Here is a 57,671-nt window from a genome sequence, read left to right as displayed (position 1 = left end):
ATGGTGCTGCTCCTGGTCCTCGCGCCGCTCCTGATCCCCGAGTTCAAGGACCCGGAGCCGGGCCGCTTCGACCTGCTGAGCGTGCCGCTGTCGATGGCCGCGGTGCTGCCCGTCGTCTACGGCCTCAAGGAGATCGCCGCCGAGGGCTTCGAGGTCGCGTACGGGGTGTCCCTCGCCGTCGGACTCGTCTTCGCCGTCCTGTTCGTCCGGCGCCAGCGCACCGCAGCGTCCCCGATGATCTCCCCCGCCCTGTTCCGCGGCGGCCGCGGCTTCGGCCCCGCCGTCTCCCTCAACCTCATCTCCGCGCTGGGGATGATGGGTTCGGCCTACTTCACCACGCAGTACCTGCAGTCGGTGCTCGGCAAGAGCGCGATGGAGGCCGCGCTGTGGGCGCTGCTCCCCTCGGTCCTCATCGGCTTCGCGGCGCCGGTCGCCACCACCCTGGTGCAGCGCGGCATGAACCGCGCCCATGTCGTCGCCCTCGGCTTCGTGACCTCGGCGTGCGGCTACGGACTGCTCACCCTGGCCGGTTCGGACTCGATGTGGACCGTGCTCGCCGGCGCGGGCGTCCTCGCCTGCGGCGCCGTCGTCATCGGCTCACAGCTCACGGACCTGGCGCTCGGCGCCGCCCCCGCGGAGAAGGCGGGCACCGCGTCCTCGCTCCTGGAGACCGGGCAGGAGTTCGGCGGCGCGCTTGGCATGGCGCTGCTCGGCTCCATCGGCAACGCGGTGTACCGGAGCGAGATCCCGTCGTCCGCGCCCGCCGAGGCCCAGGAAACGCTGGGCGGAGCGGTGGCGGTGGCCCAGCACCTGCCGGGCGACGCGCGGGACGCGCTCCTCGGGGCGGCGCGGGAGGCGTTCACCGACGGGATGCAGGTCGCCGCGCTGGCCGGGGCGGTTCTCTTGGTGGCCGCGGCGGGCCTGGCGGCCGTGAGCCTGCGCAAGGTCAGGGTGCCCGAAAAGGCGGGCGCCGGGGCCGAGTCGGAGCGGGAGGCGGCGCTGGTCTGAGCGGAAAGCCGAACGCCGGACGGGCTGGAGAATTCCAGCCCGTCCGGCGTTCGAGGACGAACTCGGCGAAGCCGGTGACAACCGGCAACTACGTGCTGGGGCGCCCTAGTCCACGAGGTTGACCGAGCGGACGGACGCCGCGCCGACCTCCGCCGCGAGGTCCCCGAGGACCGCAGTCGGCACTGTGTCGTCGACCGTCAGGACCGCCAGGGCCTCGCCGCCCTGGTCCGCGCGGGAGACCTGCATGCCCGCGATGTTGATGCCGGCCTCCCCGACGATCCGGCCGACCGTGCCGACGACGCCGGGACGGTCCTGGTAGCGCAGCACCACCATGTGGTCGGCGAGCGCCAGGTCCACGTCGTAGCCGCCGACGGCGACGATCTTCTGGTGGTTCTTGGGACCGGCGAGCGTGCCGGAGACCGAGACCTCCTCGCCGCCGGTGAGCGTGCCGCGCACCGTGACCACGTTGCGGTGGTCCGGGGACTCGCTCGACGTGGTCAGGCGGACCTCGACGCCGCGCTCCTGCGCGAACAGCGGCGCGTTCACGTACGACACCGTCTCGTCGACGACGTCCTCGAACACGCCCTTCAGCGCGGAGAGTTCGAGCACCTTCACGTCGTGCTGCGTGATCTCGCCGCACACCTCGACGTCCAGGCGGACCGCGACCTCGCCGGCCAGCGCGGTGAAGATGCGGCCGAGCTTCTCGGCGAGCGGCAGACCCGGGCGCACGTCCTCGGCGATGACGCCGCCCTGGACGTTCACCGCGTCCGGGACGAGCTCACCGGCGAGCGCGAGCCGCACCGACCTGGCGACCGCGATGCCCGCCTTCTCCTGCGCCTCGTCCGTGGACGCGCCCAGGTGCGGGGTGCAGACGACCTGGTCGAGCTCGAAGAGCGGGGAGTCCGTGCAGGGCTCCTTCGCGTACACGTCCAGGCCCGCGCCCGCGACGCGGCCCTCCTTGAGCGCCGAGTACAGCGCCGTCTCGTCGACGATGCCGCCGCGCGCGGCGTTCACCACGCGCACGGAGGGCTTCACCTTGTGCAGCGCCTCGTCGCCGATGAGACCGAGGGTCTCGGGCGTCTTCGGAAGGTGGACCGTGATGAAGTCCGAGACCTCGAGCAGCTCGTCGAGGGAGAGGACCTTCACGCCCATCTGCGCGGCGCGCGCGGGCTGTACGTAGGGGTCGTACGCGACGACCTTCATGCCGAAGGCGGACATGCGCTGCGCGACGAGCGCGCCGATGCGGCCGAGGCCGACGACGCCGAGCGTCTTCTCGGCCAGCTCGACGCCGGTGTACTTGGAGCGCTTCCACTCGCCGTTCTTCAGGGCGGTGTTGGCCTGCGGGATGTTGCGGGCAGTGGCCAGGATGAGGCCGCAGGCGAGCTCGGCGGCGGTGACGATGTTCGACGTCGGTGCGTTCACCACCATCACGCCGGCCTTGGTGGCGGCGGAGACGTCGACGTTGTCGAGGCCCACGCCCGCGCGGGCGACGACCTTCAGCTTCTTGGCGGCGGCGATGGCCTCGGCGTCGACCTTGGTCGCGGAGCGCACCAGGATGGCGTCCACGTCGGCGATGGCGGGCAGCAGCTCGGCCCGGTCCGCGCCGTTGCACTGGCGGATCTCGAAGTCCGGTCCCAGGGCGTCGACGGTGGCGGGCGACAGCTCTTCAGCGATGAGTACGACCGGTTTGCCGGTGGCAGAAGTGCTCACGTGAGTCCTCACAGATCCATTGCGGGCGACCGTCCCGTGGCCGCTGGCGGTGGAGGGTGCTTGCCGCGTGGAAGACGCACGACGCTGTGGGCCTGACGCGTTGTTGATGGCAGAAGTGTAGTGGCGCGCGACAGGGCGTCTTACGCCTCCCTGTCAGGATCACCCTTCCGTGGCTGGACGCCGCGGACAAGGGCGGTGGCAGATAGCTGCACAGAGCCGAAGGGGCCGGGGCGCATGCCCCGGCCCCGTGGCCCGACCCGACTACTTGTCGTCGTCGTTGACCCAGCTCATGAGCTTGCGCAGCTCCTTGCCCGTGGTCTCCAGGAGGTGGTTCTCGTCCTGGGTCTTGTACTCGTTGTACTTCTTCAGACCACCGTGGTACTCGTCCATCCACTGCTTGGCGAACGTACCGTCCTGGATCTCGGCGAGGACCTTCTTCATCTCCGCCTTGGTCGCGTCCGTGATGATCCGCGGACCGGTCACGTAGTCGCCCCACTCAGCGGTCTCCGACACCGACCAGCGCATCTTCTCCAGACCGCCCTCGTACATGAGGTCCACGATCAGCTTCAGCTCGTGCAGGCACTCGAAGTAGGCGATCTCCGGCTGGTAGCCCGCCTCGACCAGCGTCTCGAAGCCCGCCTTCACCAGCGCCGCGGTACCACCACAGAGCACGGCCTGCTCACCGAACAGGTCGGTCTCGGTCTCCTCGGTGAACGTCGTCTTGATGACGCCCGCCCGTGTGCCGCCGATGCCCTTCGCGTACGACAGCGCCAGCGCGAAGCCGTTGCCGGTCGCGTCCTGCTCGACCGCCGCGATACACGGAACACCACGGCCCTCCTCGTACTGGCGGCGCACCAGGTGACCCGGACCCTTCGGGGCGACCATGCACACGTCGACACCCTCGGGCGCCTTGATGAACCCGAAACGGACGTTCAGGCCGTGCCCGAAGAACAGCGCGTCGCCGTCCTTGAGGTTGTCCTTGATGGACTCCTCGTAGACCTGCGCCTGGATCGGGTCCGGCACCAGGATCATGATGACGTCGGCCTCGGCCGCCGCCTCCGCGGGCGTGACCACACGCAGGCCCTGCTCCTCGGCCTTCGCCTTGGACTTGGAGCCCTCGTGCAGACCGACGCGCACGTCGACGCCCGAGTCACGCAGCGAGAGGGCGTGAGCGTGGCCCTGGCTGCCGTAACCGATGACCGCGACCTTGCGGCCCTGGATGATGGACAGGTCGGCGTCGTCGTCGTAGAACAGCTCGGCCACTGGGAGTCTCCTATGTGTGCGGGTGTTGCGCCCCACCGTACGGCGGGCTGGGATAAGGAAGTTGTCGGATCTCGCGATACGAGAGGTCGCGCGAGGTCCTGGGGGCTCGGGTCGCGGGCGCTCAGGCCGTGCGGTCGAGCGCCCGCAGGCTGCGGTCCGTGATGGAGCGGGAACCGCGCCCGATGGCGATGGTGCCGGACTGGACCAGCTCCTTGATGCCGAAGGGCTCCAGCATCTTGAGCATGGCCTCCAGCTTGTCGCTGGAGCCGGTGGCCTCGATGGTGATGGCCTCCGGGGAGACGTCCACGGTCTTGGCGCGGAACAGCTGGACGATCTCGACGATCTGCGAGCGCGTCTCGTTGTCGGCGCGGACCTTCGCCAGGACGAGCTCACGGGCCACGGCGGAACCGGGCTCCAGCTCGACGATCTTCAGGACGTTGACGAGCTTGTTGAGCTGCTTGGTGACCTGCTCCAGCGGGAGCCCCTCGACGTTCACCACGATGGTGATGCGGGAGATGTCGGGGTGCTCGGTGACGCCGACGGCGAGCGAGTCGATGTTGAAGCCGCGGCGGGAGAACAGGGCGGCGATCCGGGCCAGGATGCCGGGTGTGTTCTCGACCAGGACGGAGAGCGTGTGCTTGGTCATCTTCGTACTCCTCTTTCGCTCTCGGCCTCAGTCGTCGCTGTCGCCGAAGTCGGGGCGGACCCCGCGGGCGGCCATGACCTCGTCGTTCGAGGTGCCCGCCGCGACCATGGGCCAGACCTGGGCGTCCTCGTGGACGATGAAGTCGACCACGACGGGCCGGTCGTTGATCGAGTTGGCCTCTTCGATGACCTTGTCCAGGTCCTCGGGCCGCTCACAGCGCAGGGCGACACAGCCCATGGCCTCCGACAGCTTCACGAAGTCGGGGACGCGGGTGCCGGCGCTGGGCTGCTTGCCCGCGGCGGAGCCGCTATCGGACACAGTCGCCTCCGGGCCGCTGTGCAGCACGGTGTTGGAGTAGCGCTGGTTGTAGAAGAGCGTCTGCCACTGGCGGACCATGCCCAGGGCGCCGTTGTTGATGATGGCGACCTTGATCGGGATGTTGTTCAGGGCGCAGGTGACCAGCTCCTGGTTGGTCATCTGGAAGCAGCCGTCGCCGTCGATCGCCCAGACCGTGCGGTCGGGCTGTCCGGCCTTCGCGCCCATCGCGGCCGGGACCGCGTAGCCCATCGTCCCGGCGCCGCCGGAGTTGAGCCAGGTCGCGGGCTGCTCGTAGTTGATGAAGTGGGCGGCCCACATCTGGTGCTGGCCGACGCCCGCCGCGAAGATCGTGTCCTCGGGGGCGAGTTGACCAACGCGCTCAATGACCTGCTGCGGGGACAAGGAGCCGTCATTGGGCTGGTCGTAGCCCAGCGGGTAGGTGTCGCGCCAGCGGTTGAGGTCCTTCCACCAGGCGCTGTAGTCGCCCGCGTGGCCCTCGGTGTGCTCGGCCTGGACGGCCTGGACCAGGTCGGCGATGACCTCGCGGGCGTCGCCGACGATCGGCACGTCGGCCGCGCGGTTCTTGCCGATCTCGGCCGGGTCGATGTCCGCGTGGACGATCTTGGCGTACGGGGCGAAGCTGTCCAGCTTGCCGGTGACGCGGTCGTCGAAGCGGGCGCCGAGGGCGACGATCAGGTCGGCCTTCTGCAGCGCGGTGACGGCGGTGACCGCACCGTGCATGCCCGGCATCCCCACGTGCAGCGGGTGGCTGTCGGGGAAGGCGCCGAGCGCCATCAGCGTGGTGGTGACCGGCGCTCCGGTGAGCTCGGCCAGGACCTTCAGCTCGGCCGTGGCGTGCGCCTTCAGGACGCCGCCGCCGACGTACAGGACGGGCCGCTTGGCGGCCGTGATCAGCTTCGCGGCCTCGCGGATCTGCTTGGCGTGCGGCTTGGTCACCGGGCGGTAGCCGGGCAGGTCCTGGGTGGGCGGCCAGGAGAAGGTGGTCTGCGCCTGCAGGGCGTCCTTGGCGATGTCGACCAGGACCGGGCCGGGGCGGCCGGTGGAGGCGATGTGGAACGCCTCCGCGATCGTCCGCGGGATGTCCTCGGCCTTGGTCACCAGGAAGTTGTGCTTCGTGATCGGCATCGTGATGCCGACGATGTCCGCTTCCTGGAACGCGTCGGTGCCGATCGCCTTGGAGGCGACCTGGCCGGTGATCGCGACCATCGGCACGGAGTCCATGTGGGCGTCCGCGATCGGCGTGACCAGGTTCGTGGCACCCGGGCCGCTGGTCGCCATGCACACCCCGACCTTTCCGGTCGCCTGGGCATAACCGGTCGCGGCGTGCCCCGCGCCCTGTTCGTGGCGGACCAGAACGTGCCGGACCCGAGTGGAATCCATCATCGGGTCGTACGCCGGAAGAATCGCGCCGCCGGGAATGCCGAATACCGTGTCGGCCCCGACCTCTTCGAGAGAACGAATGAGGGACTTCGCGCCCGTGACGTGCTCGACGGGAACGGACTGCTGTCCTGAGGATCGGGGCCGCGGCTGCGGATGGTGGGCCCCGGTGGCCTGCTCGGTCATCGGCATTCTCTTCTCGAAGCTGAGGGTTTTTTCGGGGTGTTATGCGGGATTATGGCGGGCGCCTGTGCAACAAAAAACCCCTCGTGCCGGGAGGCAAGCGAGGGGAGCGCGTCGGGGGTGGTCAGTGGGTGTTTCCGGTGTTCAACCGGTCGATTCCCAACTTCAGCCGACGCGCTTTCCAAGTACGAGAATTCGGGTGCGCATGGCACTGACCCTCCCCCCGGCACGCAGTACGTGTCAAGTAGGTGGGACAGGGGTCTCATTATGTGAGCGGGGAAAGGCCGTACGTCCCGAACCTCCGCCCCCCACGTACGAGGCCGGAGGTCCCCCCGCGAAGACGGGCTCCACCGGTCCGTGCGGTACCGGGTACTGCCCGACCGTCAGGGCGCGGCGCAGCCGGTACTCGTCGAGCGGACCGGAGAAGGCCATGCCCTGGCCGTCGGTGCAGCCCATGGCGCGCAGCGCGATGACCTGTTCCGGCAGGTCCACGCCGTCCGCCACCGAGCGCAGGCCGAGGTCGGTCGCGATCCGAAGGAGGCCCGAGGTGATCTTGTGCAGGCGCGCGGACTCCACGACGCCCTCGATCAGGCTGCGGTCCAGCTTCAGCACGTCCACGGGCAGCCGCCGCAGGGCGGTGATCGCCGCGTAGCCGCTGCCGAAGCCGTCGAGAGCGATGCGGACGCCGAGCCGGCGCAGGGCCGTGAGGCGGCGCTCCAGCTCGTCGAGCGGGACCCGGGGGTCGCTGTCGGCGAGCTCGATGACGAGGGCGCCCGAGGGCAGCCCGTGCCGGGTCAGGAGCGCCTCGATGGAGCCGAGGGGCAGCGAGCGGTCGAGGAGGCGGCGGGCGCTGATGCGGACGGCGACCGGCACCACGTGCCCGGTGTGGGCGCGCGCGGCCGCCTGCTCGACGGCCTCCTCCAGGATCCAGCGGCCCAGCTCGGCGGTGCGGGCGCTGTCCGGGCCCGCGTCACGGCCGTCGCCCGCGTCGGACACGCGCAGGAACTCGGCGGGCGTGAACAGGATGCCCTGGGCCGAGCGCCAGCGGGCCTGGGCGGCGACGGAGGTGATGTCGCCGGTGTCGAGCGAGACCACGGGCTGGTGCAGCAGCGCGAACTCGCCGTCGTGCAGCGCCGAGCGCAGCCGGGTGGCGAGCTCCGCCTTGCGGACGACGTCGGCCTGCATCTGGGGGGCGTAGAGCTCCACCCGCCCCTTGCCCGCGGCCTTCGCGCGGTACATCGCGAGGTCCGCGTTGCGCAGCAACTCCCCCGCGCCGATGCCCTGTTCGGCGAAGGCGACACCGATGGACGCCGCCACGCGGACGTCGTTGCCGTCGATGGCGTAGGGCTGGGACAGGGTGATTCTCAGCCGGTCGGCGAGTTCATAGATGTGCCGTTCTCTCGCGGCCTGGTCCCTCGTCCCGTCGCCGACGATGAGTGCCGCGAACTCATCGCCGCCGAGCCGGGATGCGGTATCGCCCGCACGCACCGCCTCCTGAAGTCTGCGCGCCGCCTGGATGAGCAGTTCGTCGCCCGCCTGGTGGCCGATGGTGTCGTTGACGGCCTTGAAGCCGTCCAGGTCGATGAAGAGCACGGCCGTGCCCCGGTCGGTGGTGCGGCGGCCGGTCAGGGCCTGGCCGACGCGGCGCGTGAACAGGGCGCGGTTGGGCAGGTCGGTGAGCGGGTCGTGCTCCGCGTTGTGCTGCAACTGGGCCTGCAGGCGCACTCGTTCGGTGACGTCGCGGCTGTTGAAGATGAGGCCGCCCTGGTGGCGGTTGACCGTGGACTCGACGTTGAGCCAGTCGCCGTCGCCGGACTTGAAGCGGCACTCGATGCGGGTGGTGGGCTCCTCCACGGGGCTCGCGGCGAGGAATCTGCGGACCTCGTGGACGACCCGGCCGAGGTCCTCCGGGTGCATCAGCGAGGCCAGTTCGGAGCCGACGAGTTCCTCGGCCTCGCGGCCGTAGACCCCGGCGGCGGCCGGGCTGACGTAGCGCAGGATGCCGTTCGGCGCGGCGATCATGATGACGTCGCTCGATCCCTGCACCAGGGAGCGGAAGTGGTTCTCCTTCTGCGCCAGTTCCTGGGTGAGCGTGATGTTGTCGAGCAGCATGATGCCCTGGCGCACGACGAGCGCGAGGACCACCGTGCCAGCCGTGAAGAGCACGACCTGGTCGACGCTGCGGCCGCTGAGGACGTTGTAGAGAATCCCCAACGTGCAGACGGCGGCGGCCAGATAGGGCGTGAGGGCGGCGAGGGACCCGGCGATGGGGCGCGTGGTCGCGTAGCGTTCACGGCCCTCGCCGCGGGCGCCGGCCGCCTTCTCGTCCGGCACGCTCACGAAGCTCTCGCCCTCGCGCACATGCCCCCAGGGAGCGGCCCAGGGCGCGTACGCCAGGAGCAGCGAACCGGCGAACCAGCCCGCGTCCAGGAGCTGGCCCGAGCGGTAACTGGCGTGCAGCAGCGGCGAGGTGAACAGGGCGTCGCACATCACGGTCAGCGCGAGGGCGCCGATCGCGGTGTTCACCGCCGTGCGGTTGGCGGAGGACCGTCTGAAGTGCAGCGCCAGGACCATGCTGACCAGCGCGATGTCCAGGAGCGGATACGCGAGGGAGAGCGCGGCGTGCGCGACGCTGGGGCCCTCGAACTGCGCGGTGTGCGCGAGCGCGAGGCTCCAGGAGAGGGTGAGCAGCGAGCCGCCGATCAGCCACGCGTCCAGGGCGAGGCAGACCCAACCCGCCCTGGTCACGGGCCGCTTGGCGAGCACGAGAAGGCCGATGATCGCGGGCGGCGCGAAGCACAGGAAGAACAGGTCGGCGAGGCCGGGGCTGGGTACGGGGCGGCGCAGCACCACCTCGTACCACCCCCACACCCCGTTGCCGCAGGCCGCCATCGCGGAGGAGAGCGCGAAGAGCAGCCATGCGGGTCGAAAACGGCTGCGGCGGGTGCGGGAGTAGCGATAGCAGGAGACGGCGGCGGTGGCGGCGGCGACGCTCAGGCCGAAGTCGCCCATGATCAGGGCGACTCGGCCGGATCCCCAGCCGAGCGCGGAGCCCGTGGCGTACCCGCCGCAGATCAGCAGGAGCACGAACTGCGAGACCAGCCCCGAGCCGGAGCGCGGGGGACGGCGGGTCAGCGGGGTCCTGGGCGGCAGGGGCGCGTGCACGCCGCCGCCGTCGAGGGCGACGGTCCCCGGGGACACGGAGGCGGGCCGGGCACTCACGTGGCCGCCCTGGTCCGCGCCGCGCCGCGGTCCGCCGGGCCGGTCTGACCCGGCCGGGCAGCACGCCGGTGGGCCGCTCGCTTGCGGCCGCTGTGCCGCGCCCGGTCCCGCGCCGAGAGCCGCTGTGTCTTCGGCGTACTCGGCGCATTCGGCCGTCGGCCACTGGATCGGTAACCGCCGCTCGTCCGGCAGCCCGCCGGGGCCCGCGACAGTAGCCTGCGGCGGTCCCGCCGCGTCGGATGGTTCGCCCATAGGCCGTGCATCGCCCGTCGCCCCCCTCGCAGTCTGAATTCACATCCCCGGCGCCGAACGGTGCACGGCGCAGCCCCTGTCGGGACGATACACCAGTCTCGTCACTCAGGGACATAGTTCCTCTACGCTCCGTGACTGCCAGCGGTGATGCGCACACGGGGCGCACGCGTGCGAGTGCGGAGCGTGCATGAACTGCCTTGGGAGCGGCGGCTATTCGGTTGTCAGTACGACGCCCACGAGCGGCTCCCCGGCGGCGTAGCGGGTGAGTTGGGCGGCGAGCATGCGCTTGGCGCGTGGCCAGAAAGCAGTGGTCGGTCCGCCCACGTGCGGGCTGATGAGTACCCCTGGAGCGTGCCACAGGGGGTGCTCCTGGGGCAGGGGTTCGGGATCGGTGACGTCGAGGGCCGCGGAGAGGCGTCCCGTGTCCAGTTCGGCGAGGAGCGCCTTGGTGTCGACGACGGGACCGCGGGCGACGTTGACGAGCAGGGCGCCGGTTTTCATCCGGGCCAGGAAGTCGGCGTTCACCAGGCCGCGGGTCGCTTCGGTGAGCGGCGTCGTGAGGATGACGACGTCGGCTTCGGGCAGCAGCGCGGGGAGTTCGGCCAGGGGGTGCACGGGCCCGCGCTCCGTGGCACGGCCGGAGCGCGCGACGCGCGCCACCCGCGCGCACTCGAACGGGATGAGCCGGTCCTCGATCGCACTGCCGATCGCCCCGTACCCCACGATCAGCACCGAGCTGTCGGCGAGCGCCTTGCGGAACCCGCCCCGCCACTCCCCGTTGCGCTGCCCCTCCACGAAGTCGGGGATCCCGCGCAGCGAGGCGAGGATCAGGGTGAGGGCGAGCTCGGCGGTGCTGGCGTCGTGGACACCGCGGGCGTTGCACAGCTGCACGCCCGGGACGAGCGACGGGATGCCCGGCGTCATGTGGTCGATGCCCGCGGAGAGCGTCTGCACGACCCGCAGGGACGTCATCGCGGCCAGGGGCGGTACGACGACCTTGGTGGGCTTGAGGTACGGGACGACGTAGAAGGCGCAGTCGGCGGGGTCCGCCGGGTAGTCGGGACCACCGTTCCAGTACCGGTAGTTGAAGCCCGCGGCGGCCGCGTCCGGGAGGCCCTCGATCTCGTCTTCCTCGAACGGAATCCATACGTCAGTGGTCATGACCTGGAGGCTAATCGGCACAGGGCGCGCGTGGCCTTCTCAGGGGCAGAGGTTAGTTTGGGTGACTCCGCGGCGAGAGTGGGAGGGCACGGCAGGTGGAGCGCAGGACGATCGGCGCGGGCGCGCTTCAGGTGGGCGCGGTCGGGCTCGGCTGCATGCCGATGAGCTGGGCGTACACCGGCTCGCAGCAGCGCGGCGACGCCTCGCTGCGGACGCTGCACGCGGCGCTCGACGCCTCGGACCGGGCCCCGGCCCTGCTCGACACGGCGGACATGTACGGGCCGTTCACCAATGAGCTGCTCGTGGGGCGGGTGGTGAAGGAGCGCCGTTCCGAGGCGTTCGTGTCGACCAAATGCGGCCTCCTTGTGGGCGAGCAGCACATCGTCGCCAACGGCCGTCCCGGCTATGTGAAGCGGGCCTGCGACGCCTCGCTGCGCCGGCTGCAGACCGACACCATCGACCTCTACCAGCTGCACCGGGCCGACCCCGAGGTGCCGGTGGAGGAGACCTGGGGCGCGATGGCGGAGCTGGTCGCGGCGGGGAAGGTGCGGGCGCTCGGCCTGTGCGCGGTGGGGGCGCGGGCGGCCCGGCGGCCGGGGACGGGGAGCGGCGGCCGCGGCCTGCACGACGCGACGATCCGGCAGCTGGAGCGGGTCCAACAGGTCTTTCCCGTCAGCGCGGTGGAGGCCGAGCTGTCCGTGTGGTCGCCGGAGGCGCTGGACGCGCTGCTGCCGTGGTGTGCGGCGCGGGGTGTGGGCTTCCTCGCGGCGATGCCGCTGGGCAACGGCTTCCTCACCGGCACGCTGACGCCCGGCGAGGGCTTCGAGCCCGACGACGTGCGGGCGCGCCACCCTCGCTTCACGGCCGAGATGATGGCGGCGAACCAGCCCCTGGTGGTGGGGCTGCGGCGGGTGGCCGAGCGGCACGGGGCCACTCCCGCGCAGATCGCTCTCGCGTGGGTACTGGCGCAAGGGCGTCAGGTGGTGCCCATTCCGGGTGCCAAGCGGGAGCGGTGGGCCGTGGAGAACGCGGGGGCGGCCGAAGTGGCGCTCTCCGAGGGGGACTTGGCGGAGCTGGCGGGGCTGCCCGGGGCGCTGGGGTCATGGGACTGACCCGTACGCGCGCGCCGGGAACGAGAGCGGGAACGGGAACCTTCCGGGCCGGTCCCGGTGTATGAACAGGTGAGCGCCGCGCGCAGCGCCCGGTGCCCTGCCCAGCGAAGGGAACCTGATCGTGTCGCGTTCTCAACTGTCCGCCGCGACCGCCGTGTTGGCCGCCGCCACCCTGCTGCTCACGGCGGGCTGCTCGTCCGGCGACGGGGACGGCGACAGCCCGCGCAAGGGCACCGCGTCCGGGCCCTCCGCCTCGCGCACGCCGTCGGGGAAGCCCAGCGGGAAGGCGCCCGCCGAGAAGGGCTCCGTCGAGGTCACCAAGACACTCGCCAAGGGGCTGAAGTCGCCGTGGGGGCTCGCGCCGCTGCCCGGGGGTGACCTGCTGGTGTCGTCGCGGGACGAGGGCACGATCACCCGGATCGACGGGGAGAGCGGCGCGACGTCCCAGGTGGGTTCCGTGCCCGGGGTGGCGCCGGGTGGCGAAGGGGGCCTCCTCGGGATCGCACTGTCCCCCTCGTACGCCTCCGACCACATGGTGTACGCCTACTTCACCACCGAGTCGGACAACCGCATCGCCCGCATGATCTATGACGAGAAGAAGCCCGCGGGGCAGCAGCTCGGTGCGCCGGACACCGTCTTCAAGGGCATCCCCAAGGGCATGATCCACAACGGCGGCCGGATCGCGTTCGGGCCCGACAAGATGCTGTACGCGGGGGCCGGGGAGACCGGCGACCGGGGCCTCGCCCAGGACAAGAAGTCGCTCGGCGGCAAGATCCTGCGGCTCACCCCGGACGGCGAGCCCGCCCCCGGCAACCCCTTCGGCGACGACTCCCCCGTCTACTCCTACGGGCACCGCAACGTTCAGGGGCTCGCCTGGGACGAGCAGAAGCGGCTGTGGGCCTCGGAGTTCGGGCAGGACACCTGGGACGAGCTCAACCAGATCAAGGCGGGCGACAACTACGGCTGGCCCGAGGTCGAGGGCAAGGGTGAGGGCGACGGCGGAGAGGGGGCCGAGGGGTTCCACGCGCCGGTCGCGCAGTGGAAGACGTCGGACGCGTCGCCGAGCGGGGTCGCCTACGCCGAGGGGTCCGTGTGGATGGCGGGGCTGCGGGGCGAGCGGCTCTGGCGGATCCCCGTGCGGGGGGTCGAGCCGGGCAAGGCCGAGCCGCAGGACTTCCTGAAGGGGAAGTACGGGCGGCTGCGGACCGTGGTCGCGGCGGGCGGGGACAAGCTGTGGCTGGTGACGAGCGAGACGGACTCCCGGGGCACGCCCGAGAAGGGCGATGACCGGGTCCTGGAGCTGAAGGTGAAGTGAGGGGCCGTCCTCAGGTCACGCCCCTGGACGCCTCGTCCTCAATCGGCGGACGGGCTGGAGGGTTCCTCTCCCTTCGCCGGCGGCCTGACTATGACCTTGCCCGAGGACAGGTCGATCGGGCCCCGGCCCGGGTCGTTGTCGCCCGGGTCCTCGCGGGTCAGCTCCAGGCGGTTCTGCTCGTCCTCGGTGTGCTTGCGGCCGGGTGCGAAGAGCTCCTCGAACGCGTTGAACACGGCGCCTCCTCGGGCCGAGTGGGTCTCTCCAGCGTAAGTGAGACCGGACAAAGGCCCGAGGGGAGGGCGAAGTGGTCAGCGAAGCTGCAGGTCAGGACGGGTTCGGGGAGGGGGAGGGCGAAGGGAACAGATGGAGGCGGTGGGCCAGGGCCGCTGCCTCGCCGCGGCCCGTGACGCCGAGCTTGGCGAGGATGTTCGACACGTGCACGCTCGCCGTCTTCGGGGAGATGAAGAGCTCCTCGGCTATCTGGCGGTTGCTGCGGCCCGCCGCGACCAGGCGCAGCACGTCCCGCTCACGGCTGGTCAGGCCGAGGGCCTCGGCCGGGTCGGCGGGCTGTGCCGGGGGCTCGGCGGCGCGGGTCAGGCTGAGCCGGGCGCGCTGGGCGAGCGCGGTGACGGACTCGGTGAGGGGGCGGGCGGCCAGCTCCTCGGCGACCGCCCCGGCCAGCCGGAGCAGCTCGGTGGCCCGGTCGCGGTCGTCGGCGGAGGGCGAGCCGGGGGCGGCGAGCAGGGCGTGGGCCTGGCGGTAGCGCACCTGGGCCAGGTCGTAGGGGCGCTCCAGGGTCTCGAACGCGGTGACCACGTCGGCCCAGAGCTCCGGTTCGTCGAGCCCGTCCGCGCGCAGCAGCTCGGCGCGGACCCACTCGGCGTACGCGATCCAGAGCGGGTTCGGCGTGGTCAGGGACTTGGCGGCCGTGCGGATGCGCGCGACGGCGGCGGCGCGGCCCTCCTCGGCGGCGGGCAGCCCGCGCGCGTCGGCCTCGGTCGTCGCCGCGGTGAGCAGCAGCGGCCAGGCGTAGCGCTGCTGGGTCGCGGGGAGGTCGCCGGTCAGGGTCTCCTCGAGGAGGGTGCGGGCCTCCAGGGGGCGGCCCCGGCCCGCGGCGATGCCCAGGGCGATCGTGGCCAGGGGCAGGTAGTACTGCGGCATGGGGTCGTGGATGCCGTACTGGGCGCGGGCGGCGGCCAGTTGGGCCTCCGCCTCGTCCGTGTCGCCGCGGCCGAGCGCGACGCGGGCGAGCTTCACGGCGGCCGAGCCCCGCGGCTTGGCGCTGAGCGCCGTGCGGCGCACGGTGTTCGCCGCCTCGACGGTCTCGGTCCAGCGGCCGAGGGAGAACAGCGACTCCGCCTTGTTGGCCAGGACCCAGCCCGAGGTGTCCAGGAGGCCGTGCTCCCGGCAGCGCTTCAGGCCCTCGTCGCACGCCCGCACCGACTCCGCGTGGCGGCCCGCGCTCTCCAGGGCGGACGGGAGATTGACGTGGATGTGGCTGACCTGTGCGCCCAGGCCGAGTTCGAGGGAGCGCTCGCGCGCGCCGTACAGCTCGGCGATGCCCTCGTCGACGGAGCCCGCGTCGACGAGGAGGCCGCCGAGGGTGATGCGGGCGTTCTGTTCCACGTTCTCCGCCTTGACCATGCGGGCGTAGTCGACGGCCCGCTCGGCGGCGGCGAGGGCCTCGGGGCCGGGGTTGTGCAGCATGCCCCAGGAGGCGACGTGGGTGAGGACGTCGGCGTGCACCTCGGACGGGGGCAGGCCGCGCACCAGCTCCTGGGCGGTGGCGGTCTCCTCCCAGCCGTCGCCCCGGGCCAGCGCGGAGACGAGGCGGGCGCGCTGGATCCAGAACCAGGCGGCGCGCAGGGGGTCGCGGCCGTCCTCCAGGAACCGCAGGGCCCGCTTGGTGATCTTCAGTGAGCGGTTCTTCTGCCCGCTGTGCCGCCCGGCGACCGCGGCCTCGGCCATCAGGTCCAGGTATTCGAGGGGCGTGGCGGGGTCGCAGCCGCAGGAGGGGTACGCCTCGGCGTAGTCGACGGGGCGCAGCGCGGCGCGGATCTCCTCGGGGGCGTCGTCCCACAGCTCCATCGCCCGCTCCAGGAGCCGCAGTTGCTCCGCGTACGCATGGCGGCGGCGGGCCTCGACGGAGGCGCCGAGCACTGCGGGCAGGGCCTTGGCCGCGTCGTGCGCGTGGTACCAGTACGTGGCCAGGCGGGCGGCGCGCTGGTCGGCGGCGACCAGGGACGGGTCGGCCTCCAGGACGCCGGCGAAGCGGCGGTTGATGCGGGAGCGCTCGCCGGGCAGCAGGTCGTCGCTGACGGCCTCGCGCACCAGGGAGTGGCGGAAGCGGTAGCCGTCGCCGTCCTCCGACGCGAGCAGGATGTTGGCGCCGACGGCGGCCCGCAGCGCCTCGATGAGGTCGTCCTCCGAGAGCCCCGCGACGGCGGCGAGCAGCGCGTGCTCCACGGTCGAGCCGCCCTCGGCGACGATCCGCGCGACCCGCTGGGTGTCCTCGGGCAGCGCCTCGACGCGGACCAGGAGGAGGTCGCGCAGCGAGTCGGTGAGCGAGGCGCAGTTGCCCTCGCAGCCCGTGGCGACGGCGAGCTCCTCGACGAAGAAGGCGTTGCCGTCCGAGCGGTGGAAGACGTCGTCCACCAGCTTGGGGGCGGGCTCCGCGTCGAGGATCCCGGCCATCTGGCGGGCCACCTCGTCGCGGGTGAAGCGGGCGAGCTCGATGCGGCGGACGGTGCGCAGCCGGTCCAGCTCGGCGAGCAGGGGGCGCAGCGGGTGGCGGCGGTGGACGTCGTCGGCGCGGTAGGTGGCGAGCAGGACGAGGCGGCCGCCGCGCAGGGTGCGGAAGAGGTAGGCGAGCAGGTGGCGCGTGGAGGTGTCGGCCCAGTGCAGGTCCTCCAGGACGACGACGAGGGTGCGGTCGGTGGCGAGGCGCTCCAGGAGGCGGGCGGTGAGCTCGAAGAGACGGGCCGTGGCGTCCTCGCCGCCGCGGCCCGCCTGCACGTGCGGGGCGTCGCCGAGCTCGGGCAGGAGCCGGGCCAGCTCGTCCTCCTGGCCCTCGGCGGCCGCGGCGAGCTCGTCCGGGAGGCGGCGGTGCAGGGCGCGCAGGGCGGTGACGAAGGGGGCGAAGGGCAGCCCGTCGGCGCCCAGCTCGACGCAGCCGCCGACGGCGACGACGGCACCGCGCGCGCGGGCGGCGGCGGTGAACTCCTCGACGAGGCGGGTCTTTCCGACCCCGGCCTCGCCGCCGAGCAGCAGCGCCTGGGGTTCACCCGGGGCCGCGGGGGAACCCTCGGCGCGGGCGAACGCATCGTTCAGTACGCCCAGTTCGTCGGCTCGGCCGACGAACACCGGGCTGACGGACCTGGTCTCCACACCCGGGAGCATCGCACAGGCCGCTGACATCGCGGTACGGCCCGTCCCAGAAGACGAGACCGGGACGGCGGTGGGCCGTCCCGGTCTCGGTGCTGGTGACGCTGGTGACACCGGTGTCGCTCGGGTCAAGGGGCTGTCCGGCGTCCCCGTCTCCATCAGGCGGCCCGTGTGAACCGGGCCCGGCGGAGCAGTGGTGTGCTCACCCGCCCCTCCGCCTCGTGGCGGGCCGAGCGGCGGGCGGCCCTGCGCCCGGCGCGGGCCTCGCGGACCAGCCGCTGGTGGTCGGCCTTGAGGGCCTGCTCGGCGGTGCGCAGCTGGTGCAGTTCGTACTCGAACATCTTGTTCCCCTTGGGTCTGTTGCGGCTTCGCGGTTTCCCGCTTTCGCGGTTTCCCGCTTTCGCGGTTCCGTTCTCCGCGATGCCTCAACTTTCGCGTCCCAGGGGGGTGCGCCACATCGGGCGAGTGCCTCATGTTGCGGGGGTGGGGTGCCTTAGATCCGCCGTACGAAGGCGGGCCCCGCCTCAGGGGGTCCTAGGGACCCCCTTAGCCGGTCGACTCAGCTGGTCGACGGGAGCCCGAGCAGCAGGTCCGTGTACTTGGCGATGGCGAGCAGCAGCCCGAGCACGCCCAGGGCCACGCCCGCCCAGGCAACGGACTTGATCCAGGGGGCCTGCGGGCGGCCGGGGGCGCCGAAGGCGGGCCGGGCCAGGACGACGACGCCGACGACGAGGGCGGCGAGCGCGAAGGCCCCGGCGTACAGGGCGGTGGCGTGCCAGGCGTCGCCGTACAGCGCCTCCACCTGCTTGCCGACGCTGGCGGACTGGGCGGTCTTCAGCTGGCCCATCAGGTTCTCGCGCGCGGAGGCGACGGTGCCGATCCAGCCTCCGGAGAGGCCGATGACGCCGAGCGCGGCGGCGACGACGGCCGCGGCGCCCTGGCCGACGCCGGGCGTCTTGGCGGGAGGCTCGGAGGCGACGAGCTCGTCCTCGGCGTCGCCCTCGTTCTCTTCCCGGTCGGCCGCGGTGCCGGCGGCGTCGCCCTCGGACACCTCGACCGCGGCGTCCGCAGGCTCGGCCGCCGCGTCCTCGGCCGCCGCGTCCTCGGCCGCCGCATCCTTGGCCTCGGCCTCCGTGGCCTCGGCGTCCTTGGCGGTCTTGGCGGTCTTGGCGGCCTCGTCAACTGTCTTGGTTCCCATGCTCCGCACCGTACGGACGGAGTCTGAGAAGTCCCTTACCGTTTCTGAGAGTTCCCTTAACGGGACTCCTTCAGCGCCTTCCACTCCGGCGCGAGGACCGACCAGACCTCCATGTCGTGGCGGATCCCCTGCCACGGGAAGCTCTCGCGCAGGACGCCGTCCTTGGTCATGCCGAGGTTCTTGGCGACGCGGATGCTGGGCGTGTTGCGGGAGGAGACGAGCCACTCCACGCGGTGCATCCCGCGCTCGTGCACGGCCCAGTCGATGACGGCGCGCGACGCCCGCTGGGCCAGTCCGCGCCCGGCCGCCGAGGGCTCCAGCCAGATGCCGACCTCGCAGGTCTCGTTCGGCACGTCGAAGATCCGGAAGAGCACGCCGCCGACGAGCGCGCCGTCCTGCCAGATGCCGCACAGGCGCCCGGTGTCGGCGGCCTGCTTGTCGGCGTAGGTCTGGAGGATCCTGCGCGCCGACTCCAGGTCCTCGGCGAGCACGGTCAGCGGGACCCAGGCGCCCGCGTACTCCCGCGAGCGGTCGCACAGGGCGAGGAGGTCCGCCGCCTGCCAGGGCTCGAAGGGCCGCAGCTCCGCGCCGTCACCGAGAGATATCGCGAACATGCTCCAAGTCCTCCACGCGGTCGATTCCGTCGATCGTCTGCGCAGGGATCTTCGCATGGGCCTGGTGGGCCCGGTGGGCCTGGCGGCATTCCGGCGGCTCGATGCTCAGCCGCGGCAGCCAGCGGTCCAGACGGCGGGGCAGCCACCAGTTGGCGCCGCCGAGGAGGTGCATGAGGGCGGGGACGAGCAGGGTACGGAGCACGAAGGCGTCGAGGGCGACCGCCGCCGCGAGGCCGATGCCGAACATCGCGATCACGCGGTCGCCGCTGAGCACGAAGGCCAGGAAGACCGAAATCATGATCACGGCCGCGGAGTTGATCACTCGGCTGGTCTCGGCGAGGCCGACCCGGACGGCGACGCGGTTGTCGCCGGTCTCCAGCCACTCCTCGTACATCCTGCTGACCAGGAACACCTGGTAGTCCATGGAGAGCCCGAAGAGGACCGAGACCATGATCACGGGCAGGAAGGGTTCGATGGGGCCCGCCCTGCCGAGGCCGAGCAGCTCGCTCCCCCAGCCCCACTGGAAGACGGCGACGACGATCCCGAAGGCGGCGGCGACCGCGGCCACGTTCATCGCGGCGGCCTTGAGCGGTATGCCGATGGAGCGGAAGGCCAGCAGGAGCAGCAGGCAGCCGAGGCCGATGACGACGCCCACGAACAGCGGCAGCTTGCCGACGATGATCTCCGCGAAGTCGTCGTAACTGGCGGTCACGCCGCCGACGTGCAGGTCGAGCGAGGTGCCGGACTCGGCGCGCGGCAGCACGTCGTCGCGCAGGTGGTCGACGAGCTCGCTGGTCTGCTGGGACTGCGGGGCGGAGGTGGGGACGACGGTGAGGAAGGCGGCGTCGCCGTCGGCGTCGTAGGTGACCGGGCTGACGGAGGCGATGCCCTCGGTCTGCCTCAGGGTCTGGCCGAGGGTGTCGAGGGCGAGCCGGTCGGACGGATCGTGCACCTCGGTGACGAGGGTGAGCGGTCCGTTCACGCCCGGCCCGAAGCCGTCGGCGAGCAGGTCGTACGCCTGCCGCGTGGTCGTCGGCTTCGGGTTGTTGCCCTGGTCGGAGGTGCCGAGGTGGAGCGAGAGCGTGGGCAGCGCGAGCAGGGCCATCACGACGACGGCGACGGCGCCGAGCAGCTTGGGGTGGCGCTCCACGAAGGCGGACCAGCGGGCGGCGAGGCCGGTGGGGAGCTCCGGCTGCGGCCCCTGTTCGGCGAGGCGGCGCCGCTCCCTGCGGCTGAGGGCGCGCGGCCCGATGTACGCGAGCAGGGCGGGCAGCAGCGTCACGGAGGCGGCGACGGTGAGCACGACGGTCAGGGAGGCGGCGATCGCGACGCCGTTGAGGAAGCTGAGGCGCAGGATCAGCATGCCGAGGAGGGCGATGCAGACGGTGGCGCCCGCGAAGACGACGGCCCGCCCGGTGGTGGCCACGGCCCGCTCGGCGGCTTCGGCCACCGGGAGCCCGCGTTTGAGGCCCTTTCTGTGCCGGGTCACGATGAACAGCGCGTAGTCGATGCCGACGCCGAGCCCGATGAGGGTGCCGAGCATCGGTGCGAAGTCCGCGACGGTCATGACGTGCCCGAGCAGCACGATCCCCGCGTACGCCGTGCCGACCGACACCAGCGCGGTGGCGATGGGCAGAGCCGAGGCGGCGAGCGAGCCGAAGGCGAGGAAGAGGACGACGGCGGCGACGGCCACACCGACGATCTCGGCGGTCTGGGCGTGCTTGGACTCGGTGAGCCCGACGGCGCTGCCGCCCGCCTGCACGTCCAGGCCGTTGCCGGCGGCCTCCTTCGCGAGGTCGACGACGGCCTGCGCGTCGGCCTTGTCGATGTCGGTGGCCTGCTCGTGGAAGGTGACCGCGGCGTAGGCGGTGCGCCCGTCCTGGCTGATCTGTCCGGCACCCTCGTCCCCGTAGGGGCTGGTCACGGAGGCCACGGCGGGCAGGTCCGCGATCTTGTCGAGGGTGCGGGTCATGGTCTGCTCGACGTCGGCGGCGCGCACGGTGCCGCGGTCGGTGTGCCAGACGATGCTGCCGCTGTCGCCGCCGAGGCCGTCGAAGCCCTCGTTCAGGAGCTGTGCGGCGCGGCCCGACTCGGTGCCGGGGACCTCGTAGTCGTTCGAGTACGCGGCCCCGGCGAGCGAGGCGCCGGTGGCGGCGGTGCCCAGGGCGAGGAGCCAGAGGAGGACGACTACGAGGCGGTGCCTGACGCACCACCGTGCGAGTGCGGCCACGATCTGCTCCCGGGTGGTTCATGGAGATGGTGGATCTTTATCGGGAACAGCCGAGAACGAACCGAACGACCCGCAAAGACACTTGAGGACACTTGGGCGATGCGCAGACACTCTTGCACCCGCTAGAGATCCTTTGTCCCTTTCGTGGGCTTACTCACAAGTACGTGCGGGGACTCACATGTCTGTGGGTGCGAGCCCCCGCCCGCGCATGCCTTTGGCCTTGCGATGACGGGCCTTTCGGCCTCAGCCGGAGACGCTCGCGCGCCCGTTCTCGATGTGTCCCATCAGGCGCCGCCGGAAGCCGGGGTCGCCGTGCGCGGTGACCTCGACGTCGTACCAGCCGTGCTCGGCGGCGGTCGGCCAGGCCAGGGTGCGGCTGCTGCCGGCCCGGACCCGCACGACGCGCGTCCGCGCCCTTATGTCCCCTTCATCCATATATCCAAGGGGCTTGACGGTGAAGACGAGCTCCTTGCCGCCCCGGTTGGCCACTGTGACGTGGATCTCGCGGCGGCTGATCGCCGACGTCACCTCGGCGGCGGTCCGCCGCGAGCCCGCGAACTCGCGCCGGAAGCCGTTCGGCCCGGTGACCGTGAAGGCGTACGTGTCCCCCGGCACCGGCACGGCCCAGGCGCCCTTGCGGGCGACGTCCTGGTGCTGCGGGCGGGCGAACTCACCCGCGTACGGGAAGAGCGCGAAGTGCGCGCTGGAGCGGCCGCCGTTGCGCAGCCGCACCACGAGCCCGCCGTCGGCGCCCGCCCGCACATCGGCGTCCGGCTGATAGGGCAGCGGGCGGGCGGGGCGGGTGCCCGGCTCCTGCCGCGGCATGGACTGCTGCGCGGGCGGCTGCGGGGCCCAGCGGCCGCTGAACTCCGGGATGGCGCCGGGCTGTTCGACGGCGGGCTGTCTGCGGGCCCGGCCGAAGTCGAAGGCGCCGGTGAGGTCGCCGGTGACCGTGCGCCGCCAGGCGCTGATGTTGGGCTCCTTCACCCCCGTCCACTTCTCCAGGAAGCGCACCACGGAGGTGTGGTCGAAGACCTCCGAGCAGACGTAGCCGCCCACGCTCCAGGGGGAGACGACGAGCATCGGCACGCGCGCGCCGAGCCCGGTGGGCAGCCCCTCCCAGCGCTCCTCCTGGTCCGCGGCGGAGTCGGTGCCCGGCACCGGCGGCGGCACGTGGTCGAAGAAGCCGTCGTTCTCGTCGTAGTTGATGAGGACGACGGTGCGGCGCCAGACCTCGGGGTGCGAGGCGAGGGCGTCGAGGACCTTGTAGACGATGGTCGCGCTGTGGATGGGCGAGGAGACGCTGGGGTGCTCGGAGTCCTGCGCGGACGGCACCAGATAGCTGACCTTCGCGAGCCTGCCCGCGGCGACGTCCTTGCCGAACTCCTCGGCGAGCTTCCCGGTAGGCACGCGCCGCAGCCCGCGCTCGAAGAGCGACCGCTCCCCCTTGCCCAGGGTCGCGACTCCCTTGTCCAGGGCGGCGAGCAGCGTGGTCCGCTCGGCCTCGTCCTTGGCGTCGCGCACCTTGGCGTAGAACGCCTCCATGTACGTGAGGTCGCCGAGCCCGGCGGCCGCGAGCACCTTCTTCGCGAGAGCCTTGAAGGTGGTGAAGAACTCGATCTGGTTGTCGGTGAAGTTCTCCCACTCCGTGTACGTCTGCCAGCTCACGCCCGCCTTCTCCAGGCGCTCCGCGTACGTGCCCCAGCCGTAGCCGGGGTGCTTGCCCTCGTCGTACGCGTCGTTGCCGACGGCCCGCTTGCCGTTCGCCTCGTAGCCGGTCCTGCCGCTCCACAGGTGGTTGCGGTTGGGGCTGGTGGAGGAGTGGATGGAGGAGTGGTAGGCGTCGCAGACCGTGAAGGTGTCGGCGAGTTCGTAGTGCAGCGGGATGTCCTCGCGCGTGTAGTACGCCATGGTGGCGGCGGTCTTGGCGGTGATCCAGCCGTCCATCCAGCCGTCGTGCCACGCCTTGGCGCCGCCGCTCCAGGAGTGGTCGAGGGCGCCGACGTACTGGAGGTCCTTCTTCTGCGCCTCGGCGGCCGCGCGCACCGGGAAGGGCAGGATGGTGCGGAGCACACCCGGCTGCTCGAACACGGTCCTGCCACCGGGGAGTTGGATCGCGGCCCGGTCGCCGAAGCCGCGGACGCCGCGCAGGGTGCCGAAGTAGTGGTCGAAGGAGCGGTTCTCCTGCATCAGGATCACCACGTGCTCGACCGAGCCGAGGCCGCCCTTCGGGGGTTCCTGTGCGAGGGCCTGCTGCAGCGAGGGCGGCAGGAAGGACCCGACGGCGGCGGCGCCGAGCGCACCGCCGCCGATGGCCATGAGCCGCCTGCGCGACAGCTCGGGGGCTGCCCGCCCGGGTTCGGCTCCACGCTGCTCTGCGGTCACGTCCCGACCTCCCAGTCGTGTTCGTCGTGTTCGTCGCACTCAAAGGTTCGTTGCTGATCCATTGAGGTACGGCCGGGACGCTATTCACTTCATGTGGCGAGGGGAAGACCCCGGGACGGCCTGAAAGTGAATTGGCGTCAGGCGTGAGGCTTTGAGGCGGCACGTGGACGGAGGGAGTCCGTCGACCCGCCCGTCCGCCGCGCGGCAAGGGCGGCAAGGGCGGCAAGGGCGGCAAGGCGACTCCGGGCCCGACGGTCACGGTGACCAAGTCGGCGGCGGCGGAGGGCGGTTCAGAGCCTGACCCGGCGGACGTCGGGGGCGGACCACGGCTGCGGATCAGCACCGACGCCACCACGGACAGCGACGGCCGCAGCCACATCGGCGCTGCCGCACTCGGCTCCCCGGCCCTCAAGAACCCGACCCTCAAGAAGTGGCCCCGGGCACGCGAAGGGGCGCCGCACCCACCGGTGCGGCGCCCCGACTCCCGTACGGGAAAAGGCTGTCAGCCCTCGCTCACGCCCAGCTGCTCCAGGATGAGCTCCTTGACGCGGGCCGCGTCGGCCTGGCCGCGGGTCGCCTTCATGACGGCACCCACCAGCGCACCCGCCGCAGCGACCTTGCCGCCGCGGATCTTGTCGGCGATCGCTGCGTTGCCCGCGATGGCCTCCTCGACGGCCTTCGTCAGCGCGCCGTCGTCCGAGACGACCTTCAGGCCGCGCTTGTCGACGACCTCGTCCGGCGTACCCTCGCCCTTCAGGACGCCGTCGATGACCTGGCGGGCCAGCTTGTCGTTCAGATCGCCGGCGGCGACGAGCTCGGAGACGCGGGCCACGTGCTCGGGCGTGATGGGCAGGGCGCCCAGCTCGACGCCCTGCTCGTTGGCGCTGCGGGCCAGCTCGCCCATCCACCACTTGCGGGCCGAGGCCGAGTCCGCGCCGGCGTTGATCGTGGCGACGATCGGGCCGATGGCGCCGGCGTTGCGGATCGACTGCATGTCGTGGGCGGTGATGCCCCACTCCTCGATCAGCCGGTTGCGCTGGGCGAGGGGCTGCTCGGGGAGCGCGGCGCGCAGCGCCTCGACCCACTCGCGGGACGGGGCGACGGGCACCAGGTCGGGCTCCGGGAAGTACCGGTAGTCCTCGGCGTTGTCCTTGATGCGGCCCGACGTCGTGGAGCCGTCCTCCTCGTGGAAGTGACGGGTCTCCTGGACGATCGTGCCGCCGGAGGACAGCACCGCCGCGTGCCGCTGGATCTCGAAGCGGGCCGCGCGCTCCACGGAGCGAAGGGAGTTGACGTTCTTCGTCTCGGAGCGCGTGCCGAACTTCTCCGTCCCGTTGGGACGCAGCGAGAGGTTCACGTCGCAGCGCATCTGGCCCTTGTCCATGCGGGCCTCGGAGACGTCGAGCGCCTTGATGACCTCGCGCAGCTCGGCGACGTACGCCTTGGCGACCTCGGGGGCCCGCTCGCCCGCGCCCTCGATCGGCTTGGTGACGATCTCGATGAGGGGGATGCCCGCGCGGTTGTAGTCGAGCAGGGAGTGCGAGGCGCCGTGGATGCGGCCGGTGGCACCGCCCACGTGCGTGGACTTGCCGGTGTCCTCCTCCATGTGGGCGCGCTCGATCTCCACGCGGAAGATCTCGCCGTCCTCCAGCTGCACGTCGAGGTAGCCGTTGTAGGCGATCGGCTCGTCGTACTGGGAGGTCTGGAAGTTCTTCGGCATGTCCGGATAGAAGTAGTTCTTCCGGGCGAAGCGGCACCACTCGGCGATCTCGCAGTTGAGAGCGAGGCCGATCTTGATGGCGGACTCGACGCCGATCTCGTTGACGACCGGCAGCGCGCCGGGCAGGCCGAGACAGGTCGGGCACGTCTGGCTGTTGGCGTCCTGCTTCAGCTCGGTCGAGCAGCCGCAGAACATCTTCGTCTTGGTGCCGAGCTCGACATGGACCTCCAGGCCCATGACGGGGTCGTACGACGCCAACGCGTCCTCGTACGACAGAAGTTCGGTGGTCACGATGGAAACTTTCCCTCTCAGCCCAGCAGGACGTCGTCGTCGCCGAGGCGCTTGAGCTCGCGCACCAGGAGCGCGACGCCGGTGACGATGGCGGCGGCGGACACGGCGGCGTCGATCAGGCGCAGCGTGTCGCCCTCGAAGCGGGCCTTCTTGGCCTGCTTGACCACGCTGATCGCACCGAACGCGGTGGTCCCGATCGACAGATACGTACCGGTCTTGGACTTCTTGAAGCCCTTGGCCTTGCTCACAGCACTACTCACAGCGACGGAGCCTCCTCAAGCAGCGGGTGGCCCCACTTTTCCACGAAGGCGGCCTCGACGGCAGCGCCCACCTTGTACAGGCGGTCGTCCTTCATGGCGGGGGCGATGATCTGGAGCCCGACGGGCAGGCCGTCCTCCGGCGCGAGGCCGCAGGGCAGCGACATGGCGGCGTTGCCCGCCAGGTTGGTCGGGATCGTGCACAGGTCCGCGAGGTACATCGCCATCGGGTCGTCGGCGCGCTCGCCGATCGGGAAGGCGGTGGTCGGCGTGGTCGGCGACACGATGACGTCGACCTGCTCGAAGGCCGACTCGAACTCGCGGGTGATGAGCGTGCGGACCTTCTGGGCGCTGCCGTAGTACGCGTCGTAGTAGCCGGAGCTCAGGGCGTACGTACCGAGGATCACGCGGCGCTTCACCTCGTCGCCGAAGCCCGCCTCGCGGGTCAGCGCGGTGACGTCCTCGGCCGACTTGGTGCCGTCGTCACCGACGCGCAGGCCGTAGCGCATGGCGTCGAAGCGCGCGAGGTTGGACGAGCACTCGGACGGGGCGATCAGGTAGTACGCGGACAGCCCCAGGTCGAACGAGGGGCAGTCCAGCTCGACGACGGTCGCGCCGAGGGACTTGAGCAGCTCCACGGACTCGTTGAAGCGCTGGACGACGCCGGCCTGGTAGCCCTCGCCCGCGAACTGCTTGACGACGCCGACCCGCATGCCTTCGACGCTGCCGTTGCGCGCGGCCTCGACGACCGCGGGGACCGGGGCGTCGATGGAGGTCGAGTCCAGCGGGTCGTGCCCGGCGATGGCCTCGTGGAGGAGCGCCGCGTCCAGGACCGTACGGGCGCAGGGGCCGCCCTGGTCCAGGGACGAGGAGAACGCCACCATGCCGTAGCGGGAGACACCGCCGTACGTCGGCTTGACGCCCACGGTGCCGGTGACGGCGGCGGGCTGGCGGATGGAGCCGCCGGTGTCGGTGCCCATGGCGAGCGGCGCCTCGTACGCGGCGAGGGCAGCGCTGGAGCCGCCGCCGGAACCGCCCGGGATACGGGTGAGGTCCCACGGGTTACCAGTGGGGCCGTACGCGCTGTTCTCGGTGCTCGACCCCATGGCGAACTCGTCCATGTTGGTCTTGCCGAGGATGACGACGTCGGCGGCCTTCAGGTTCTTCGTGACCGTCGCGTCGTACGGCGGGATCCACCCCTCGAGGATCTTCGAGCCGACCGTGGTCGGGATCCCCTCCGTGGTGAAGATGTCCTTCAGCGCGATCGGCACACCGGCGAGCGGCCCGAGCTTCTCGCCCCTGGCCCGCTTCTCGTCCACGGCGCGGGCCTGCGCGAGGGCGCCCTCACGGTCGACGTGCAGGAAGGCGTGCACCTTCTCGTCGACGGCCTCGATGCGGGCCAGGTGCGCCTCGGTGACCTCGACGGCGGTGAGGCTGCCGTCGGCGATCTTCGCGGCGATCTCGGCGGCGGTGAGCTTGATGATGTTGACGTTGCTGTTGTCCGTCATGGTTCTTAGTCCTCCCCCAGGATCTGCGGCACCTTGAAACGCTGCTGCTCCTGGGCCGGGGCGCCGGAGAGCGCCTGCTCGGGGGTGAGCGACGGACGGACCTCGTCCGCGCGCATGACGTTCGTCAGCGGCAGCGGGTGAGAGGTCGGCGGTACGTCTTGGTCGGCGACCTCAGAGACGCGGGCGACCGCGCCGATGATGTCGTCCAGCTGTCCGGCGAAGTGGTCGAGCTCTTCGGCCTTCAGCTCCAGACGTGCTAGGCGGGCGAGGTGGGCGACCTCCTCGCGCGTGATGCCAGGCATGCAGCGATCCTCTGGGGTGAGTGTGTGGGTTGTGCCCCCAATCCTATGGGGCGCGAGCGCTTGCCCGTGCAGCGGTTTCTCCCCGCCGCTCCGCGGCGGCTGCTGCCCCGCTCCGCGGGGCCTCCCCCGGCGCTCCGCGCCGCGTTCCCTCGCCGCTCCGCGGCAGCCTCTTCGCCGCTCCGCGGCGGGTCTCCCACGCGCCCACCCGTGCGCTGCGACGCGCGACGCAGGTCGCCTCGCCCCCTCGCACAGACCGGCGGCCGCAGGCCAGGGCGCCTACAACGTGGCCCTACTTGGAGGACCGCTCCCCCTCCGCGGCCTGAGCGGCGGGCCGCTGCCAGCCCCGCGACCCCCGCGCCCGCAGCCACGCCGTCGTCTCCTCCTCCGGCATCGCCGCCGCGACCAGCCACCCCTGCACCGCGTCGCACCCGAGGTCCCGCAGCCGCTCCCACGTCTCGTCGTCCTCGACGCCCTCCGCGACGACGAGCAGGCCCAGCGAGTGCGCCAGGTCGACGGTGCAGCGCACGATCTCGGCGTCCTCCGTGTCCACGGCGAGGCGGGCCACGAACGACCGGTCGATCTTCAGCTCGCTCACCGGGAGCCGCCGCAGGTGGACCAGGGACGAGTAGCCCGTGCCGAAGTCGTCGAGCGACATCTTCACCCCGTGCCCGGTCAGCCCGGCGAGCGTGTCCGCCGCCCGCTGCGGGTCCTCCAGGAGCACGTGTTCCGTTATCTCCAGCTGGAGCGCCCCCGCGGGGACCCCGTGCCGGGCGAGACGGGCCGCCACCGCTCCGGCGAAGCCGGGGGTGTGGACGTCACGCGGCGAGACGTTCACCGCGACCGGCACCTTCAGGCCCTGCGCCTGCCAGCGCGCGACCTGCGCGAGCGCCGTCTCCAGCACGTACTCCGTCAGATGGGGCATCAGCCCGGACGACTCCGCGATCGCGATGAACTCGTCCGGCGGGACCTTTCCCCGCTCGGGGTGCACCCAGCGCACGAGCGCCTCCAGGCCCGCGACCTGCCCGTCGAAGCGCACCTTCGGCTGGTAGTGGAGCTCCACCTCGCCCGCGTCGAGAGCCCGGCGCAGGTCCCCCAACAGGCCGAGGCGGTCAGGGGTGTTGGAGTCCCGCTTCGACTCGTACACCTCCACTCCGGTGCGGTCGCGCTTCGCCTGGTACATCGCGACGTCCGCGCGCCGCAGCAGTCCCTCCGCGTCCAGCGCGTGGTCCGGGAAGACGGCGAGCCCGGCGCTCGCCTCCAGGACCAGCGTCAGTCCGTCCAGGTCGAGCGGGGAGCCGAGCGCCGCGACCAGGGAGCGGGCCACGCGGGACGCCGACGTCGTGGAGTCGGCCACCGGGAGCAGCACCGCGAACTCGTCGCCGCCGAGGCGGGCCGCCTCCGCGCCGCGCGGCAGGGCGAGCCGCAGCCGGTCGGCGATCTGCAGCAGGAGCCGGTCGCCGGCGAGATGGCCGAGGGTGTCGTTGACCGAGCGGAAGCGGTCCATGTCGATGAGCATCAGCGCGCACCGCGCCCCGATGCGCTCGGCGTCGTCGATCGCCGTCCAGGTGCGCTCCAGGAGCCACTGCCGGTTGGGCAGGCCCGTCAGCGGGTCGCGCAGCTGCTCCTCCGCGCGGGCGCGGGCGATCCACAGCGTGGAGTCGAGCGCGACCAGCGGGATCGCGAAGAGGGGCAGGAGGATCGGAAGTGCGGTCGCCACCACGCAGATCAGCGGGGCGATGCCCAGCAGGGCCACGCCGACCAGGCCCTGCCGCACGAGGGCGGTGCGGGTGACGGTCGGCAGTGCCCCGGAGCGCGGCGCGTGCACGTACCACAGCAGGACGCGGGTGACGCCGAGGTACGTGGCGGCGACGAGCGCCACCTCGGGGGCGGTGTACAGGTCCCAGCTCTCGGGCAGCCAGGGCGACTCGGCCGAGGGCGCGGTGCCGAACGCGGCCATCGCGAGGGCGGCGGCGCCGATGCCGAGGAGGTCGACGGCGCCGTGCAGCAGTCCCTGCCGCCAGCGGTTGCGCCGGGCGACGCTGACCAGCACGACGACGGTGAGGCTGACCATGCCCGCGGGCACCCAGCCGTACAGCAGGAGCACCGCGACGGTGAGGGCGCCGCCCGAGCCCGTACCGCCCCACCAGCGGTCGCGGCCGAGGGCGACGAGGTGGGCGACGATGAGTCCGGTGAGGACGGCGAACGACCAGCCGACGGTGCCGGACGGGAACAGCGCGTGGTGGTCGGTGAAGGCGCGGAAGAAGCCGGTGCCGAGCACGACCGCGGCGGCGGCCACGACGGCGACGGGCAGCAGCGGCCAGGGCTCGTGGCTCTCCTGGCCGCCGTGCGGCGGATGCGGCCCGCGGCGGTCCAGGACGCGCCACAGCGGCCGACGCGCTTCGGACGTCCGGGACTCGGCGGAGACGGAGGGCTGCGTCGCGACCGTACGGGAGTCGGCCGTACGGGAGTCGGTGGTGCGGGAGTCGGTGACGCGAGGGTCGGTGGCGCGGGCGTCGGTGGCGCGGGAGTCTCTCGCCCGCTGCTCCGTCTCGGGCCCTGTGCCCTCCTGCACTTCGGTGCTCAGCACCGGGCCGATGGGCGTTCCCCCGGCCGTGGTCCGCCGGTCCGCGGCGCGCGCCCCGACGGGGCTCCGCTCCGGCTCGCGCAGCTCAACTTCCTTGCCCTGTACGCCAGATGCGCGTGCCGCCTCGGATGTCCCCGAAGTGCCGCGGTCGCGGCGGCTGAACCAGGCGCCCGGCCCGGCCTTGAGGCGGGCTCGCAGCCGTGAGTCCGGGGCGACGCTCTCGGTCGGTTCCATTCCCGTCCCTCTCACAGCCGGCGGTGCCCACGCCACGCGGACCCAGTCCCAAGTCAGCCGCGTCTGAAAACCTTTCCCCAAGCTCTCGATGAGCAGGAGATACCCCATCCGCACCGGGGCACGGCAGGCGCACACCTCAACAGTAGGCCGCAGAAGGCTTCCACGGGCAGCGGTCGACAACGGTTGCCCGAATGCGACCCGGCCACCCGTATGCATCTGGTATGCGCTGAACGGGTGGCCTTCAACCGCTACTCCTCGGTCGGAAGCGCGACTTCCTTCGCGGCGTCCGGTCCCTGTTCCAGGAGGACCGCGAAGCCGTCCTCGTCCAGAACGGGGACCTTCACCTGCATCGCTTTGTCGTACTTCGAGCCGGGATTGTCGCCCACGACGACGAACGACGTCTTCTTGGAGACCGAACCGGTCACCTTCGCCCCACGGGACTGCAGGGCCTCCTTGGCTCCGTCCCTGGTGTGGTTCGCGAGCGTTCCGGTCACGACCACCGTGAGTCCTTCGAGGGGGCGGGGGCCCTCGTCGTCGCCGGTGGACTCCTCCTCCATGCGGACTCCGGCGGCCTTCCACTTGCGGAGGATCTCGCGGTGCCAGTCCTCCTCGAACCACTGCTTCAGGGAGGCCGCGATGGTGGGTCCGACGCCCTCGACGGCCGCCAGCTCCTCCTCGGTGGCCTGCTCGATGCGGTCGATGGAGCGGAACTCGCGGGCGAGGGCCACCGCGGCGACCGGTCCCACGTGGCGGATGGACAGGCCCGTGATGATGCGCGCGAGGGGGCGTTCCTTCGCGGCCTGAATGTTGTCCAGCATCGCCAGGGTGTTCTTCTTCGCCTCGCCCTTCTGGTTGGCGAAGAACGTGACGACCTTCTCCTCGCCGGTCTTCGGGTCGCGCTTGGGCAGGCCGGAGTCCTGGTCCAGGACGTACGACTTGATGGGGAGCAGCTCGTCGACCTTGAGGTCGAAGATGTCGCCCTCATCCAGGATCGGCGGGGTCGAGGGCTCCAGGGGGTTGGTGAGGGCGGCGGCCGCGACGTAGCCGAAGTTCTCGATGTCCAGGCACTTGCGGCCGGCCAGGTAGAAGAGGCGCTCGCGCAACTGGGCCGGGCACGACTGGCCGTTCGGACAGCGGAGGTCGATGTCGCCCTCCTTCATGGGGCGCAGCGCCGTCCCGCACTCGGGGCACTCGGAGGGCATCTCGAACTCGCGCTCGCTGCCGTCCCGCAGGTCCACGACGGGGCCGAGGATCTCCGGGATGACGTCGCCCGCCTTGCGCAGCACGACCGTGTCGCCGATGAAGACGCCCTTGGCCTTCACCACGTCCTGGTTGTGCAGGGTGGCGAACTCGACCTCGGAGCCCGCGACGGTGACGGGCTCGACGACCGCGTACGGCGTGACGCGGCCGGTGCGGCCGACGCCGACTCTGATGTCGACGAGCTTGGTGTTGACCTCCTCCGGCGCGTACTTCCAGGCGATGGCCCAGCGCGGGGCGCGGGAGGTGGAGCCGAGGCGGCCCTGGAGCGGGATCTCGTCGAGCTTGACGACGACGCCGTCGATCTCGTGCTCCACGGAGTGGCGGTGCTCGCCGAAGTGGGCGATGAACTCCCGTACGCCGTCGAGGTCTTGGACGACCTTGTTGTGCTGGGCGGTGGGCAGGCCCCATTCGTGGAGGAGCTGGTAGGCATGCGAGAGGCAGTCGATGTCGAAGCCCTCACGGGCGCCGATGCCATGCACGACCATGTGCAGGGGGCGGGTCGCGGTGACGCGCGGGTCCTTCTGGCGCAGTGAACCGGCCGCCGCATTGCGCGGGTTGGCGAAGGGCTTGTCGCCCGCTTCGACCAGGCGGGCGTTGAGCTCCTCGAACTTCTCCATGGGGAAGAAGACTTCGCCGCGGATCTCGACGAGGGCGGGGATGCGCTCGCCCTTGAGGCGCTCGGGGATGTCGGCGATCGTACGGACGTTGGGAGTGATGTCCTCGCCGGTGCGGCCGTCGCCGCGGGTGGCGGCGCGGGTGAGCCTGCCGTCCTCGTACGTCAGGTTCACCGCGAGGCCGTCGACCTTCAGCTCGCACAGGAAGTGGAAGTCGGTCGTGCCGACCTCCTTGGCGACGCGGTCGGCCCAGGCGCCGAGCTCCTCGTCGTCGAAGGCGTTGTCGAGGGAGAGCATGCGCTCGCGGTGCTCCACGGACGCGAAGTCCGTCTCGTAGGCGCCGGCGACCTTCTGGGTCGGGGAGTCCGGGGTGCGCAGCTCGGGGTACTGCTCCTCCAGGGCCTCCAGGGAGCGCAGGAGCTTGTCGAACTCGGCGTCGCTGACGACCGGTTGGTCCTTCACGTAGTACCGGAAGCGGTGCTCCTCGATCTGTTCGGCCAGCTGGGCGTGCTTGTCCCGTGCCTCGGCGGGCACTGTGCCTTGCTGTTCGACAGCCACCGTCTCGTCCTCCCGTTACCTTCAGACCCGGTTACTCAGGGTTGTCCGCGAGTGATCTCGCCGCCCGGGCGCAGTGGGCGAGCGCCTGTCGTGCGTACGCGGGCGAAGCGCCCGCGAGTCCGCACGACGGAGTGACCGTGACCGACTCCGCGAGAGAACCCGGATTCAGCCCCAGCCTGCGCCACAGCGACCTGACACCCATGACGCTACCGGCAGGGTCTGACAATGGGCCGTCCACGCCGGGCACGACACCGGCGAACAGCTGTGTACCGCCCTCGACGGCCTCCCCGATCACCTCGTCGTCACGCTCGGTGAGCAGCGCGAAGTCGAACGAGACGGCGTCGGCACCCGCCCTGCGCAGCAGCGCGAACGGCACGTCGGGGGCGCAGGAGTGGACGACGGTCCGGCCCCCGTGAGCGCTGTGGACGGCGAGCACGTCGCGCAGGGTGCTCTCGACGAGCTGGCGGTCCACGGCGCGGTGGGTGCGGTACTCGCTGGCCGTCTTGATCTGCCCGCGCAGCACCGCGATGAGCGAGGGCTCGTCGAGCTGGAGCACCACGTCGGCACCGGGGACGCGGCGGCGCACGTCCGCGAGGTGGGCGCGCAGGCCCTCGGCGAGGGAGCCCGCGAGGTCCCGGCAGGCGCCAGGGTCGCTGAGCGCGGCCTCGCCGTTGCGCAGTTCCAGGGCGGCGGCGAGGGTCCACGGCCCGACGGCCTGGACCTTGAGCGGCCCCTCGTACCCCTGCGTGAACTCCTCGAGGGCGTCGAGGTCTTCGCCGAGCCAGGAGCGGGCGCGCCGGGTGTCGCGCCCGGGGTGGTCGCCGATGCGCCAGCCGCTGGGCTCCACGCGCGCGTACAGGTCGACGAGGAGCCCGGCGGTCCGGCCGATCATGTCGGCGCCGGGCCCGCGCGCGGGGAGCTCGGCGAGGTACGGGATGCCCTGCTCGGCGCTCTCGAAGGTGCCGGTGACGGTCTTCGCGGCCTCGCGCGCGTCACCGCCGGGCATGGACCCGACGCCGGTGGCCGCTCCCCACACGCGCTCGCTCATCGGCCGGGCCGCACCGTCAGGTCGTTGACCTCCGCGTCGCGCGGCAGGTCGAGGGCCATCACGATGGTCGTGGCCACGGACTCGGGGTCGATCCAGCGCGAGGCGTCGTACTCCTTGCCCTCCTGCTGGTGGATCTTCTGCTGCATGGGGCTGGCGGTGCGGCCGGGGTAGACGGAGGTGACCCGGACGCCGTTGCCGTGCTCCTCGTGGCGCAGGGAGTCGGCGAGGGCCTTCAGTCCGTGCTTGGAGGCGGCGTACGCGGACCACTCGGCGTTCGCGGTCAGGCCCGCGCCCGAGTTCACGAAGATCACGTGGCCCTGGGCGACGCGGAGTTGGGGCAGGAAGTGGCGGGTCAGCTCGGCGGGCGCGATCAGGTTCACGTTGAGCTGGTGGCGCCAGGTCTTCGGGGTGAGCTCGCCGACCGGGCCGAGGTCGGCGACACCCGCGATGTGCAGCAGGGAGTCCACGCGGTCCGGCAGCGTCTGGTGCCCGAAGGCCCAGGAGATCTTGTCCGGGTCGTCCAGGTCGCCGACGAGGGTGCGCGCACCGGGGAACTCGGCGGCGAGGTCCTTGGCGCGCGCCGCGTCGCGGGCGTGCAGGACGAGGTCGTCGCCGCGGGCGTGCAGGCGGCGGGCGACGGCGGCGCCGATGCCGGAGCCCGCGCCGGTGATCACATGTGTAGCCATGGGCCCATCGTCGCATTCCGGCCGCGCGGGGCCGGAACGCGCCCAGGGGCCGAGACGCTCAGACCTGTCCGCGCGACTCTTCCAGGTACGCCAGCGCCCCCACCGGCTCCTCGGCGAAGAAGACCAGGTCGGTGAGGGGCACCGGCAGGAAGCCCTCGTCCTCCATGCGGCGGAACTGCTCCTTCAACCCGTCGTAGAAGCCCGCCGAGTTGAGCAGCACGACCGGCTTGGTGTGCTTGCCGTGCTTCTTCAGCTCCAGGATCTCGGTGGCCTCGTCGAGCGTGCCCGTGCCGCCCACCATGATCACGACGGCGTCGGCCTTGTCCAGGAGAAGCGCCTTCCGCTCGGCGAGGTCGCGCGCGATCACCATCTCGTCCGGCGCGGTCACGGCTCGGGCCTTGGCGGCGAGGAAGTCCACGGAGACCCCGACGAGCCGGCCGCCCGCCTCCTGCACGCCGTCCGCCACGACCTTCATCAGGCCGCTCTCCGAGCCGCCCCACACCAGCGTGTGCCCGCCCTTGCCGAGCAGCTCGGCGAACTCGTGGGCGGGGCGGGTGTAGCGGTCGTCGAGGTCGGCGGCGGAGAGGAAGACGCAGATGTTCATGCGCCCACGGTACGACGCACCTCCGACACCCGGGGCTCGGGCAGCAGGGACTCCGTCCGGCCGTCCTTCGGGGCGTGGGTGATCCGGATCTTCGACTGGCCGTGCGGCTTGTCCTCCCAGTCGGCCATGAAGCGGGCCGACAGGCCGTACTGCGCGGCGAGTTCGACGAGGGTCTGTGTGCGGTAGTAGAAGTCCTCGCGCAGGACCTGGTGCTCCTTGCCCTCGGTCCGGTCGAAGGTGAAGTCGAAGTGGCCGCCGGGCGCGAGGACGCGGCCGACGTGGGCGAAGCACTCCTCGATGACGTGCAGCGGCGAGTGCGAGAAGACGCTGTGCGCGTGCACGACGTCGAAGTGGGCGTCGGGCAGGAAGTCGAAGGTGAGGTTGTCGACGAGGGTGAGGTACGGGGTCTTGGCGCGCAGGCCCTGGCTCACCAGGGTGCGCTGGGCCGCGAGGAGGATGTCCGGGGAGATGTCGATGCCGTGGTAGTGCCCGGCTTCGAGGTGGTCGATGAAGAGGCGGCCCGCGCGGAGGTTGCCGCAGCCGATCTCCAGGAGGCGGTGCTCGGGGCGCAGGCCGTGCTCCACCAGGTAGTCGAACTGCATCTTGCCGATCCACGTCCACCGGTCGACCGAGGGGCCGCCGCCGACGGCCGCCTCGGCGCTGCGGGCGGCGTCGGAGGCCATCACCGCCCGGTAGTACGCGACGTGGTCGCGGTGCTTGACCCGGAGCACGGCGTCGCGCAGGGCGCGGCGCAGATGGGCCGGAAGGCGGCCGGGGTGCCGCAGGGCGTAACGGGCCTTGTGGACCAGGGACTTGCGGTTCCGCTTCAGGTCGTCGGCAGCCACACGCGCCTCCATGACGGTGAGTGATGAGTCATTGCGGAGCGTGATTGTGTCATGGCGCAGGGTGGGAACAAGCCGCCTGTGGACAACGCTGCACCCAGTAACCGAAGAGAGGCAGAACTGATGAGCCAGGGACACCGGATCACCGTCGAGCAGGGCACCGACCGTGTACGCGTGGTCCATGACGGGCAGGTCGTGGCGGAGAGCGAACGCCCGCTCCTGCTGCGCGAGACGGGCTGCCCGGTGCGCTACTACCTCCCTCCGGAGGATGTGCGCACCGATCTGCTGACACCGTCGGAAACCACCACGTACTGCCCGTTCAAGGGAACGGCCTCCTACTGGTCGCTGCCGGGTGCACAGGACCTGGTGTGGGCCTATCCCGACCCGAAGCCCGACGTGGCCGGGATCAAGGACCACCTCTGCTTCTACGAAGTGGAGGTCACCGAAGGGACCGGAGGGGACGTCAGCGCACAGCCGTGAACGTCCTGCGGTAGGCCGCGGGCGAGGTGCCGAGCACGGAACGCATGTGCTGGCGCAGCGAGTTGGCCGTCCCGAAGCCCGCCCGGTGCGCGACGAGGTCGATGGACAGGTCGCTCGACTCCAGGAGCTGCCGGGCCAGTTCGAGGCGCTGTGCGGTGAGCCAGCGCCCCGGAGTGGTCCCGGCCTCGTCGCGGAAGCGGCGCGTGAAGGTCCGCAGGCTCATGCGCGCGTGGGCGGCCATCTCGCCGAGCGAGAGCGGCTCCTGGAGCCGTTCGAGCGCCCACGCGCGGGTGGCGGCCGTCGTCGCCATCGTCGGCTCCGGGACGGGCCGTTCGATGTACTGGGCCTGTCCGCCGTCGCGCCACGGCGGCACGACGCACACGCGCGCGACGCTGTTGGCGACCGCGCTGCCGTGGTCCCGGCGCACCAGGTGCAGGCACAGGTCCACACCCGCCGCGACGCCAGCCGCCGTCAGCACGTCCCCGTCGTCCACGAAGAGCACGTCCTCGTCGACCCTGACCCGGGGGAACGTGCGCTGGAAATGCCGGGCGACCTGCCAGTGCGTCGTCGCGGGCCGCCCGTCGAGGAGCCCGGCGGCGGCGAGCACGTACGAGGCGCTGCAGATCGACACCATGCGCGTACCGGGCCTGATCCGGGCGAGGGCGGCGGCGAGCGGCGGCGGCAGGACGCCCTCGTCGGTGCCGCCGCAGAGGTGGTGGGTGGGCGGGATGACGACGGTGTCGGCGTCCGCGAGCACTTCGGGGCCGTGCTCCACGGCCACCGAGAACCCCGCCTCCGTGGAGACGGGGCGCCCGTCGACCGTGCAGACCACGACGTCGTACAGGGCCCGCCCCGACGCGTCCTGCGCGCTGCCGAGGACCCGGGAGGGGATGCCCAGTTCGAAGGGGTACACGCCGTCGAGCGCGAGGACGGCGACGCGGTGGACACTCCTGACTGCCATGGCCAGATCCTGTCACATCATGGCCATTCTGCCAGCACCATGATCGACCACAGGGCCGCAGGCTGAGGCCATGACGACGAACACGAACACCCCGAACAGCACGGACAGCACGCACACGAACCAGAAGATGCGCGCCGTCGCCGCGCCCTCCTGGGGCGCCCCCGACGTCCTGACCCCCGTCGAGGTCGACCGCCCCGAGCCCGGCCTGACCGAGATCCTGGTGCGCGTCCACGCGGCCGGGGTCAACCCCGTCGACTGGAAGATCCGCGCCCACGGCACGATCGTCCCCTGGGAGCCGGAGACCCCGATCCTCGGTTACGACGTGTCGGGCACCGTCGAGGCCGTCGGCCCCGGCGTGACCCTCTTCGAGCCGGGCGACGAGGTGTTCGGGATGCCGCGCTTCCCCGAGCAGGCGAGCGCGTACGCCGAGTACGTGACGGCGCCCGCCCGCCGCTTCGTCCGCAAGCCCGCCGCCCTCGGCCACAAAGAAGCGGCTGCGCTCCCCCTGGCCGCCCTCACCGCCTGGCAGTCCCTGATCGACACCGCGCAACTGCGCCCCGGACAGCGGGTGTTGATCCACGCGGCGGCCGGCGGCGTGGGCCACCTCGCGGTGCAGATCGCCAAGGCCCATGGCGCGTACGTCATCGGCACCGCGCGCGCGGACAAGCACGCCTTCCTGAAGGGCCTCGGCGCGGACGAGCTGATCGACTACACGACGACGGACTTCGCCACCGCCGTACGGGACGTCGACGTCGTCCTGGACGGCATCGGCGGCGACTACGGAGACCGCTCGCTGCCCCTCGTGCGCCCCGGCGGCCACCTGGTGACGCTGCCGTCGCCGGACGACCTGCCGTCCGCGCGGGCGGCCGCGGAGCGGGGCGTGCACATCGGCTGGACGGTCGTGGAGCCGGACAACGCGGGCCTGCTCGCCGTCGCCCGCCTCGTCGAGGAGGGAAGGCTCCGGGCCGAGATCGACACGGTGCTGCCCCTGGAGGAGGCCGCGAAGGCCCACGCGCGCGGGGAGGAGGGCCGCACCCGGGGCAAGATCGTGCTCCGGGTGGGCTGATCCGGCACCGGGCCTACGCGGCCGCGGTCGCCCGCTCCGTCGTCGCGATCGTGGCCGAGCCGACGACGCGCGTCCCGTCGTACAGGACGATCGCCTGGCCCGGCGCCACGCCCCGTACGGGCTCGGCGAAGGAGACCTTCAGCTCCGAGCCGTCGACGAGCTCCGCCGTCACCTCCGTCTCGCCGCCGTGGGCGCGCAGCTGGGCGGTGTACGTGCCGGGCCCGGCCGGGGCGACGCCGCACCAGCGGGGCTTGACGGCGGTGAGCGCGGTGACGTCCAGGTCGGCGGCGGAGCCGACCGTCACCGTGTTGTTCACCGGCGAGATGTCCAGGACGTAGCGCGGCTTGCCGTCCGGGGCGGGGGTGCCGATCCTGAGCCCCTTGCGCTGGCCGATCGTGAAGCCGTACGCCCCCTCGTGCGTGCCCAGCTTGTTGCCGTCGGCGTCGACGATGTCGCCCTCCGCCTTGCCGAGCCGGTCGGCGAGGAACCCCTGGGTGTCGCCGTCCGCGATGAAGCAGATGTCGTGCGAGTCCGGCTTCTTGGCGACGGCGAGGCCGCGGCGCTCGGCCTCCGCTCGGATCTCGTCCTTCGTGGTGACCGTGTCCCCGAGGGGGAAGAGCGCGTGGGCGAGCTGGCGGTCGTCCAGGACCCCGAGGACGTAGCTCTGGTCCTTGGCCATGTCCGAGGCGCGGTGCAGCTCGCGGGTGCCGTCCTCGTTCACGATCACCTGGGCGTAGTGGCCGGTGGCGACCGCGTCGAAGCCGAGCGCGAGGGCCTTGTCGAGCAGCGCCGCGAACTTGATCTTCTCGTTGCAGCGCAGACAGGGGTTGGGGGTGCGCCCGGCCTCGTACTCCGCGATGAAGTCCTCGACGACGTCCTCGCGGAACCGCTCGGCGAGGTCCCACACGTAGAACGGGATCCCGATGACGTCCGCGGCGCGGCGGGCGTCGCGGGAGTCCTCGATGGTGCAACAGCCGCGGGCGCCCGTGCGGAACGACTGCGGGTTGGCCGAGAGCGCGAGGTGCACTCCGGTCACGTCGTGCCCGGCTTCGGCCGCGCGGGCGGCGGCGACGGCGGAATCCACGCCTCCGGACATGGCGGCGAGTACGCGGAGGGGGCGGGAGCGCTGCGGGATCTCAGTCATAGCCCTTACAGGGTACGGGCCCACGGGAACCGGAAGCCCGTGAGTATGCGTTCACGATCACATGGGGGAAGACACCGGCGGAAAGCCGCCCGAGCGCTCCGAGCGGAGACTGAACCGCCGCACCCTCCTGATCGGCGGGGCGGCCGCCGCGGCGGGCACCGCCGTGCTCGCCCGCGACGAGCTCGGACGCCTGTGGTGGCGCCTTCCCGGAGTCGTCAAGCGCCGCAAGGAGGGCGAGGTCGACGCGAAGGGCGCGCAGTGGGTCGCCGCGTCCGAGTACAACTGGCGCCGTGCGGACCGCCCCGACGACTACCGCATAGACCGCGTCGTCATCCACGTCGTCCAGGGCAGCTACGACACGGCCCTGCGCGTCTTCAAGGACCCGTCCCACGGCGCGGCCGCCCACTACGTGGTGCGCAAGGACGGCCACGTCGCCCAGATGATCCGCGAGCTCGACGTGGCGTTCCACGCGGGCAACAAGGACATGAACGAGCGGAGCATCGGCATCGAGCACGAGGGCTTCGTCGACAAGAAGTCCTCGTTCACACCGCGGATGTACGCGGCGTCGGCCCGCCTCACCGCCGGGATCTGCAAGCGGTACGGGATACCGGTGGACCGCGAGCACATCATCGGGCACGTGGAGGTGCAGGGCACGGACCACACGGACCCGGGGCCGAACTGGGACTGGAAGCTCTACATGCGCGAGGTGCGGGCGGCCCGCGAACGCCTGGACCAGACGCGGCCGAAGCGCGAGAAGAGCTAGCTCAGGCCCGCCGCCCGCGCCCGCTCGACCGCGGGGCCGATCGCCTCAGCCACCGCCTCGACGTCCGCCTCGGTCGACGTATGGCCGAGGGAGAAGCGGAGCGTGCCGCGGGCCAGGTCCGGGTCCGTGCCCGTGGCGAGCAGGACGTGGCTGGGCTGGGCGACGCCCGCGGTGCACGCGGAGCCGGTGGAGCACTCGATGCCCTGGGCGTCCAGGAGGAGCAGCAGGGAGTCGCCCTCGCAGCCGGGGAACGTGAAGTGGGCGTTGGCCGGGAGGCGGCCCTCCGGGGACGGGTCGCCGCCGAGGATCGCGTCCGGGACCGCCGCCTGCACGGACTTCACCAGGTCGTCGCGGAGCGCGCCGATCTCGCGGGCGAACCGGGCGCGCTGTGCGGCGGCGTGCTGCCCCGCCACGGCGAAGGCCGCGACGGCGGGCACGTCGAGGGTCCCGGAGCGGACGTGGCGCTCCTGGCCGCCGCCGTGCAGCACCGGCACGGGGCTGTACTCGCGCCCGAGCAGCAGCGCCCCGATGCCGTACGGGCCGCCGATCTTGTGTCCGGAGACGGTCATCGCGGCGAGCCCGGAGGCACCGAAGTCGACGGGCACCTGGCCGAACGCCTGCACCGCGTCGGCGTGCAGCGGGATGCCGAACTCCCGCGCCACGGCGGCGAGTTCCTGGACCGGCTGGAGCGTGCCGATCTCGTTGTTGGCCCACATGACGGTGGCCAGGGCGACGTCGTCGGGGTTCCGCTCGACGGCCGCGCGCAGGGCGTCGGGGTGGACGCGGCCGTGCGCGTCGACGGGGAGGTACTCGACGGTGGCGCCCTCGTGCTCGCCGAGCCAGTCCACGGCGTCGAGGACCGCGTGGTGCTCGACGGGGCTGGCGAGGACGCGGACACGGGCGGGGTCGGCGGCGCGCCGGGACCAGAACAGGCCCTTCACGGCGAGGTTGTCGGACTCGGTGCCGCCCGAGGTGAACACGGTCTCGCTGGGGCGGGCGCCGAGCGAGGCGGCGAGCGCCTCGCGGGCCTCCTCGACGGTGCGCCGGGCCCGGCGCCCGGCCGCGTGCAGCGAGGAGGCGTTTCCGGTGACGGCGAGCTGGGCGGTCATCGCCTCGATCGCCTCCGGCAGCATCGGAGTGGTCGCGGCGTGGTCGAGATAGGCCATGGTGCCCCCGATTCTACGAGGCACCGGGCGCGGCCCGCCCCGGCCGTCGCCCACCTCCCCGAACGTCTCAGCCCGCGAGACTCCAAGAGGCCGTGCCGTCAACGGAGATGAGCGTGGCGAGCACGACGAGGTCGGCCACACCGAGGCCGAGGCCGAGCAGCGCGCGGCCGCGGCGGGCGGTGCCGCGCCACAGGGCGAGGCTCGCGAGCACGATGGCGACGGGGCCGAGGAAGAGGTTCAGGACGAGGAGGCCGAGCAGCCCGAGGACGAACGAGGCGACGGCCATGCCGTCGGCGTCGCGCCGCACGGCGGCAGGGGCAGAGGTGGCAGTGGCGGTGCGGGTGGTGAGTTCCATGGTGTGACTCCTGGCAGGTGAGTCGGGATGCGGGTCGGCGGGTCAGCGGTGCCGCGCCCGGCGCTCGCGGATCGCGAACACCAGCAGCCAGAGGCCGATGACGGCGGCGGCGACGAAGGTGACGGGCAGCGGGGCGTGGGCCACGGAGCCGAGCGCGACGCCGAGCAGCAGGAGGGCCGCGACGAGGAACAGCATGTGAATGCCTCTCAAAGGGAGGGCGGCAGGATAGGTGAACAGTTGTGGTTACAACTGTGGTTACAACTGTTCACTGACTGGAGAGTCTACTCCCCTCCCGGCTTCCAAAAGTCGGAGAACAGTTGTTAACTGCATGGCATGAGTCACACCCTCGGCAGCCGGCAGGCCCAGAAGCAGAAGACCCGCCAGGCCCTCCTCGACGCCGCGCTCGCGCTCCTCGAGGAGCAGAGCCTCAGCAGCCTGGGTCTGCGCGAGGTCACCCGTGCCGTGGGCGTGGCCCCCACCGCCTTCTACCGCCACTTCCGGGACACCGCCGACCTCGGCGTGGCCCTGGTCGAGGAGGCGCTCGACAGCCTGCACACCACGCTCGGCGCGCTGCTGGCGGCGACCGGCGACGGCGAGGAACGGATCGCGGCGACCGTCGAGCTGATCGCCGCGTACGTCCGCAGCCACCCCGCCCACGTCCGCTTCATCGCCCGCGAGCGGCACGGCGGCGTCAAGGCGGTGCGGGACGCCATCGGCGCCCAACTCGACCTGTTCGCACGGGAGGTGGCCGGCCAGTTCGCGGGCGAGCCGGAGGGCGAGGGCTGGGACGCGGACGATCTGCTGATGCTCGCCCGGATGTACGTCGACCACATGGTGATGACCGCGTCGGCGTTCCTGGACGCCGACGGCGACACCGAGGCGGCGGCGCGGACGGCCGCGACGGCCCGCAAGCAGCTGCTCCTGGTGAGCCTCGGCCGCTACCACTGGCTGGACAAGTAAGGGTCAACTAGGCTCACTGTCCATGACAGTTGCCCACGACGCCTGGACCCTCGACCGCACCTTCGACAGCTCGTCCGGCACCGTCCGCTGGGCGGCGCTCGGACCGCAGGACGCCCCGCCCGTCGTCCTGCTGCACGGCACGCCCTTCTCCTCGTACGTCTGGCGGGACATCGCCCGCGCGCTCGCGCCCGGACACCGCGTGTACGTCTGGGACATGCCCGGCTACGGAACCTCCGAGATGGGGGCCGGGCAGGACGTGTCGCTGGCCGCGCAGGCGCGGGTGTTCGCGGAGCTGCTCGCGCACTGGGGCCTCGACGGGAAGAGCGAGGGCGAGGGTGACGGCGCCGCGGGGGACCGACCGGCCGTCGTCGCCCATGACTTCGGGGGCTGTGTGGCGCTGCGCGCACACCTCCTGCACGGCGCCCGCTACGCCCGCCTCGCCCTCGTCGACCCGGTGGCGCTCGCCCCCTGGGGCTCCCCCACCTACCGCCTCCTCGGCGCGCACGCGGACGTCTTCGCGCAGCTGCCGTCCGAGCTGCACCGCGCCCTCGTCCGCGAGTACGTGAGCTCGGCGAGCCACCCCGGCCTGCACCCCACGACCCTGGACCGGCTCGTGGACCCCTGGTGCACGGAGGCGGGACGGCCCGCCTTCTACCGCCAGATCGAGCAGAACGACCAGCGGTACACGGACGAAGTCCAGGGCCGTTACGGCGAGTTGGCGGCACTTCCCGTACTCATCTGCTGGGGCACGGACGACACCTGGATCCCGGTGGCGAAGGGCCATGAGCTGGCGAAGCTGATCCCCGGCGCCGAGCTGCGGCTGATCGAGGGCGCCGGACACCTCGTACAGGAGGACGCGCCCGCGTCGCTCACGGCCGCGCTGGCCCGCTTCCTTCAACCGCCCTTCCTTCAGGCGCCGCCGGCTCAGGCGGGTACAGCGCGCTGATCGCGGCGGCGTCGCGGGCGAGGAGGGCGCGGGCCTCCGGGGGGTCGAGGACTTCGACCGTGTCGACGAAGGCGAGCAGCGAGCGGGCCTCGCGGAGGTCGCCGTAGCCGAGCCGGACGGCAACCCACTCCCCCTCCTCCCCGGCGCTTTCGGGGGGCTCCGTGAGGGCGCCGCCGCAGAGCCGCAGGAACATGTCGAGCCGCTCCCTGCGCACGCGTGCCGTCACCGCGACGAGGCCCGGTCGCTCCTCGACCTGGCGCCGCAACACCTCCCAGGCGTCGGCGAGTTCGACGCCGGGCCGCCGCTGGACCGGCTCGTCCAGGAGGGCCGCCGAGCGCACCCGGTCGGCGCGGAAGAGCCGTGGTTCGCCCTCGCGGTCGGCGACCAGGTACCAGACGCCGGCCTTGGAGACGAGGCCGTACGGGTCGACGGTGTACGTCTTCGACTCGGCGGCGCCGCTGTGCCGGTAGCGGAGCCGGAGGCGGCGGTCCGCGAAGACGGCGTCCTGCAGGACGTCGAGGTCGACGGCGGCGGCCGGGACGCCGCGCGTCCAGCGCGAGGAGTCGACGAGGATCCGACGGCTCGTCAACTCGGCGGCGGGCCGGTGGGGTTCGGGCAGCGCGGCCATGACCTTGCGGAGCGCGGAGCCGAGCGCGACGTCCAGGCCGAGCGCGGCGTGCGCGCCCTGGGAGCCCAGGATGAACAGGGCCCGCGACTCGTCGGCGGTCAGCCCCGTGACGTCCGTGCGGTACCCCGGGAGCAGCGCGATCCCGCCGTGCCGCCCGCGCTCGGCGTAGACGGGCACGCCGGAGGCCGAGAGGGCCTCGATGTCCCGGTAGATGGTGCGCACGGAGACCTCGAGCCGGTCGGCCAGCTCGTGGGCCGGGACCTGCCCGCGGGTCTGGAGGAGCAGGAGGATGGAGAGGAGGCGGTCGGACTTCACGGGGCCAGGTTCTCGCAGTTCGGGGAGACTTCCGGGGAAATGCTGACGGTACCTGTCACGTTATAGGGGGAGCCTGTTTCCCGTACGCGGCCGCGGCGGTCGCGGCAGCCGCAGCAGTCGCACGGAGCCCAACTCGTGTGCTCACGAAGACTTTTGGAGACAGAGATGACCTCGACGAACCAGCCCCTGCCCGACCCCCGCCCGCTCTTCGCCCGCGCCAGCGAGCAGGTCCTGGAACTGGTGGGGTCGATCAAGCCCGAGCAGCTGTCCGACCCCACACCCTGTACGGAGTTCGACGTGCGCGCCCTTGCCGGCCACCTGGTGGGCGGGCTGCGGCGGATCAGGGTGGTGGGCGAGGGCGGGGACGGACTCGCCGTGGACGTGGACGTCAAGGGGCTCGCGGACGGCGAGTGGGGCGCCGCGTATGAGGAGGGGCGCCGACTTGCGATCGCCGCGTGGACGGACGACGCCCGCCTCGACGCGTCGGTCACGGTGCCCTGGGGCGAGGTACCGGGCCGGGCGGCGCTGTCCGGCTACGTGATGGAGTCGGCGACGCACACGTGGGACCTGGCGGTCGCGCTCGGGCGTTCCACGGGCGAGCTGGACCAGGAGGTCGCCCGATTCGCGCTGGGGGTCGCGCGCCAGGTGCTGCCCGCCGACCGGCGGGGTGAGGGAGTGCCTTTCGCCGACGTGCAGCCTGCGCCTGAAGGGGCGGACGTGTACGGGGAGTTGGCGGCTTGGATGGGGCGCGAGCCGTTCCCCGAAGGGAGCCGAGCCGCTGGCCCGTCCAGTGAACTACGTGACTGAATAGGGTCGTTGTGGCCGGACGGCGACTCTGTGATGATCCTGTAAATCGGCAAGGCGTCAATTGCTCATGCGTGTTCACGGGAGAGGGGATTCACGATGCCACGTCGCTCCATCGGCCGCCGGGCTGCCGGACGGCCACCGTTGCACTGAGCCTTGGGGCAGCAGCGTTCACCGCCGCCCCCGCTGACGCTGCGCCATCGGTCAGTGCTGGCGAGCCAAGCTCAGCTGCCCGCTGGAAGGAGGTTGGCCTTTACGACAACGAGACGCAGTGCGAAAGGGGCGGAGCGTACTACTTGCGCAGCGGATACTCCGCATACAAATGCCTGAACGCCTTTGCCCCTCCAATGGAAGGCTATTGGCACCTATACGTCCGATAACTGACAGGTTCCAGATCCGCTGTTTGCTACTCGAGGGCGCCAGCGTGTGTATTTTCCGAGCTCACCAGACAGGCGTATGACCAAGCTGCTGCCGTGAGCCCGGATACTCCGTGACGCACTGCAGTTCCTCCACAACCATTCGAAAGGGCAAGCTTTGAAACTGCGCTCGATACAGACTGCCGTCGGAGTGCTGGCACTGGCCGCCACCACCTTTGTCGGCAGCGCCACCTCCGCTTCGGCCGGCCCTGGGGACCCGGGCGACGGCTGGGACCATACCTGGGAGGCATACGGGGCGAAGCTCTACGTCAAGGAGAACGGCGACGTCATCTCGGTGTGCGACGCCGCCAGGAACGGAAAGCCAGCCTGGGCCAGCCTCGGCGATTACTCAATGACCGTCACCAATGGCTACGGCAGCTGCAAGACACACCGAGCTTCCGAAGGAGGCGTCTACAACCTCCCGGAGTCGGCAAACATCACCGTATGGTTCGGCGAGAACCGCACCACACGGTATGAGACCGTATCGTTCTTCAACGACCACTGACCCTTCGGTCGGGCCTGCGCCGTTTACGAAGCCATACCCCAGCAACGCAGCCGGATCCACCCATCAGCAAGGGACCTCACCCAAGCTGCTCAGTGCAGCCGCACCCGCGCCAACTGCCGCGACTGCGCCACCAGCCGGTCCTCGCTGTCCCAGACCTCCGCGTCCTCCTCCAGGAAGCCCCCCGCAAGGTTGCGGGTCGTGATGGAGACGCGGAGGGGGCCCGGGGCGGGGCGGTGGCGGATGTGCGTGGTGAGTTCGACCGTGGGGACCCAGCCCTTCAGGCCCAGTTCGAAAGCCGTGGGAGGCAGGGCGTCCACCACCAGGAGGAGCGACAAGGGGTCCGCGTCGCGGCCGTCCGCCAGGGAGAACCACGCCCGCATCTCGCCCTTGCCCGAGGGCGCACCGAGGGCCCAGCCGAGCGTGGACGGGTCCAGCTTCAGCGCCAGGCGCTCCGTGATCGCCGAACTCCCGGGCACGGGCGGGGCGTTGTCGGGGGCGTCCTGCGGGCCGAAGCACTGCTCAAGGGGCGGGATCGCGGGCGGCTCGGCCGAGGTGCGGACGTCGTCGGGGAGGGTGTCCAGGTCGCCGTAGGACGCCAGGACGCGGATGCGCTCCACCTCCCGGCCCTCCTCGTCGTACTGGAACAGCGACGCCTGGCCGGTGGAGAGCGTGCGGCCGCCGCGGACCACATCGGTGCGGATGACCGCCGGGCCCGGCTGCGACGCCGTCAGGTAGTGCGCCGAGATCGTGAAGGGGTCGGCGTGCGGCAGCGCGTCGGCCAGGGCGCGGCCGATGAGGGCGAGGAGGTAGCCGCCGTTGACGGCGTTGATGATCGTCCAGCCCGTGGAGAGCTCCGCGTCGTAGACACTCGGCTCGCGGAGCGTGACCCGGGTGTCCCGGTCGAACTCGCTGTCGCCGATCGTCGCTGCTGCTTCTGCCTTCATGCAGGCAAGGTACAACAGGAAACTACTGAGCGGTAGCTTTTCTCGATCCGAAGCGACCCGAAGCGATCCGAAGCGACCCGAAGCGACCCGAAGCGACCCGAAGCAGCTCCCGCTCACCCGGCCTCTTCCGGCTCCACCGCCGCCGACCTGCGGTTCCACGCCCGTGGCGCCCGCCAGTGGTACTTCATCGCGAGCAGTCGCAGGACGAACGCCGTCACGATCGCCAGACCGCTCGTGAACGCCGTCAGGGCCTCGTAACGGATGCAGAGCGCCACCATCGTGGCGCCGACGATCGCGGGCACCGCGTACAGGTCGCGGTCCCAGCGCACCAGCGACGGCACCTCGTTGGCGATGATGTCGCGCAGCACGCCGCCGCCCACCGCCGTCGCGAGGCCCAGCGCCACCGACGACGTGAGGCCGAGCCCGTAGTCGTACGCCTTCGTGGTCCCCGTGACGCAGAACAGGCCGAGGCCCGCCGCGTCGAACACATTCACCGCGAGCTGGGTGCGCTCTACCTCGGGGTGGAGGAAGAAGACCAGCAGCGCCGCGAAGAGCGGGGTGATGAAGTAGCCGAGATCGGTGAAGGCCGCCGGGGGCACCGCGCCGATGACCAGGTCACGGAAGAGCCCGCCGCCGAGCGCGGTGACCTCGGCGAGGACCGCGATGCCGAACACGTCGAAGTTCTTGCGCACGGCGAGCAGGGCGCCGGAGATCGCGAAGACGAAGATCCCGACGATGTCCAGGGCGTGCTGGACGGAGGGGGTGAAGAGGTCTTGGAGCACGCGCCATTCTTACCTGCGGCCGGGCATGGCCCCGGTATGTGCCGCTGTCAGCCGGATACGGTGAGCGGGAGAGGGCTGGGGGCGCTCTCCCGCTCGGAAGGTCCGGATGTGAGCCCCTCTGGGGCCTACTTCTCGGCTTCCTCACCCTTGGAGACCTCGGGGATGTTCGATGTCTCCAAAGTCGCGTCCGTGTCACCCGCAGGCTCGGTCGGAGTGGCTGGTTCAGCGAGACCACCGTTCCCGGCGTCTGCGCCAGCGACCGTCACCACGTCGATCGCCTCTCTCGCGGCCGAGATCAGCTCCGTGTCCTCCGGCGCCTGATCCTCGAAATTCTCCGGGTGGTGGCAGGCCACCTGCTGCCCCGGCCTGAGCGCGACGAGCGGGGGCTCCTTCGTCGTGCAGATCTGCGTCGCCTTCCAGCACCGGGTGTGGAAGCGGCAGCCCGAGGGCGGCGCGATCGGCGAGGGGACGTCGCCCTTGAGGAGGATCCGCTCGCTCTTGGCTCCACGCCGCTTGGGGTCCGGCACAGGAACGGCGGAGAGAAGCGCCTTGGTGTACGGATGCATCGGGTTGGCATAGAGATCCTTGCGATCCGCCAACTCCACGATCTTGCCTAGGTACATCACGGCGATGCGGTCTGATACATGCCGAATCACCGACAGGTCGTGCGCGATGATCACATACGTGAGGCCAAGCTCGTCCTGAAGGTCGTCGAGGAGGTTGACCACCTGCGCCTGGATGGACACGTCCAGGGCGGAGACCGGCTCATCTGCCACGACCAGCTTGGGGCGGAGCATCAACGCCCGGGCGATGCCGATGCGTTGGCGCTGGCCACCGGAGAACTCGTGCGGATAGCGGTTGTAGTGCTCGGGGCTGAGCCCCACGCGCTCGAGCATTTCCTGCACGGTCTTCTTCACCCCGCCCTCGGGCTTCACGCCCTGGAGCTTGAAGGGGGTGCCGACGATCGTGCCGATGGTATGCCGCGGGTTCAACGACGAGTACGGATCCTGGAAGATCATCTGCACGTCACGGCGCAGCGGGCGCATCCCACCGGCGCCCAGGTGCGTGATGTCCGTGCCCTCGAACTCGACTCGCCCGCCCGTCGGTTCGAGCAGCCGGGTGATAAGCCGGCCCATGGTCGACTTGCCACAGCCCGACTCCCCCACGACACCAAGCGTCTCACCGGGCCGCACATCGAAGCTCAGCCCGTCGACCGCCTGCACTGCGGCCACCTGGCGCTGGAGCAGCCCCTTCTTGATGGGGAAATGCTTCACCAGGCCGTCGACCTTGAGCAGCGGCTCGGGGGAGCCCTTCGACTGCGCCGGGATCGTCATCTCCTGGCCTTTCGCTTCGTCTTTCACAGCTTCGGCGCAATCTCTTCGGTCCAGATCCGCGTGCGGTCCTCCTGCGCCATGTGGCAAGCGGAGAAGTGCCCCGGTGCCACCTCGCGCAGCTCGGGACGCTCGCGACGGGTGATCTGCTCCTTGGGCACGTCCGCGTAAGGACAGCGCGGGTTGAAGGCACAGCCGCTCGGCAAGTTGATCAAGCTGGGCGGGGAGCCCTTGACCGGAATGAGGCGGTCGGTCTCCTCACGGTCGATACGCGGCATCGACCCCAGCAAGCCCCAGGTGTAAGGGTGTTGGGGCTCATAGAAGACCTTCTCGGCAGTACCGCGCTCCACACAGCGGCCGCCGTACATGACGAGGAGCTCGTCCGCCATCTCGGCGACCACACCCAGGTCGTGCGTGATCATGATGACTGCGGAGCCGAACTCCTTCTGCAGATCCCGGATGAGGTCGAGGATCTGTGCCTGGACTGTCACGTCCAAAGCGGTCGTCGGCTCGTCCGCGATGAGCAGCTCAGGGTTGTTCACCAGCGCCATCGCGATCATCGCGCGCTGCCGCATACCGCCGGAGAACTCGTGCGGGAAGCTGTCGACCCGCTTGTCCGGTTGAGGAATCCCCACTCGGTCGAGCATCTCGATGGCTCGCTTGCGCGCGGTCTTCTTGTCGACGTTGTTGTGGACCCGGTACGCCTCGGTGATCTGCCTGCCGATGGAGTAGTACGGGTGGAGCGCGGAGAGAGGATCCTGGAAGATCATCGCCATGTCCCGGCCGCGCAGCTTGCGCACCTCGTCGGGGTCGGCGCTCAGCAACTCCGTGCCATCGAGCCAGATCTCGCCGGAGATCTGCGCCTTGCGGACGCCACGCTGACCGGCCGTGTGCAGACCGAGAATGCCGAGCGAGGTCACAGACTTGCCGGAACCCGATTCACCGACAATGCCGAGTGTTCGGCCCTTCTCCAGCTGGAAGCTGAGACCGTCGACGGACTTGACCAGGCCGTCGTCAGTCGGGAAGTGCACTTTGAGGTCGCGCACTTCGAGGAACGCGGTCGGAATAGGCGTGGCGGCTACGGGTTCACTCACCGCGGCACCGCTCTTGTGCAGTTCGGTCATCCCAGCCTCACTCGCGGGTCGATGACGGCGTACAGAATGTCCACGATGAGGTTCGCGATGGCGATGGCGAGCGCCGCGAACAGCGTGACGCCGAGGATCACCGGGAGGTCCTTCCGGTCGATGGCCCGGACCGCTTCGAGGCCGAGGCCGGGAAGGTTGAAGGTGGACTCGGTGAGCACGGCGCCGCCCATGAGGACGCCGAGGTCGAGGCCGAAGACGGTGAGGATCGGTGTCATCGCGGAACGCAGGGCGTGCCGCCGGATCACAACGGACTCCCCCAGGCCCTTGGCCCGTGCGGTTCGGATGTAGTCCTCACCCATGACTTCGAGCATGGTGGCTCTGGTGAGCCGGGCGTACATCGCAGCGTTGAGGAAGGCGAGCACGATCCACGGCAGGATCATCGTCTCCAGCCAGACACCGGCCGGATCGTCGGTGCTGAGGCTGTCCGCGATGTTCACCCAGCCGAGGTTGTGCACGAAGATGCCCATCGCGACCATGCCGGTGAAGAAGACCGGCATCGAGACTCCGGCCAGCGCGGTGGTCATGGCGGCCCGGTCCCAGATGGTTCCCCGGCGGAGTGCGGAAACCACACCGGTGGCGACACCGGCGGCCAGCCAGAGCACACACGCGCCCGCGGCGAGCACAGCGGTCACGGGAAGAGCGCTCTTGAGCGTGGCCCAGACCGGCTCTTCGGTGGTGAAGGAGTAGCCGAAACAGGGCGCCGGGCAATGGGTCACGTCATCACCGTTGGCGAAGTCGCGCCCCATCGGAATGCCCTTGACGAAGTCCCAGAACTGAACGAGCAGCGGATCGTCAAGGCCCAACTTGGTCCGGATACCTTCGATCTGCTCAGCTCCGGTCGCCTTGCCGGCGAAGAGGACGGCAATGTCCTGCCCCGCCCACTTGGGCAGCATGAAGAAGACGGTGAAGGTCGCGAGCAGTACGACCAGCACCATGATGATGACGGCGATCAGGCGCCGGATGAGATAAGCAAGCACTGTGCGCGGCCCGGCGGTGGCGAGGCCCCCTCGTGAGGGGCCCCGCCACCGCCCGGGGCCATCACCTGCCCTTCGGACTGGCGGGATTCGGCGGCGGCGTTACGGGCAACTACGGGTACGTCGGTGGCGGTTACTTCTTCTCGTCGACACCGAGCGAGACGTAGTCGTAGCGGCCGTTGTAGGCGTCGGACATGTAGGCGTTGGTCAGCCGCGAGCCACGCCAGGTGATGTTCTTCTCGTAGAGGAAGGGCATCCAGTCGGCGTTGTCGAGGATCCTCTTGTCGAGCTCCTTGTAGATCTCGCCAGCCTTGGCCGAGTCGGTCGCCGCGATCGCCTTGTCGAAAAGCGCGTCGATCTTCTTGTCCTTGAGCTGCGCCTCGTTGTAGTTGCCGGTCTCCAGCAGGAAGCGGCTGTCGAACAGCGGCTGGGCGTAACCCTGGCCGGACGGGAAGTCCGGGCCCCAGCCACTCATCTGCATGCTGTAGCCGTTCTTCTTGACGACCGCCGGCGAACCGGTGATGGAGGCGGTGTTGTCACCGGTGAGGTTGGAGACCTGGACCTTGATGCCGATCTTCCCCAGCTGCGCCTGCAGCGCCTCGGCGGCGTCCACCTCGCCGGGGTTGTCGCTGCGGGCCGTGAGCTTGGCGCTGAAGCCGCTCGGCTTGTTGCACTGCTTCAGCTCGTCCTTGGCCTTGGCGATGTCCGGCTTGCCCTTGCGCTTGAGGACGCCGTACGGGTCGTAGTCGCTGTTGCCCGGGATCGACTTCGGGAACGTGCTGTTGGCGATGTCACCGGCCGCGACCTTGCCGCCACGCGTCCGCTGCAGCTCGGCGAAGTCCGTGCCGTAGAAGACGGCCTTGCGGCAGTGCACGTTGTTGAACGGCTCTGCCGTGTGGATCAGAGCGACGTAGCGCACGAAGGACGTGTGCATGTTGTCGACGTTCGCCTTGTGGTCCGTGATGGCGGAGACCCGGCCAGACTGCGTCATGCCCGTGCCGTTGAGGTCGACGTCGAAGTCGCCGTCGATCAGCCTCTTGTCGTTCTCCTCCTTGTTGCTCGAGAACGTCACGTCGATCTTGTCGGGCAGGGCAGGGCGCAGCGGGTCCGAGGACTTCTTCCACTTGGTGTTGCGCACCAGAACGATCTTCTTGCCCGCCCGGTTCGTCTCGAACTTGTACGGGCCCGAGGAGAACGGCCGTTGCGTGTACTTGGACTTGGTGTCCTCCGAAGCCTTCACCGGCGAGCCGGACGGCATGGCGAGGAACTGCTCGAAGTCACCATTGGGCTTGGGAAGTTTGAAGATGATGGTCTGGTCGTCCGGCGTCTCGATCGCCTTCAGACCCGCCTTGTCCTCGTACGGGCCCTTGTACTCATTCTTGGGGTCGAGCGCCTTCGTCAGGTACTGCGGGCCACCGGTGATGACCTTCTTGGCCCAGATGCGCTCGATGCCGTACTTGATGTCCTTCGAGGTCAGCTTGGAGCCGTCCTCCCACGTCAGGCCGTCACGCAGCTTGTACGTATAGGTCTTGCCGCCGTCCGAGATCTTCGCGTTGGAGGTGGCCAGGTCCGGCACCAGCTTGGTGCTCGCCTTGCCCGGCTTGGTGTCGTACGTCACCAGCTGCCGGGTGTAGAAGCGCATGAAGTCCCAGGACATGCCGTAGTAGGCACGCTGGGGGTCAGCCGAGTCGAGGTACTGCTTGGCGACCATCTTCAGCGTCCCCCCCTTCTTCTGGGACGCGTTGGCGACCTTGTTCAGCGCCGCGTTGTACCCGGCACCGCCCTTGCTGTCGTCGCTGTCGCTGCCGCCGCACGCCGTGGTGGTCACCAGCGCCGCGACGACGAGGGCCGCACCAGCGGTGAGCCGTCGCTTCGAGGGAACTGTGGGCATTTTCTCGCAACCTCCGAGATTCGCGGTCCCTGGCTGAGCTGCCGGAGAGCCATACGTGGAGCCACCTGACATGCGGCAGGGGCAAGTCAGTTGGGAATTGCTAGCGGGTTCCCTTGGGATCGAGCGCGTCGCGCAGCCCGTCCCCGAAGAGATTGAAGGCGAGGACCGTGATGAAGATCGTCGCGCCAGGGAAGACCATGAACATCGGATCGTGCTCGTACGTCTGGAGCGCGTCACGCAGCATGCCACCCCAGGAAGCCGTCGGCGGCTTCACACCGGCGCCGAGAAAGCTGAGGGCCGCTTCGGTGAGGATATTGGTCGGGATCATCAACGTCGCGTAGACGGTGATCGGGGCGACCAGGTTGGGCAGCAGCTCACGGAAGAGGATGTGGCGCCGTCCACCGCCGAGGCTGCGAGCAGCCTCCACGTATTCGCGCTCACGGAGCGAAAGCGTCTGTCCTCTGACGATCCGCCCGACGTAGGGCCAGCCGAAGAAGCCGATGACCATGACGAGGATGGCGACGCGCACGCTGGTGCCGGTGAGGCCGAGGAGGTCGTCCGGGAGGACGGAGACCAGGGAGATGATGAAGAGCAGCTGCGGGAACGAGAGCAGCACATCCATGATGCGGCTGATCGTCGCGTCGACCCAGCCGCCGAAGTAGCCAGCGATGACGCCGAAGAACGTACCCAGAGCCACCGCAACCAGGGCCGCCAGGAAGGCCACCAGAAGCGAGATGCGGGCGCCATAGACGATCCGGCTGAAGATGTCACGCCCCTTGTTGGGTTCGACCCCGAAGAGGAAGTCGCTGCTGACACCCCCCAGCGCTCCCTTGGGAAGGTTGGTGATCTCTTCCAGCTGGTCCTGGTGGAAGTCGTTGGGCGGATGCCCCAGAAGGCTCACTATCAGTGGAGCGAAGACGGCGACGAGGATCAGGAAGACCACCGTGATGCCGCCGGCCAGAGCGACCTTGTCCCGCTTCAGGCGGCTCCAGGCGATCTGCTTGAGGGACCGGCCCTCGACCTTCTTCACCCCTGCATCAACTGCGGGGGCGACGTCCTGGGTCGGATCCGCGTCCGCAGGTGTGTCATGCAATGGTGCCGTCATCGTGGCAGGGACCCCTCTCAACCGGTGGTGACCGGCCCGCACTTGCCGCTGTAGCGACGTGATCAGTCCGTCGTACATAGGGGCGAAGGCCCCTGGAGCGGGAGTCTTCATCGGGGCCGTGAGCGTGTGCCAGACCCCACCGGGAAAGGATGCGCAACCGTGATGCGGTCAGGGGGGTTCCGTTATCCGGACAGCCGTGAACGGGGGGCGGACGCGGGACAGTTGGGGTCACTATGGGCGCAACGTGCCACCAAGGGACATTGAGCCCAGGGAGAGAATGCCGCACACCGCCGCCGACCCCTCCTGCTACGACACCGTTCGAGGTAACAGGCTCAACCAGCCAGCAAGTACCAGGCGTTGAGATGCCTCCACCTCGAAGGGCAACAAGCAGACAGCCCGACCAGGGTGTGACGCACGCCACATCAGCATCTTGACATGTCCAGTTCGCCTCGAATTCACCTCTCAAGCCAGGACGCAAAGCAGACATCTGACACCCATCACTGCCGCTATTTCATGCGTGAGAAAGTAAATCTGAGGACAATCTGAGGTTCCTTATGGCGGAAATCACTGAACCGCTTGCCGAGGTCACACCGAGTGGGTAATTTTTCTGCCGCCAGCACGGAATGACCGTGCTGCGAGACCAGAAAACGGGGCAGAAAGTGACTGACTCCAGAAAGCGTTTCGTGTCGACGGCTGTCGCAGCTACGGCACTGCTCGCCGGTGGCCTTGCGGCAATCCCCGGAACCGCGTCTGCTAGCTCCACCGGATCTCAGGCATGCGAGCCGGACATCTCCTACCGCGTGACGAAGTTCGGCGGTCCCACATACGGCTCCCTGGGCTCTGTGGTCGGGAAGAGGAACAGCTCCTCCAGCAAAGCCACGCTCAAGTGGTCGATCAAGACCACCAAGAGCCGGTCCTCGAAGTGGCTGTTCGGAGGTGGCGGCAGCATCAACTGGGGAATAGTAAAGATCGAGGGCAAGACCAGCTACGACGTCACCAAGAAGGTGTCCAGCGGAAACACCGTCACCAATACCATGAAGGTCGGCGCGCACAAGCGGGGGTTCATGCAGCCGATGGTGATGTATCGCAAGTTCAACATTTCCAAGATGCGCCAAAACGGAAATTGCACTTGGGTTGAACTCAAGGAATGGAATATGAAGGCGATCGTAGCGGACCTCGTCTTCGCCGAGTGCCAGACCAAGCACCGGTCGTGCAAGCCGAAGCCGTAACGCCGGCGCGAGGTCGCGGCATGCTCATCTATGTCACTCACCCTCGCGTTAACGGATAAGGATGGATACGGGGGAAGCAGGATGTGGGGTGTCGATCCCCCTCACGGATGCGTGAGGGGGATCGACGGCATGTTCGCCGGGCGGGCTGTTTGAGAGGGCGGCTCAGTCATGTACTCGCAAGGTCAGTCTGGAAACCTGCCTCCCCGGGGCAGGACAGAGGTACCGTTCTGACGTCGACGCAGAACGGAATTCCGCATGTCGCACCCCCCTGAAGAACACGTCGGGGCCCGTATCGCTCGGATCCGTAAGCAACGCGGTCTGCTGCAGCAGTGCCTCGCGATGCGCGCGAACATCTCCAAGTCCCTGTTGTCCAAGGTGGAGTGCGGCCAACGACCCGCTTCACCGTCCCTCATCGCTACGTGTGCGCGTGCACTCGGCGTCTCACCGTCGGAGCTCCTCGGGCAGCCATACACGGATGAGTTGCGCCGAGACCGGATAGACGCGTTGATCCAGCCGATCCGAGAAGGCATGGAGAACTGGGACGTGCCCCTGGACTGGGAGACACCTCCCCGTCCTGTCTCTCTCATCCGAGCCGACGTGAATCGGGCATTGGAGCAGCGGCGTCAAGCTGAATACACCAAGGTGGTCCGGGACTTGCCTGCACTCATTGATGAGTGTGTGCATGCCGTACACACCAACTCAGGCGAGGGGCAGCGGGAGGCATACGAGGCACTGGGGGGGACCTTCCGATGCGTATTTACTGTCTCATGGAAGTTCGGCTTCCTCGATCTAGCAACCGTTGCGTTGGACTGTCTTGCTTGGACAGCTCCGCGCGCCGACGAACCGGGGTTGGAAGCCATGTATGGGTTCCTGCGGGCCCAGACCACCTTGGCCTCCGGCCGATACGACGTTGGAATGCGGGTGGTGGACCGGGCTTTGCGGGATCTGGAGGGACAGGTCGCGCGCCGCCCAGCAGGTATTGAAGCCATGCCGGGCATGTTGCATTTGAGGGCTGCCGTCATCGCAGGCAGGACGAAAGACCGTAACCAGGCCGACGCCCGGCTCGCCGAAGCACGCCACCTTGCAGAGCAGACAGGTGAGTTGCCGGACTACGGCGTCACCTGGGGTCCCGCTAATGTGGGTGTCCACTCGGTAGCGATCGCCGCCGAGATGGAAGAGTTCGGCCAGGCCATCGAACTCGCCGAGAGTGTACGGATTCCGCGCGGCTGGACCCGTTCCCGCGCAGGACACCACTGGATGGACCTTGCCAAGGCGCATGCCTGGGAGGGAAACCCAGCGGAAGCGTTGGATGCTCTGCAGAAGGCTCGGCGCATCGCACCGCAACAGACTCGGTATCACCCGACGACGCGGGAGACGGTCTTTGCCCTCAAGCGCCGGGAGCGCACAAGGAGTGGCTCGCTTTCCCAGTACGCGGAGTGGATCGGCCTGTAGTACCTGTCACAGGGACGAGTTGCACTGTTCAGTGCAACTCGCGGTAGACGACCGTCGGCACGCTTGCGAGGTCAGAAGGACCCCCGCGACCACTGGTGACGGCCCGGGGGCATGGGCAACGCTAAGCAAGGAGCGTCGACATGCCGCGCTGTATCGCCCGCCCCCTTGAAGCTCTGTTGCGGTTACTGATCCCATCCCGAGGGCGGCACAGGGCTGGCCCTGATCGCCGTACCGACACTGCGACAGCTGCTCCGTGCGTGCCCGTGCCCCACTCGATCGCTTCTCAACTGCCCTCTGCGCGACGAGAAACCAGCTTCCTTCTGCGCCCATACATCCTCACCAAGGCCGAGCATGCCGAACGCCGAGGGCGGGTGTTGCAGCGTCGGCGTCGCCGAACGCTCT

At 70.5% G+C, this 57,671-nt stretch carries 48 protein-coding genes and 1 pseudogene (1 of these 49 running past the window's edge); 13 read left to right on the top strand and 36 right to left on the bottom strand.

The genetic code is table 11. From position 1 onward, the window contains the following. On the top strand, window positions 1-1,008 hold the 3' portion of the coding sequence (locus ACQB60_RS36415; protein WP_496930399.1) for an MFS transporter. It extends 531 nt beyond the left edge of the window; 1,008 of the gene's 1,539 nt are visible here — the last part of the coding sequence; its start codon lies off the left edge, out of view; it ends in the stop codon at window positions 1,006-1,008. A gap of 105 nt (window positions 1,009-1,113) precedes the next feature. Here the strand turns inward: ACQB60_RS36415 and serA are convergent, their stop codons facing one another. The 6 genes from serA to ACQB60_RS36385 all read right to left on the bottom strand — a co-directional run bounded on the left by serA (window position 1,114) and on the right by ACQB60_RS36385 (window position 11,161). Further along, complete coding sequence (gene serA, locus ACQB60_RS36410; RefSeq protein ID WP_384833365.1) at window positions 1,114-2,718, bottom strand: phosphoglycerate dehydrogenase; 1,605 nt, start codon at window positions 2,716-2,718, stop codon at window positions 1,114-1,116. Window positions 2,719-2,979: 261 nt separating this feature from the next. Continuing rightward, window positions 2,980-3,981: a ketol-acid reductoisomerase gene (gene ilvC / locus ACQB60_RS36405; protein WP_496930398.1), complete on the bottom strand. Its 1,002-nt coding sequence runs from the start codon at window positions 3,979-3,981 to the stop codon at window positions 2,980-2,982. A 121-nt stretch (window positions 3,982-4,102) separates the two neighbouring features. Continuing rightward, a complete protein-coding gene (gene ilvN, locus ACQB60_RS36400; RefSeq protein WP_384848158.1) occupies window positions 4,103-4,627 on the bottom strand; it encodes an acetolactate synthase small subunit in 525 nt (174 codons plus the stop codon). Window positions 4,628-4,654: 27 nt separating this feature from the next. Further along, on the bottom strand, window positions 4,655-6,535 hold the full coding sequence (locus ACQB60_RS36395; protein WP_496930397.1) for an acetolactate synthase large subunit: 1,881 nt from the start codon (window positions 6,533-6,535) through the stop codon (window positions 4,655-4,657). A gap of 231 nt (window positions 6,536-6,766) precedes the next feature. Beyond that, on the bottom strand, window positions 6,767-9,691 hold the full coding sequence (locus ACQB60_RS36390; RefSeq protein ID WP_496930478.1) for a putative bifunctional diguanylate cyclase/phosphodiesterase: 2,925 nt from the start codon (window positions 9,689-9,691) through the stop codon (window positions 6,767-6,769). 519 nt (window positions 9,692-10,210) lie between these two features. Beyond that, window positions 10,211-11,161 carry a 2-hydroxyacid dehydrogenase gene (locus tag ACQB60_RS36385; protein WP_496930396.1) on the bottom strand — a complete coding sequence of 317 codons (951 nt, stop codon included), beginning with the start codon at window positions 11,159-11,161 and terminating at the stop codon, window positions 10,211-10,213. Window positions 11,162-11,256: 95 nt separating this feature from the next. Here ACQB60_RS36385 and ACQB60_RS36380 point away from each other — a divergent pair, with 95 nt between their 5' ends. Next, complete coding sequence (locus ACQB60_RS36380; RefSeq protein ID WP_496930395.1) at window positions 11,257-12,273, top strand: aldo/keto reductase; 1,017 nt, start codon at window positions 11,257-11,259, stop codon at window positions 12,271-12,273. Window positions 12,274-12,394: 121 nt separating this feature from the next. Next, window positions 12,395-13,588, top strand: coding sequence for a PQQ-dependent sugar dehydrogenase (locus tag ACQB60_RS36375; RefSeq protein WP_496930394.1), 1,194 nt, complete (start codon window positions 12,395-12,397; stop codon window positions 13,586-13,588). A gap of 38 nt (window positions 13,589-13,626) precedes the next feature. On the opposite strand, the gene ACQB60_RS36370 is transcribed toward ACQB60_RS36375, so the two are convergent. The 17 genes from ACQB60_RS36370 to ACQB60_RS36290 all read right to left on the bottom strand — a co-directional run bounded on the left by ACQB60_RS36370 (window position 13,627) and on the right by ACQB60_RS36290 (window position 35,910). Then, window positions 13,627-13,821: a DUF6191 domain-containing protein gene (locus ACQB60_RS36370; RefSeq protein ID WP_496930393.1), complete on the bottom strand. Its 195-nt coding sequence runs from the start codon at window positions 13,819-13,821 to the stop codon at window positions 13,627-13,629. A gap of 91 nt (window positions 13,822-13,912) precedes the next feature. Next, the gene (locus tag ACQB60_RS36365) at window positions 13,913-16,987 is read right to left on the bottom strand and encodes a helix-turn-helix transcriptional regulator (protein ID WP_496930477.1); all 3,075 of its coding nucleotides are present in this window, start codon (window positions 16,985-16,987) and stop codon (window positions 13,913-13,915) included. A gap of 143 nt (window positions 16,988-17,130) precedes the next feature. Beyond that, the gene (locus ACQB60_RS36360) at window positions 17,131-17,313 is read right to left on the bottom strand and encodes a hypothetical protein (RefSeq protein ID WP_496930392.1); all 183 of its coding nucleotides are present in this window, start codon (window positions 17,311-17,313) and stop codon (window positions 17,131-17,133) included. Between the two features lie 218 nt (window positions 17,314-17,531). Continuing rightward, a complete protein-coding gene (locus tag ACQB60_RS36355; RefSeq protein WP_496930391.1) occupies window positions 17,532-18,170 on the bottom strand; it encodes a hypothetical protein in 639 nt (212 codons plus the stop codon). A 56-nt stretch (window positions 18,171-18,226) separates the two neighbouring features. Next, a complete protein-coding gene (locus tag ACQB60_RS36350; RefSeq protein WP_496930390.1) occupies window positions 18,227-18,784 on the bottom strand; it encodes a GNAT family N-acetyltransferase in 558 nt (185 codons plus the stop codon). Then, a complete protein-coding gene (locus tag ACQB60_RS36345) occupies window positions 18,762-21,014 on the bottom strand; it encodes an MMPL family transporter (protein WP_496930389.1) in 2,253 nt (750 codons plus the stop codon). Before ACQB60_RS36345 ends, ACQB60_RS36350 begins: the two co-directional genes overlap by 23 nt. 243 nt (window positions 21,015-21,257) lie before the next feature. Continuing rightward, a complete protein-coding gene (locus ACQB60_RS36340; RefSeq protein WP_496930388.1) occupies window positions 21,258-23,399 on the bottom strand; it encodes a phosphocholine-specific phospholipase C in 2,142 nt (713 codons plus the stop codon). Between the two features lie 502 nt (window positions 23,400-23,901). After that, window positions 23,902-25,413, bottom strand: coding sequence for an Asp-tRNA(Asn)/Glu-tRNA(Gln) amidotransferase subunit GatB (gatB, locus tag ACQB60_RS36335; RefSeq protein WP_496930476.1), 1,512 nt, complete (start codon window positions 25,411-25,413; stop codon window positions 23,902-23,904). Window positions 25,414-25,427: 14 nt separating this feature from the next. Then, window positions 25,428-25,670 carry a hypothetical protein gene (locus tag ACQB60_RS36330; protein ID WP_384848199.1) on the bottom strand — a complete coding sequence of 81 codons (243 nt, stop codon included), beginning with the start codon at window positions 25,668-25,670 and terminating at the stop codon, window positions 25,428-25,430. After that, window positions 25,667-27,175 carry an Asp-tRNA(Asn)/Glu-tRNA(Gln) amidotransferase subunit GatA gene (gene gatA / locus ACQB60_RS36325; protein WP_496930387.1) on the bottom strand — a complete coding sequence of 503 codons (1,509 nt, stop codon included), beginning with the start codon at window positions 27,173-27,175 and terminating at the stop codon, window positions 25,667-25,669. Before gatA ends, ACQB60_RS36330 begins: the two co-directional genes overlap by 4 nt. Before the next feature lie 5 nt (window positions 27,176-27,180). Continuing rightward, on the bottom strand, window positions 27,181-27,477 hold the full coding sequence (gatC, locus tag ACQB60_RS36320) for an Asp-tRNA(Asn)/Glu-tRNA(Gln) amidotransferase subunit GatC (RefSeq protein WP_010984178.1): 297 nt from the start codon (window positions 27,475-27,477) through the stop codon (window positions 27,181-27,183). A 289-nt stretch (window positions 27,478-27,766) separates the two neighbouring features. Next, on the bottom strand, window positions 27,767-29,851 hold the full coding sequence (locus ACQB60_RS36315) for a putative bifunctional diguanylate cyclase/phosphodiesterase (RefSeq protein WP_496930475.1): 2,085 nt from the start codon (window positions 29,849-29,851) through the stop codon (window positions 27,767-27,769). Window positions 29,852-30,543: 692 nt separating this feature from the next. Next, window positions 30,544-32,727, bottom strand: a complete 2,184-nt coding sequence (gene ligA, locus ACQB60_RS36310) for an NAD-dependent DNA ligase LigA (RefSeq protein ID WP_496930386.1) — start codon at window positions 32,725-32,727, stop codon at window positions 30,544-30,546. A 31-nt stretch (window positions 32,728-32,758) separates the two neighbouring features. Then, the gene (locus ACQB60_RS36305) at window positions 32,759-33,775 is read right to left on the bottom strand and encodes a methionine synthase (protein ID WP_496930385.1); all 1,017 of its coding nucleotides are present in this window, start codon (window positions 33,773-33,775) and stop codon (window positions 32,759-32,761) included. Next, complete coding sequence (locus ACQB60_RS36300) at window positions 33,772-34,461, bottom strand: SDR family oxidoreductase (protein WP_496930384.1); 690 nt, start codon at window positions 34,459-34,461, stop codon at window positions 33,772-33,774. The genes ACQB60_RS36305 and ACQB60_RS36300 overlap by 4 nt, the downstream gene beginning before the upstream one ends. A gap of 58 nt (window positions 34,462-34,519) precedes the next feature. After that, window positions 34,520-35,065 (bottom strand): LOG family protein, encoded by a 546-nt coding sequence (locus tag ACQB60_RS36295; RefSeq protein ID WP_496930383.1) that lies wholly within the window; start codon window positions 35,063-35,065, stop codon window positions 34,520-34,522. Next, the gene (locus ACQB60_RS36290) at window positions 35,062-35,910 is read right to left on the bottom strand and encodes a class I SAM-dependent methyltransferase (protein WP_496930382.1); all 849 of its coding nucleotides are present in this window, start codon (window positions 35,908-35,910) and stop codon (window positions 35,062-35,064) included. Before ACQB60_RS36290 ends, ACQB60_RS36295 begins: the two co-directional genes overlap by 4 nt. 120 nt (window positions 35,911-36,030) lie before the next feature. Between ACQB60_RS36290 and ACQB60_RS36285 the strand changes: the two genes are divergently transcribed. Beyond that, window positions 36,031-36,387 (top strand): DUF427 domain-containing protein, encoded by a 357-nt coding sequence (locus ACQB60_RS36285; protein WP_496930381.1) that lies wholly within the window; start codon window positions 36,031-36,033, stop codon window positions 36,385-36,387. Here the strand turns inward: ACQB60_RS36285 and ACQB60_RS36280 are convergent. After that, on the bottom strand, window positions 36,371-37,348 hold the full coding sequence (locus tag ACQB60_RS36280) for a GlxA family transcriptional regulator (RefSeq protein ID WP_496930380.1): 978 nt from the start codon (window positions 37,346-37,348) through the stop codon (window positions 36,371-36,373). The two genes, ACQB60_RS36285 and ACQB60_RS36280, sit on opposite strands and share 17 nt — an antisense overlap. 70 nt (window positions 37,349-37,418) lie before the next feature. On the opposite strand from ACQB60_RS36280, the gene ACQB60_RS36275 reads away from it, so the two are divergent. Further along, window positions 37,419-38,414 (top strand): NADP-dependent oxidoreductase, encoded by a 996-nt coding sequence (locus tag ACQB60_RS36275; protein WP_496930379.1) that lies wholly within the window; start codon window positions 37,419-37,421, stop codon window positions 38,412-38,414. Between the two features lie 13 nt (window positions 38,415-38,427). Here the strand turns inward: ACQB60_RS36275 and mnmA are convergent, their stop codons facing one another. Then, complete coding sequence (gene mnmA, locus ACQB60_RS36270; protein ID WP_496930378.1) at window positions 38,428-39,558, bottom strand: tRNA 2-thiouridine(34) synthase MnmA; 1,131 nt, start codon at window positions 39,556-39,558, stop codon at window positions 38,428-38,430. 61 nt (window positions 39,559-39,619) lie between these two features. On the opposite strand from mnmA, the gene ACQB60_RS36265 reads away from it, so the two are divergent. Then, window positions 39,620-40,321, top strand: coding sequence for an N-acetylmuramoyl-L-alanine amidase (locus ACQB60_RS36265; protein ID WP_496930377.1), 702 nt, complete (start codon window positions 39,620-39,622; stop codon window positions 40,319-40,321). On the opposite strand, the gene ACQB60_RS36260 is transcribed toward ACQB60_RS36265, so the two are convergent. The 3 genes from ACQB60_RS36260 to ACQB60_RS36250 all read right to left on the bottom strand — a co-directional run bounded on the left by ACQB60_RS36260 (window position 40,318) and on the right by ACQB60_RS36250 (window position 42,037). Further along, window positions 40,318-41,487 (bottom strand): cysteine desulfurase family protein, encoded by a 1,170-nt coding sequence (locus tag ACQB60_RS36260; protein ID WP_496930376.1) that lies wholly within the window; start codon window positions 41,485-41,487, stop codon window positions 40,318-40,320. The genes ACQB60_RS36265 and ACQB60_RS36260 overlap by 4 nt on opposite strands. 67 nt (window positions 41,488-41,554) lie before the next feature. Then, window positions 41,555-41,842 (bottom strand): DUF4190 domain-containing protein, encoded by a 288-nt coding sequence (locus tag ACQB60_RS36255; protein ID WP_496930375.1) that lies wholly within the window; start codon window positions 41,840-41,842, stop codon window positions 41,555-41,557. A 42-nt stretch (window positions 41,843-41,884) separates the two neighbouring features. Beyond that, window positions 41,885-42,037: a hypothetical protein gene (locus ACQB60_RS36250; RefSeq protein WP_496930374.1), complete on the bottom strand. Its 153-nt coding sequence runs from the start codon at window positions 42,035-42,037 to the stop codon at window positions 41,885-41,887. A 138-nt stretch (window positions 42,038-42,175) separates the two neighbouring features. Here ACQB60_RS36250 and ACQB60_RS36245 point away from each other — a divergent pair, with 138 nt between their 5' ends. Beyond that, complete coding sequence (locus tag ACQB60_RS36245; RefSeq protein WP_496930373.1) at window positions 42,176-42,802, top strand: TetR family transcriptional regulator; 627 nt, start codon at window positions 42,176-42,178, stop codon at window positions 42,800-42,802. A 22-nt stretch (window positions 42,803-42,824) separates the two neighbouring features. Then, window positions 42,825-43,748, top strand: coding sequence for an alpha/beta fold hydrolase (locus tag ACQB60_RS36240; RefSeq protein ID WP_496930372.1), 924 nt, complete (start codon window positions 42,825-42,827; stop codon window positions 43,746-43,748). Here the strand turns inward: ACQB60_RS36240 and ACQB60_RS36235 are convergent. After that, entirely contained in the window at window positions 43,672-44,691 is a 1,020-nt protein-coding gene (locus ACQB60_RS36235; protein WP_496930371.1) for a helix-turn-helix transcriptional regulator, read from the bottom strand. The two genes, ACQB60_RS36240 and ACQB60_RS36235, sit on opposite strands and share 77 nt — an antisense overlap. 165 nt (window positions 44,692-44,856) lie before the next feature. Here ACQB60_RS36235 and ACQB60_RS36230 point away from each other — a divergent pair, with 165 nt between their 5' ends. Beyond that, complete coding sequence (locus ACQB60_RS36230) at window positions 44,857-45,498, top strand: TIGR03086 family metal-binding protein (RefSeq protein WP_496930370.1); 642 nt, start codon at window positions 44,857-44,859, stop codon at window positions 45,496-45,498. A 564-nt stretch (window positions 45,499-46,062) separates the two neighbouring features. Continuing rightward, complete coding sequence (locus ACQB60_RS36225; RefSeq protein WP_496930369.1) at window positions 46,063-46,416, top strand: hypothetical protein; 354 nt, start codon at window positions 46,063-46,065, stop codon at window positions 46,414-46,416. Window positions 46,417-46,505: 89 nt separating this feature from the next. On the opposite strand, the gene ACQB60_RS36220 is transcribed toward ACQB60_RS36225, so the two are convergent. The 7 genes from ACQB60_RS36220 to ACQB60_RS36190 all read right to left on the bottom strand — a co-directional run bounded on the left by ACQB60_RS36220 (window position 46,506) and on the right by ACQB60_RS36190 (window position 54,588). Continuing rightward, window positions 46,506-47,360 carry a thioesterase family protein gene (locus tag ACQB60_RS36220; protein ID WP_496930368.1) on the bottom strand — a complete coding sequence of 285 codons (855 nt, stop codon included), beginning with the start codon at window positions 47,358-47,360 and terminating at the stop codon, window positions 46,506-46,508. Between the two features lie 113 nt (window positions 47,361-47,473). Continuing rightward, window positions 47,474-48,142 (bottom strand): trimeric intracellular cation channel family protein, encoded by a 669-nt coding sequence (locus ACQB60_RS36215; protein WP_496930367.1) that lies wholly within the window; start codon window positions 48,140-48,142, stop codon window positions 47,474-47,476. A 125-nt stretch (window positions 48,143-48,267) separates the two neighbouring features. Further along, complete coding sequence (locus tag ACQB60_RS36210) at window positions 48,268-49,476, bottom strand: ABC transporter ATP-binding protein (protein ID WP_496930474.1); 1,209 nt, start codon at window positions 49,474-49,476, stop codon at window positions 48,268-48,270. A gap of 23 nt (window positions 49,477-49,499) precedes the next feature. After that, window positions 49,500-50,597 (bottom strand): ABC transporter ATP-binding protein, encoded by a 1,098-nt coding sequence (locus ACQB60_RS36205; RefSeq protein WP_496930366.1) that lies wholly within the window; start codon window positions 50,595-50,597, stop codon window positions 49,500-49,502. Further along, window positions 50,594-51,595 carry an ABC transporter permease gene (locus ACQB60_RS36200; protein ID WP_496930365.1) on the bottom strand — a complete coding sequence of 334 codons (1,002 nt, stop codon included), beginning with the start codon at window positions 51,593-51,595 and terminating at the stop codon, window positions 50,594-50,596. Before ACQB60_RS36200 ends, ACQB60_RS36205 begins: the two co-directional genes overlap by 4 nt. Before the next feature lie 130 nt (window positions 51,596-51,725). After that, window positions 51,726-53,483 carry an ABC transporter substrate-binding protein gene (locus ACQB60_RS36195; RefSeq protein WP_496930364.1) on the bottom strand — a complete coding sequence of 586 codons (1,758 nt, stop codon included), beginning with the start codon at window positions 53,481-53,483 and terminating at the stop codon, window positions 51,726-51,728. Between the two features lie 100 nt (window positions 53,484-53,583). After that, complete coding sequence (locus ACQB60_RS36190) at window positions 53,584-54,588, bottom strand: ABC transporter permease (protein ID WP_496930473.1); 1,005 nt, start codon at window positions 54,586-54,588, stop codon at window positions 53,584-53,586. A 629-nt stretch (window positions 54,589-55,217) separates the two neighbouring features. Here ACQB60_RS36190 and ACQB60_RS36185 point away from each other — a divergent pair. From ACQB60_RS36185 to ACQB60_RS36175, 3 genes and pseudogenes are all read left to right on the top strand, one after another. After that, the gene (locus ACQB60_RS36185; protein WP_496930363.1) at window positions 55,218-55,817 is read left to right on the top strand and encodes a hypothetical protein; all 600 of its coding nucleotides are present in this window, start codon (window positions 55,218-55,220) and stop codon (window positions 55,815-55,817) included. 255 nt (window positions 55,818-56,072) lie between these two features. Beyond that, window positions 56,073-56,261: pseudogene (locus ACQB60_RS36180) on the top strand (helix-turn-helix domain-containing protein); the annotation flags it as partial. An 84-nt stretch (window positions 56,262-56,345) separates the two neighbouring features. Beyond that, complete coding sequence (locus ACQB60_RS36175) at window positions 56,346-57,269, top strand: helix-turn-helix domain-containing protein (protein WP_496930485.1); 924 nt, start codon at window positions 56,346-56,348, stop codon at window positions 57,267-57,269. Window positions 57,270-57,671: the final 402 nt, after the last annotated feature.

This window comes from Streptomyces odontotermitis (genome assembly GCF_050510915.1).
Classification (GTDB): domain Bacteria; phylum Actinomycetota; class Actinomycetes; order Streptomycetales; family Streptomycetaceae; genus Streptomyces.
This window is presented reverse-complemented; position numbering and strand designations above follow the sequence as displayed.

Coding starts and splice junctions, on each gene's coding strand:
- ilvN (WP_384848158.1), bottom strand. CDS start 4,627: ATGACCAAGCACACGCTCTCCGTCCTGGTCGAGAACACACCCGGCATC.
- ACQB60_RS36395 (WP_496930397.1), bottom strand. CDS start 6,535: ATGCCGATGACCGAGCAGGCCACCGGGGCCCACCATCCGCAGCCGCGG.
- ACQB60_RS36385 (WP_496930396.1), bottom strand. CDS start 11,161: ATGACCACTGACGTATGGATTCCGTTCGAGGAAGACGAGATCGAGGGC.
- ACQB60_RS36365 (WP_496930477.1), bottom strand. CDS start 16,987: ATGCTCCCGGGTGTGGAGACCAGGTCCGTCAGCCCGGTGTTCGTCGGC.
- ACQB60_RS36360 (WP_496930392.1), bottom strand. CDS start 17,313: ATGTTCGAGTACGAACTGCACCAGCTGCGCACCGCCGAGCAGGCCCTC.
- ACQB60_RS36355 (WP_496930391.1), bottom strand. CDS start 18,170: ATGGGAACCAAGACAGTTGACGAGGCCGCCAAGACCGCCAAGACCGCC.
- ACQB60_RS36350 (WP_496930390.1), bottom strand. CDS start 18,784: ATGTTCGCGATATCTCTCGGTGACGGCGCGGAGCTGCGGCCCTTCGAG.
- gatA (WP_496930387.1), bottom strand. CDS start 27,175: ATGACGGACAACAGCAACGTCAACATCATCAAGCTCACCGCCGCCGAG.
- gatC (WP_010984178.1), bottom strand. CDS start 27,477: ATGCCTGGCATCACGCGCGAGGAGGTCGCCCACCTCGCCCGCCTAGCA.
- ACQB60_RS36305 (WP_496930385.1), bottom strand. CDS start 33,775: ATGAGCGAGCGCGTGTGGGGAGCGGCCACCGGCGTCGGGTCCATGCCC.
- ACQB60_RS36300 (WP_496930384.1), bottom strand. CDS start 34,461: ATGGCTACACATGTGATCACCGGCGCGGGCTCCGGCATCGGCGCCGCC.
- ACQB60_RS36295 (WP_496930383.1), bottom strand. CDS start 35,065: ATGAACATCTGCGTCTTCCTCTCCGCCGCCGACCTCGACGACCGCTAC.
- ACQB60_RS36285 (WP_496930381.1), top strand. CDS start 36,031: ATGAGCCAGGGACACCGGATCACCGTCGAGCAGGGCACCGACCGTGTA.
- ACQB60_RS36280 (WP_496930380.1), bottom strand. CDS start 37,348: ATGGCAGTCAGGAGTGTCCACCGCGTCGCCGTCCTCGCGCTCGACGGC.
- ACQB60_RS36275 (WP_496930379.1), top strand. CDS start 37,419: ATGACGACGAACACGAACACCCCGAACAGCACGGACAGCACGCACACG.
- mnmA (WP_496930378.1), bottom strand. CDS start 39,558: ATGACTGAGATCCCGCAGCGCTCCCGCCCCCTCCGCGTACTCGCCGCC.
- ACQB60_RS36265 (WP_496930377.1), top strand. CDS start 39,620: ATGGGGGAAGACACCGGCGGAAAGCCGCCCGAGCGCTCCGAGCGGAGA.
- ACQB60_RS36260 (WP_496930376.1), bottom strand. CDS start 41,487: ATGGCCTATCTCGACCACGCCGCGACCACTCCGATGCTGCCGGAGGCG.
- ACQB60_RS36255 (WP_496930375.1), bottom strand. CDS start 41,842: ATGGAACTCACCACCCGCACCGCCACTGCCACCTCTGCCCCTGCCGCC.
- ACQB60_RS36250 (WP_496930374.1), bottom strand. CDS start 42,037: ATGCTGTTCCTCGTCGCGGCCCTCCTGCTGCTCGGCGTCGCGCTCGGC.
- ACQB60_RS36245 (WP_496930373.1), top strand. CDS start 42,176: ATGAGTCACACCCTCGGCAGCCGGCAGGCCCAGAAGCAGAAGACCCGC.
- ACQB60_RS36240 (WP_496930372.1), top strand. CDS start 42,825: ATGACAGTTGCCCACGACGCCTGGACCCTCGACCGCACCTTCGACAGC.
- ACQB60_RS36230 (WP_496930370.1), top strand. CDS start 44,857: ATGACCTCGACGAACCAGCCCCTGCCCGACCCCCGCCCGCTCTTCGCC.
- ACQB60_RS36220 (WP_496930368.1), bottom strand. CDS start 47,360: ATGAAGGCAGAAGCAGCAGCGACGATCGGCGACAGCGAGTTCGACCGG.
- ACQB60_RS36210 (WP_496930474.1), bottom strand. CDS start 49,476: ATGACGATCCCGGCGCAGTCGAAGGGCTCCCCCGAGCCGCTGCTCAAG.
- ACQB60_RS36205 (WP_496930366.1), bottom strand. CDS start 50,597: ATGACCGAACTGCACAAGAGCGGTGCCGCGGTGAGTGAACCCGTAGCC.
- ACQB60_RS36195 (WP_496930364.1), bottom strand. CDS start 53,483: ATGCCCACAGTTCCCTCGAAGCGACGGCTCACCGCTGGTGCGGCCCTC.
- ACQB60_RS36190 (WP_496930473.1), bottom strand. CDS start 54,588: ATGACGGCACCATTGCATGACACACCTGCGGACGCGGATCCGACCCAG.
- ACQB60_RS36175 (WP_496930485.1), top strand. CDS start 56,346: ATGGAGAACTGGGACGTGCCCCTGGACTGGGAGACACCTCCCCGTCCT.